General features: G+C 40.5%; 41 protein-coding genes, 1 tRNA gene and 1 pseudogene (2 of these 43 cut by a window edge). 17 read left to right on the top strand and 26 right to left on the bottom strand.

From position 1 onward, the window contains the following. The 7 genes and pseudogenes from recB to rmuC form a co-directional block, all read right to left on the bottom strand. A protein-coding gene (recB, locus tag HBH39_RS10365) for an exodeoxyribonuclease V subunit beta (protein WP_167678004.1) crosses the window boundary here: on the bottom strand, nucleotides 1–2,605 show its 5' portion. The gene continues 1,118 nt to the left of window position 1, outside the view; the window shows 2,605 of its 3,723 coding nt (coding positions 1–2,605); its start codon is at nucleotides 2,603–2,605; the stop codon falls past the left edge of the window. 4 nt (nucleotides 2,606–2,609) lie between these two features. Continuing rightward, nucleotides 2,610–6,280: pseudogene (gene recC, locus HBH39_RS10360) on the bottom strand (exodeoxyribonuclease V subunit gamma). A gap of 74 nt (nucleotides 6,281–6,354) precedes the next feature. Beyond that, entirely contained in the window at nucleotides 6,355–8,421 is a 2,067-nt protein-coding gene (locus HBH39_RS10355) for a transglutaminaseTgpA domain-containing protein (RefSeq protein ID WP_167678002.1), read from the bottom strand. Then, nucleotides 8,411–9,520, bottom strand: a complete 1,110-nt coding sequence (locus HBH39_RS10350; RefSeq protein ID WP_167678000.1) for a DUF58 domain-containing protein — start codon at nucleotides 9,518–9,520, stop codon at nucleotides 8,411–8,413. The genes HBH39_RS10355 and HBH39_RS10350 overlap by 11 nt, the downstream gene beginning before the upstream one ends. 10 nt (nucleotides 9,521–9,530) lie before the next feature. Beyond that, nucleotides 9,531–10,442 carry an AAA family ATPase gene (locus tag HBH39_RS10345; protein WP_167677998.1) on the bottom strand — a complete coding sequence of 304 codons (912 nt, stop codon included), beginning with the start codon at nucleotides 10,440–10,442 and terminating at the stop codon, nucleotides 9,531–9,533. Between the two features lie 72 nt (nucleotides 10,443–10,514). Next, nucleotides 10,515–12,464: a transglycosylase SLT domain-containing protein gene (locus HBH39_RS10340; protein WP_244325637.1), complete on the bottom strand. Its 1,950-nt coding sequence runs from the start codon at nucleotides 12,462–12,464 to the stop codon at nucleotides 10,515–10,517. A gap of 106 nt (nucleotides 12,465–12,570) precedes the next feature. After that, nucleotides 12,571–14,058, bottom strand: a complete 1,488-nt coding sequence (rmuC, locus tag HBH39_RS10335) for a DNA recombination protein RmuC (RefSeq protein ID WP_167677996.1) — start codon at nucleotides 14,056–14,058, stop codon at nucleotides 12,571–12,573. A 176-nt stretch (nucleotides 14,059–14,234) separates the two neighbouring features. Between rmuC and msrP the strand changes: the two genes are divergently transcribed. The 3 genes from msrP (at nucleotide 14,235) to HBH39_RS10320 (ending at nucleotide 18,764) form a co-directional block, all read left to right on the top strand. Continuing rightward, nucleotides 14,235–15,269, top strand: a complete 1,035-nt coding sequence (msrP, locus tag HBH39_RS10330) for a protein-methionine-sulfoxide reductase catalytic subunit MsrP (protein WP_167677994.1) — start codon at nucleotides 14,235–14,237, stop codon at nucleotides 15,267–15,269. Then, on the top strand, nucleotides 15,269–15,871 hold the full coding sequence (gene msrQ, locus HBH39_RS10325) for a protein-methionine-sulfoxide reductase heme-binding subunit MsrQ (RefSeq protein ID WP_167677992.1): 603 nt from the start codon (nucleotides 15,269–15,271) through the stop codon (nucleotides 15,869–15,871). Before msrP ends, msrQ begins: the two co-directional genes overlap by 1 nt. Nucleotides 15,872–16,277: 406 nt before the next feature. Beyond that, nucleotides 16,278–18,764, top strand: coding sequence for a bifunctional diguanylate cyclase/phosphodiesterase (locus HBH39_RS10320; RefSeq protein WP_244325636.1), 2,487 nt, complete (start codon nucleotides 16,278–16,280; stop codon nucleotides 18,762–18,764). Between the two features lie 25 nt (nucleotides 18,765–18,789). Here the strand turns inward: HBH39_RS10320 and HBH39_RS10315 are convergent, their stop codons facing one another. Beyond that, entirely contained in the window at nucleotides 18,790–19,122 is a 333-nt protein-coding gene (locus HBH39_RS10315) for a hypothetical protein (protein ID WP_167677990.1), read from the bottom strand. 360 nt (nucleotides 19,123–19,482) lie between these two features. On the opposite strand from HBH39_RS10315, the gene HBH39_RS10310 reads away from it, so the two are divergent. The 3 genes from HBH39_RS10310 (at nucleotide 19,483) to HBH39_RS10300 (ending at nucleotide 23,391) form a co-directional block, all read left to right on the top strand. Continuing rightward, nucleotides 19,483–19,965, top strand: a complete 483-nt coding sequence (locus HBH39_RS10310; RefSeq protein WP_167677988.1) for a hypothetical protein — start codon at nucleotides 19,483–19,485, stop codon at nucleotides 19,963–19,965. 135 nt (nucleotides 19,966–20,100) lie between these two features. Continuing rightward, entirely contained in the window at nucleotides 20,101–22,035 is a 1,935-nt protein-coding gene (locus HBH39_RS10305; protein ID WP_167677986.1) for a B12-binding domain-containing radical SAM protein, read from the top strand. A gap of 468 nt (nucleotides 22,036–22,503) precedes the next feature. Beyond that, nucleotides 22,504–23,391 (top strand): IS982 family transposase, encoded by an 888-nt coding sequence (locus HBH39_RS10300; protein WP_167674774.1) that lies wholly within the window; start codon nucleotides 22,504–22,506, stop codon nucleotides 23,389–23,391. Here the strand turns inward: HBH39_RS10300 and HBH39_RS10295 are convergent. The 4 genes from HBH39_RS10295 to HBH39_RS10280 form a co-directional block, all read right to left on the bottom strand. Continuing rightward, the gene (locus tag HBH39_RS10295) at nucleotides 23,368–23,982 is read right to left on the bottom strand and encodes a hypothetical protein (RefSeq protein WP_167677983.1); all 615 of its coding nucleotides are present in this window, start codon (nucleotides 23,980–23,982) and stop codon (nucleotides 23,368–23,370) included. The two genes, HBH39_RS10300 and HBH39_RS10295, sit on opposite strands and share 24 nt — an antisense overlap. A 384-nt stretch (nucleotides 23,983–24,366) precedes the next feature. Beyond that, a tRNA-Pro gene (locus tag HBH39_RS10290) sits at nucleotides 24,367–24,443 on the bottom strand. A 164-nt stretch (nucleotides 24,444–24,607) separates the two neighbouring features. Further along, the gene (locus HBH39_RS10285) at nucleotides 24,608–26,395 is read right to left on the bottom strand and encodes a DUF3413 domain-containing protein (RefSeq protein ID WP_167677981.1); all 1,788 of its coding nucleotides are present in this window, start codon (nucleotides 26,393–26,395) and stop codon (nucleotides 24,608–24,610) included. Nucleotides 26,396–26,441: 46 nt separating this feature from the next. After that, nucleotides 26,442–26,654 (bottom strand): YejL family protein, encoded by a 213-nt coding sequence (locus tag HBH39_RS10280; RefSeq protein WP_167677979.1) that lies wholly within the window; start codon nucleotides 26,652–26,654, stop codon nucleotides 26,442–26,444. Between the two features lie 153 nt (nucleotides 26,655–26,807). Here HBH39_RS10280 and yejK point away from each other — a divergent pair, with 153 nt between their 5' ends. Both yejK and corA read left to right on the top strand, forming a co-directional pair. After that, on the top strand, nucleotides 26,808–27,836 hold the full coding sequence (yejK, locus tag HBH39_RS10275) for a nucleoid-associated protein YejK (RefSeq protein ID WP_167677977.1): 1,029 nt from the start codon (nucleotides 26,808–26,810) through the stop codon (nucleotides 27,834–27,836). Between the two features lie 237 nt (nucleotides 27,837–28,073). Continuing rightward, nucleotides 28,074–29,021, top strand: coding sequence for a magnesium/cobalt transporter CorA (gene corA, locus HBH39_RS10270; RefSeq protein ID WP_167677974.1), 948 nt, complete (start codon nucleotides 28,074–28,076; stop codon nucleotides 29,019–29,021). A gap of 47 nt (nucleotides 29,022–29,068) precedes the next feature. Here the strand turns inward: corA and HBH39_RS10265 are convergent, their stop codons facing one another. The 5 genes from HBH39_RS10265 to HBH39_RS10245 all read right to left on the bottom strand — a co-directional run bounded on the left by HBH39_RS10265 (nucleotide 29,069) and on the right by HBH39_RS10245 (nucleotide 34,851). Continuing rightward, entirely contained in the window at nucleotides 29,069–30,322 is a 1,254-nt protein-coding gene (locus HBH39_RS10265; RefSeq protein WP_167677972.1) for an HD-GYP domain-containing protein, read from the bottom strand. Between the two features lie 312 nt (nucleotides 30,323–30,634). Continuing rightward, nucleotides 30,635–31,987, bottom strand: coding sequence for an ATP-binding protein (locus HBH39_RS10260; protein WP_167677970.1), 1,353 nt, complete (start codon nucleotides 31,985–31,987; stop codon nucleotides 30,635–30,637). Then, on the bottom strand, nucleotides 31,978–32,652 hold the full coding sequence (locus tag HBH39_RS10255; RefSeq protein WP_167677968.1) for a response regulator: 675 nt from the start codon (nucleotides 32,650–32,652) through the stop codon (nucleotides 31,978–31,980). The genes HBH39_RS10260 and HBH39_RS10255 overlap by 10 nt, the downstream gene beginning before the upstream one ends. Before the next feature lie 57 nt (nucleotides 32,653–32,709). Continuing rightward, entirely contained in the window at nucleotides 32,710–33,390 is a 681-nt protein-coding gene (locus HBH39_RS10250; RefSeq protein WP_167677966.1) for a LysE family translocator, read from the bottom strand. 150 nt (nucleotides 33,391–33,540) lie between these two features. Next, complete coding sequence (locus tag HBH39_RS10245; protein WP_432280109.1) at nucleotides 33,541–34,851, bottom strand: dicarboxylate/amino acid:cation symporter; 1,311 nt, start codon at nucleotides 34,849–34,851, stop codon at nucleotides 33,541–33,543. 223 nt (nucleotides 34,852–35,074) lie between these two features. Here HBH39_RS10245 and HBH39_RS10240 point away from each other — a divergent pair, with 223 nt between their 5' ends. After that, nucleotides 35,075–37,537 (top strand): Ig-like domain-containing protein, encoded by a 2,463-nt coding sequence (locus HBH39_RS10240; RefSeq protein WP_167677961.1) that lies wholly within the window; start codon nucleotides 35,075–35,077, stop codon nucleotides 37,535–37,537. A gap of 80 nt (nucleotides 37,538–37,617) precedes the next feature. On the opposite strand, the gene astB is transcribed toward HBH39_RS10240, so the two are convergent. Next, nucleotides 37,618–38,952 (bottom strand): N-succinylarginine dihydrolase, encoded by a 1,335-nt coding sequence (gene astB, locus HBH39_RS10235; RefSeq protein WP_167677959.1) that lies wholly within the window; start codon nucleotides 38,950–38,952, stop codon nucleotides 37,618–37,620. A 372-nt stretch (nucleotides 38,953–39,324) separates the two neighbouring features. Here astB and topA point away from each other — a divergent pair, with 372 nt between their 5' ends. The 3 genes from topA (at nucleotide 39,325) to HBH39_RS10220 (ending at nucleotide 44,045) form a co-directional block, all read left to right on the top strand. Further along, complete coding sequence (gene topA, locus HBH39_RS10230) at nucleotides 39,325–41,985, top strand: type I DNA topoisomerase (RefSeq protein ID WP_167677957.1); 2,661 nt, start codon at nucleotides 39,325–39,327, stop codon at nucleotides 41,983–41,985. 174 nt (nucleotides 41,986–42,159) lie between these two features. After that, the gene (gene yegD / locus HBH39_RS10225) at nucleotides 42,160–43,551 is read left to right on the top strand and encodes a molecular chaperone (RefSeq protein WP_167677955.1); all 1,392 of its coding nucleotides are present in this window, start codon (nucleotides 42,160–42,162) and stop codon (nucleotides 43,549–43,551) included. Then, nucleotides 43,551–44,045, top strand: coding sequence for a CreA family protein (locus tag HBH39_RS10220; protein WP_167677953.1), 495 nt, complete (start codon nucleotides 43,551–43,553; stop codon nucleotides 44,043–44,045). The genes yegD and HBH39_RS10220 overlap by 1 nt, the downstream gene beginning before the upstream one ends. Before the next feature lie 73 nt (nucleotides 44,046–44,118). Here HBH39_RS10220 and HBH39_RS10215 read toward each other — a convergent pair whose 3' ends face one another. The 3 genes from HBH39_RS10215 to pdsR form a co-directional block, all read right to left on the bottom strand. Then, the gene (locus HBH39_RS10215) at nucleotides 44,119–45,303 is read right to left on the bottom strand and encodes a cystathionine beta-lyase (protein ID WP_167677951.1); all 1,185 of its coding nucleotides are present in this window, start codon (nucleotides 45,301–45,303) and stop codon (nucleotides 44,119–44,121) included. 85 nt (nucleotides 45,304–45,388) lie between these two features. After that, entirely contained in the window at nucleotides 45,389–47,608 is a 2,220-nt protein-coding gene (gene pdsS / locus HBH39_RS10210) for a proteobacterial dedicated sortase system histidine kinase (RefSeq protein WP_167677949.1), read from the bottom strand. Between the two features lie 67 nt (nucleotides 47,609–47,675). Continuing rightward, nucleotides 47,676–48,365, bottom strand: a complete 690-nt coding sequence (pdsR, locus tag HBH39_RS10205; protein ID WP_167677947.1) for a proteobacterial dedicated sortase system response regulator — start codon at nucleotides 48,363–48,365, stop codon at nucleotides 47,676–47,678. A 221-nt stretch (nucleotides 48,366–48,586) separates the two neighbouring features. Between pdsR and pdsO the strand changes: the two genes are divergently transcribed. Genes pdsO through HBH39_RS10190 form a run of 3 tightly spaced genes read left to right on the top strand, consistent with a single transcriptional unit; the run spans nucleotide 48,587 to nucleotide 52,213 of the window. Then, entirely contained in the window at nucleotides 48,587–49,357 is a 771-nt protein-coding gene (gene pdsO, locus HBH39_RS10200; protein WP_167677944.1) for a sortase-associated OmpA-like protein PdsO, read from the top strand. A gap of 57 nt (nucleotides 49,358–49,414) precedes the next feature. Beyond that, complete coding sequence (locus tag HBH39_RS10195) at nucleotides 49,415–51,577, top strand: marine proteobacterial sortase target protein (protein ID WP_167677942.1); 2,163 nt, start codon at nucleotides 49,415–49,417, stop codon at nucleotides 51,575–51,577. 15 nt (nucleotides 51,578–51,592) lie between these two features. Then, a complete protein-coding gene (locus tag HBH39_RS10190) occupies nucleotides 51,593–52,213 on the top strand; it encodes a class GN sortase (RefSeq protein ID WP_208764145.1) in 621 nt (206 codons plus the stop codon). Nucleotides 52,214–52,265: 52 nt separating this feature from the next. Here HBH39_RS10190 and HBH39_RS10185 read toward each other — a convergent pair whose 3' ends face one another. The 3 genes from HBH39_RS10185 to HBH39_RS10175 all read right to left on the bottom strand — a co-directional run bounded on the left by HBH39_RS10185 (nucleotide 52,266) and on the right by HBH39_RS10175 (nucleotide 55,078). Further along, nucleotides 52,266–53,291, bottom strand: a complete 1,026-nt coding sequence (locus tag HBH39_RS10185; RefSeq protein WP_167677940.1) for a GGDEF domain-containing protein — start codon at nucleotides 53,289–53,291, stop codon at nucleotides 52,266–52,268. 112 nt (nucleotides 53,292–53,403) lie between these two features. Beyond that, nucleotides 53,404–54,315: a hypothetical protein gene (locus tag HBH39_RS10180; RefSeq protein ID WP_167677938.1), complete on the bottom strand. Its 912-nt coding sequence runs from the start codon at nucleotides 54,313–54,315 to the stop codon at nucleotides 53,404–53,406. Between the two features lie 325 nt (nucleotides 54,316–54,640). After that, nucleotides 54,641–55,078, bottom strand: coding sequence for a DUF413 domain-containing protein (locus HBH39_RS10175; protein WP_167677936.1), 438 nt, complete (start codon nucleotides 55,076–55,078; stop codon nucleotides 54,641–54,643). A 141-nt stretch (nucleotides 55,079–55,219) separates the two neighbouring features. Here HBH39_RS10175 and hdfR point away from each other — a divergent pair, with 141 nt between their 5' ends. Next, a complete protein-coding gene (hdfR, locus tag HBH39_RS10170; RefSeq protein ID WP_167677934.1) occupies nucleotides 55,220–56,062 on the top strand; it encodes an HTH-type transcriptional regulator HdfR in 843 nt (280 codons plus the stop codon). 32 nt (nucleotides 56,063–56,094) lie between these two features. Here the strand turns inward: hdfR and HBH39_RS10165 are convergent, their stop codons facing one another. Then, nucleotides 56,095–56,469, bottom strand: a complete 375-nt coding sequence (locus HBH39_RS10165) for a diacylglycerol kinase (RefSeq protein ID WP_167677932.1) — start codon at nucleotides 56,467–56,469, stop codon at nucleotides 56,095–56,097. Nucleotides 56,470–56,682: 213 nt separating this feature from the next. Here HBH39_RS10165 and HBH39_RS10160 point away from each other — a divergent pair, with 213 nt between their 5' ends. After that, the gene (locus HBH39_RS10160; protein WP_167677930.1) at nucleotides 56,683–57,546 is read left to right on the top strand and encodes a DNA ligase; all 864 of its coding nucleotides are present in this window, start codon (nucleotides 56,683–56,685) and stop codon (nucleotides 57,544–57,546) included. Between the two features lie 42 nt (nucleotides 57,547–57,588). Here HBH39_RS10160 and HBH39_RS10155 read toward each other — a convergent pair whose 3' ends face one another. Further along, nucleotides 57,589–57,671, bottom strand: the 3' end of a protein-coding gene (locus tag HBH39_RS10155) for a diguanylate cyclase domain-containing protein (protein ID WP_167677928.1). The gene runs 871 nt beyond the window's last position; only the last 83 of its 954 coding nucleotides appear in the window; its start codon lies off the right edge, out of view; its stop codon occupies nucleotides 57,589–57,591.

Genomic DNA, 57,671 nt, shown 5'->3' with positions numbered 1-57,671 from the left:
AGAGATAACAGGCATAAACAGGGCGGGTTAACGCGACATAAAGTAAGCGTAAATCTTCAGCCAGAGTCTCTTTTTTGTATTGTTCATAGGCTTCATCAGAGCCTTGAATATCCCAAATCAGTTTGCCATTAGCGTGATAAAGTAGCGGTTCTGGCCGTTGAGTTCCGCCACGGGCTAGACTCACAAACGGTATAAAACAAATAGGATATTCCAGTCCTTTTGATTTATGGATAGTAATGATTTGCACTAAGTTTTGTTCGCTTTCCAAACGAAGTTGCTGCTCGTCTTTACCTTGGTTATCAATTAATTGTTGCTCAAACCAGTTTATCAGTGCGCTGCTGCCGTCAAGCTCAGTGGCTTTTTGTTGTAGTAGCTCACCTAAGTGGCGAAAATCGGTTAATCGGCGTTCGCCCGATGCATCAAGATTGACCTCTTCATCGTCAGTTTGCTCTGTTTCGCCTTCTGGTGTTTGTACGGCGTTTTTAGCCAATAATCTATGTACAAGATTACGATCGTTAGCAAGGCTCAGCAGGGCAGGCATAATGCCATTTCTAACCCATAACTCGTGCCAGTGAGTAAACTCATCTAGCACCTGTTGGCGTGCATCTTCATTATGATTAAATTGATCAATTTGCTGTGCCGTATAACCAAAAAGTGACGTTGCCAGTGCTGCGCGAATACGAGGTTCATCCTTAGGATTGGCGAGGGCCCGTAATATGAGGGCTAACTCGCTGGCTTCATTGGTGGCAAATACACTGTCTCGGCTTAAAAACACTGCGCCAATGTTACGGGCGCTGAGTGCTTTTTTTACGATTGCGGCTTCGTTTCTATCACGAACTAATACGGCAATGTTTTTGGCAATTAGCGGCTTATCTTTTATACAACATTGACCACGCTGTGCTTCGGTTAATAAGCGTTTAATTTCGGCTGCGGTGTCACTGGCTAAAATGTGTCGGGCAGTGGGCTTATTTAAGCCGTTATCTGGGTCCTCTTTAAGAATTTTTATTCTCAATGCCGCTGTTTGTGGCGTTGCTTCTTGCAGTGTTTTTTGATTGGCTGAATCAGGCGTTTTTACCACATCATATGGAATAGCATCGCTAATAAATGGGTTTGCATGCTGATTAAATACATGATTCACTCCATCAACCAATGCGGTAGATGAACGGTAGTTCGTGTCTAAGTTGTAGAGCTTTTGTGTTTGATTACGAGCGCTAATATAGGTAAAAATATCGGCACCTCGAAACGCATAAATCGCTTGTTTTGGGTCGCCAATCATCAATAAGCCTAAGCTTGACTGTGCAGCTTGATAAGGTGTGGTAGCAGCATTTGCATCATTTTCAGTATTCGCGCTTATATCCGAGTCAGGCAGTGTTACTAACGCAGGTGTTTGATAAACCATATTAAAAATTTTAAATTGCAATGGGTCTGTATCTTGAAACTCATCAATTAATGCAATGGGAAATCGCTTGGCGATAGCGGTCGCTAAAGTGTGCGGGTTAGCATCCAAAGCGGCGGCTAAACTGGTGAGCAAATCATCAGGCGTCATTAAATTACGCTGATTTTTTTGCTGGATAAAGCGCTGTTTGATCCCAGCTTGCGCGCGTACTAAAAACGCTGGAATGATATCGTTTATCATCGCTAATAAATCGTCGATTTGCGCTAGCAGCGGGGCCTCTTTCGACGTCGGGAGTACTCCGCCTTTATTCAGTTTTAAATCGGATAAGGCTAATTGCGTTAAGGTTTTTTGCGGGGGTAAGCCTTGGCCATAACTAACCCAGTTGGTTAACTCATCAAATAATTTGGCTAATTTAGGGTAGCCGTCACTGGCTTTACCAAAGCGTGAGCCGTTAAGTGGCAAGTTAGTTAATAACTCAAAGGTGGCCTCTTGTTGCGCCGTCCAAGCTAATTTAAAACGATTGATGCTAGTAATGAGCTCTTGGCTTAGGCTGACAAACTCTTTCGGCGTAGTTGATGGCTGCGCTTCACTTGCGCCTAATAAGCGCCGTACTTTAGCGGCTAGTTTTTCAGGTTCAACAAAATGCTTATCAATTTGCTGCGCCATCATCATAGGTAGTGGGTAACAGACTTCGCGCCAAAAATCGCGCACAGCATGATGCAAGTATTCGCTGTCATCTAAGGTGAACTCTGACTCAAATAATAATGATGATTCAAAAGCCATGTCAGACAACACTCGCTGACAAAAACCATGAATGGTAAAAATAGCGCCTTCATCAAGGGATTTTAGTGCTAAGTCAAAACGCTTTAAGGCTATGGGCCGTTCACTTTCAACGGTTTGTGCATATAAGGTTTCGATAAAAGGATCATTGACCGTCAGCCCTAAAAAGCATTTATAGGCTAATTGGATCCGTTTTCTGATCCTGTCTCGTAACTCTTCTGTTGCCGCATTGGTAAAGGTTACCACCAGAATTTGCTCACAAGTCAGCGGTGTTTGTCCGCCATGGCCTAGCAGTAAGCGTAAATATAAACCGGAAATCGTATAGGTTTTGCCTGTGCCAGCGCTGGCTTCAATTAAGCTTGAACCGGTGAGTGGCAGAGTTAACGGATCAAGCGCCTGTACTTTATTTGAGGTAGCGGGTGTATTCATGATGCTAGTACTCCCCAGCGCCGTTAGTTGTGGTTTGAGTGTGTTGCACATGGATGCCATTTGCTTGGTTATGGGGAATATCACCACTCACAAATGCCTCCAGCATACTGAGCTTATCTTGATGGTATTGACTGAGCATTGGGTTTAGTAACTCATTGACTAATAGTCCAAATGTTTGTTCAGTAAAATCATTAGGAAAACTAAATAATCGTTGATAATGTGGGTCAAACCCTTCACCGGTTTGTGATTGTTCATTACGCCATTGCTTTTGGGCAACAGCCATTTTTTGTTGATGATCGCCTTCGGTTTGCACATACAACCAAGCGGTGCGAGGTGCAAAGCAAAGTGGTTGTGTTTGGCCACTTAAGTAAGCAGATATAAATTGCTGTAATTGTTTGTGTGCTTGATCTGCGTTGATTGGGGCAAAACTATGGAAGTGTCCCATATCTAATAAGTAGCTGTATTTATTATGCCCTTGGGCATTTAAGCAAAGGTGACGCACATAAAACTGTACTAAGTCGCGGCCATGAGCACTGCCAGGGCGATAACTTATCAGGCCTTTTGGGCTAACATCGTCAATTCGACCCACTAAGGTTAATGAGGTGACGGTATGGTAAATGGGGTGAGTGATGCTAAAACTTAAATCGATATTCACCGCATTACTGGCTTGGTTATCGGTTAAAAAACTCAGGCGATTAACCAATGGGGCAATATCTGCACGATATTGGTTTAATAAAATATCATCAAAGGGCGACATTGGCAGATCCCCACTGGTTTTTATCTGCTTAATGAGACCGAAATCAATTTGCTCATTGCCGCTGTCTAACGCGGAGTCAATCAAACTTAATTGCAACTGATAGCGTTGTAAGCCATTTAAGCTAAAAGGCTCATCGTTGTCATCAGCTTGGATATTGATGGACAAATCTACTTTTAAGCTGCGATTAAAAAAGAATTGAGCAGGGTTTCTGAAAAAGCGAATTAATGCCGACAGTTCTAGTTCAGTTTGGCCTTGAGGGTGTAATTCATCGTCATCTTGATCCTCGCGAAGGATGGGGTTGTGTACATCATAAAAGCGATGATCAAAATGGTGCTCATTATTAGGCGGACACCAACGGCTATGATAACTTTGCTGCGCTGAGTTTGGCATAAATAGCTTGCTGTCAAATGGCTGTAGCGGTTGTACTTGAATTAACTGCTGAGCCACTTGCTGTTCAATCCTTTCGATAAGCTGACTGAGTTCAGCCTTTGTGTTTGGCACTTGATTAAGTTCGCTTTGAATATGACTTGGAATATAAGACAGTTGGCAAAACTCAATCAACTCTGAGACCAGCATAGACGGGATCCGCTCAGTGTTATCGCGCTCACTGTGGCCAATATAACTGATATAAAGCTGCTCGCGTGCGGACAATAAGGCTTCTAAAAAGAGGTATCTGTCATCTAGACGACGGGAACGGTCACCTTTTTGTGGGCCAAAGTGCGCCATTAAGTCAAAGCCAACAGGGTGTTGTACCCGCGGATAAACGCCGTCATTCATCCCCAGTAAACACACCACTTTAAACGGAATTGAACGCATTGGCATTAAGGTACAAAAGTTAACGCTTCCTGCAAGATAACGCTGGCCGACACGGGAGTCGGTTAGCTTTTGCATAAACCATTGCTTTAGTACATCAATATGTAGCTCGCTTTGGTGTTTCGCTTCTTGTAACTCTTTGCTTAAGCTAACCAGCGCTTCACGTATGGTGACCACTTGCTGCTGTTCATCGTCATCGGCAAGATAAAAATCTTCAATTAATTGATTAATTTGCTCAAGACAAGAATCGGTATCGCAAGGCTTTGCGAAGGAAAGAGCAAATGCATCTACGGCTTCTAAAAAGTTAAGGAGTTTACCTAAAGCCTGCGCCGATTGGCCTTCAACGCTGGTGACAGCCAAGGTGTCGTGATACAGATTGGCCTCGTCATGTAGGGCATAGCCTAAAATGAGTCGCTTAATCCCAAATGCCCACGAATTTTGCCCAAAAGCGGGTAAGCCTAATTGACTGCGGCTTGTCTCGTCTCTTCCCCAGCGCACGTTGGCTTCATCAAGCCAACGTTTGAGTATATGATAATCGTCATCATCTAATTCAAAGCGTCTTAAAATAGCTGGCACTTCTAGAATTGATAACACCTCAGTTAAGCCAAAACGGCTTTGATTAATGTTGAGTAGTGTCAGAAAACTATTAATAAGCGTGGATTCTTGTGCTGCACCGCGATCGGCTATGGCATAAGAAATAGCGAATTGATTTGCTTGTTCATCAGCTGGATGATGGCGATGTTGCTGGTAAAACTGGCTATTAGCCGTGCCAAAAACGGCATCAATATAAGGTGCGTAAGCCGCCACATCGGGCAGCATTACTACAATATCTTTGGGCTCTAAATCTGGCGAGTTATCCAGTAGTGCCATTAAATGATCATGTAAGGTTTCCACCTCACGTAGTGGGCTGTGGCAGCTTCTTAGGGTGATTGAATGGTCATCACTTTTTAGCTCGCGGCGTAAATCTACGGCTTGATATAAGCTAGGACCGGGCCCTAAAGCTTGCCCAAGGGTTTGCATTTGCAAAATATCGTACTGTACACCGTGCAATAAATTGTCGGTGGCCGGCTCGACATAACAATCATAGTTAAAGTTAGTGTTTTCAGGTGGTAAGCTTAATAGTAAGTCTAGTAACTCGCGGCCCATTTTGCCGTTGTTGGCCAGAATAGGATTACCTACTTCTAATTTTTGTTCCCAATCTTCCGCTAGCTGTTTTTTCTGACTATATTGCAGTGCCATTCTTGCCCTAACTTTGGGGTCGACGATATCCCCCAATAATGCTGACATGGACTTAGCGCCAACATAACCACTTCAATGCGGCTTGCTAATGCATGCAACACTTCCAAGGTTTGCGGTGGCATGGATGAAATACCAAACACAAATAATCGCTCAGGTAGCATGCTGATATCTGTGTCTGGGTTGGCTAAGGCCGCAAGTAACGACTGATGTAAATTAGCACGATGATAAGGGCTAGATTGCAGCTTATGCTTATTATACTCGACTAGCGCGCGCCACAATTTGGGTTGCCATTGCTGATTGGTATCTAATGTTAAGTGATGGGCGAGCTCGGTTAGTGGCTGGTTGTTTTCCCATAACGTTATCCAATCAGGGCGATAAACTAAATATTGGTCGAAGATATCAGCAATACGATTACATAATTGATAAAGCTTAATGGCATCATGACTTTGGTGCTGTTTTTGTAATTGAGATTGAGTATTTAGAGTATCGTCAGTCTTTTCAGCGGGAGTTTGACAGGATAAATATTGTGCTAAAGGTAAAAAGTCATCATCACTGAGCAAAGATGGCAATAAATCCATTAATTTCCATGTCATCGCCGCTTTGGTAAAGGCGTTTTCTTTTGGAACATCAGCAAGTAGCTGGTGGCAAAGTTGCCAAATAAAGCTGGAAGGGAGCGGAAAAGTCAGCGCGGCAGCAATGCCATTGTGTTTAGCAACTTCGAGTCTTAACCAAGTCGACATGCCGGGGCTTTGTACCAACACTTGTTCAGGCATCAATAAACTGCTGCCTGATAACGGGGTGGCTAGCATCTTGGCTAATTGCTCAGACAAGATTTCCATTTGATTCGATTGGATTAATGACAGCATAGGGCGCTCACATAAAAAGATATTGCTTCATTCTATGGGCTTAGAATACTGGCATCAATGATTAATTTGATTAATTATTTCAGTTGGTTAATCCATAACAGTTGTAACATTATTGACCAATATGTTCGATTAAACTGACGGCGATATTCTTGCTGCTGTGATGGGGTTAATGGCTGATATTTCAAGGCGATATAAGCTGTTGAAAATACCTCAAATTGATCTGCTAAGCCTGAATACTGCGCTGGCAAGGTGCATTTTACTTGCTCTGCAAAGGCCAACGCAGGACTTTGACGGGCTTTAACCACCCCTTTTTTTGCTAATCGTTGGCTAATATTTTGGTAACGACGGCTTAAGAATTCTTGTTTAGGCTTAATGTTCAACAACCCTGCATAGTAAGCAATCATTAAAAATATAAAGGCAAAACTGATTAACATCATAATGATAATGTTGCGGCTATTCACCTTACCCAGTAACTTTTGTAGCACCTGTTGTTTACGTTGTTCATCAAAGCCAAGTACCCACACACTCCAGTAATAATCAATACTGGCAAGTTGATTACGTAAATCATTTAACCAAGGATATTGTTTCATTCTTAGGCTGCTAAACGGCCTGTCTTGTAAGTAACTAGACTCGCTATCAAACATGGCATCAAAACCATCTAAAATGCGCTGCGGCGCTATCATGGCGGTTGGGTCAAAACGTTGCCAGCCTTGACCTTCAAACCAGACTTCTGTCCATGCGTGAGCCATGTATTGATAAACACTATAGTAACCAGCTTTAGGGTTGTACTCACCACCTTGATAGCCTGTCACCATGCGGGCTGGAATGCGACTTGCTCGGGCCATAAAGACTAAGGCCGAGGCATAATGGGCACAGAATCCCGCACGGTTTTCAAATAAAAAGTCATCGATTTGCTGATCGCCCAATGCCGGTGGGCTTAAGGTGTAATAATAAGCTTGTTCGGCAAAGTGGTTCATCATGGCGCTAATACGGGCTTTCGGCTCTGGGTACTTGTCGGCAAACTGCTGGGCTAAACGCCATGTTTGTGGGTTAGTATTGTCTGGTAAGGTTAAGTTGATGTTGCGGGTGGCAGCTGACAATCTCACATCCATTAAGCTGTTTGGATAAGAGATCACTCGATAACTTTGGCGCTGATCTACAGGCCTTAATGCAAACAAGCGATAATCTGGTAGCTCAATAATTTGGTTGTCTTGACTAAAGGCTTCATCAAGGCCATATAACCATTTTTGATGACTCGGTTCTGCAATCACAACATATTCCATGGTTGGCGTTTGTTGTGTGCTGCTTTGTGGTCGGTTTCGAAGCGGTTTTTGAAAATAAGCTTGGCGCTGAATATCTTTCATGCTCGGGTCTTGGCGCCAAGTCTTACCATCATAATTTTCCATTACTAATGTGCGCCAATAAAGCTGGTCATTTGTTGGGCCTGATGTGCTGCCATCTGGATTTTCAAATCCAACCCGAAATGCTAAATCTGGTGACCGCGTCAGTTTACTGATATCGCCAAATGAGACTTCATCAGATAAACCTGTAGTTGCCGATTTCATATTCGGCACCATCCACAAAGGCCCAAGGCGAGGGAATACCACAAACAATAGAATGGCTAAAGGCACACTTTGGAGAATGATTTTCACACTAAAGCGTAAGTTGGATAACGGTTTACCGCTATCTTGATACACACTAATTAACACACAAGTATTAATGATGGTCACAAGGGTTAAATGCAGGGTATTGATAATGGCTTGTTGGTCTAATAAGGTCAGCGCAATCAAAAAGTAGCCCACAAGTACCACAGTTTTTACATCGCGTTGTTGACGCATTTCAATATATTTAAGCGCATAGCCTAATAGTAATAAATTGATCAGGGCGTTCAATAGGCCGATCTCTCGCGAGACCAATGCCAGTGTTCCTGCCGCCCCAATAGCAAGGCTGCTAACAAGTAACTTAGGCGGGGCTGCCACCTTGCCAAAGTAAATCCCTATGCGCCAAACAAAACAGATGGCGCATATCGCCATTGTCCAAGGTGTTGTGTGGCCATATAAAGGTGATAACACGGCTACGTTGGTAATGAGTAACCAAAATAGCGTGTTACGGCTAATAATGCTGTCGAAATTATCTCGCATTATTTACCGCCTGCTCAAAGATATTGGTGTCATTGTCACGTTCTGGTTGCATTGACATCTCGGGGCGATATAAGGCAATGGCTTTTTGGCATGCTAGTCTATGCTGTTCACCACAATTTTGTGCCAGTGTTTGCTGATCTAGTATTAAACCAAATACTTGCTTGCGTTCACTGAGTTTATTCACTTGCCAGCTTAATTGACTTAACTTTAGCTCAAGGTTATCTGCAGTTTGCTCTGTTAAAGAAAGCCAAACAGGCATGCCCTCTGGCTCATTAAACTCTTTAGTTAACATGCCTTTACCTTGCGCCACTTGTTTCCACGCCACTTGTTTTAGTGATTCGCCTGTCACATAGCTTCTCAGGCCCGTGTAATCGTCAACCCCAGCTCGGGTTGTGCCATTAATTTGGTTATCATCTTGGGTGCTGCTTTGGCTTGTTAGTTTAATATCGCACTCAATGGGTTGAGCAAATACCAGCTGTTTTAAGTCTAAGTCCACATAAGACCAAGCTTTAAAAAGCCCAAGTGGAAAGTTAGACCAAACGGTTATTCTGCCAGGCCTTAACCAGCCTCGGCGAGGATTATCATAAAACACGGTTGCCACTGAATTTTCATCGGTTTGCTTTAAGCGAAAGTGACGCTGCTGGCTAAATTGCAAGCAAATTTGCTGATGGGTGGTTTCTGTATTTGTTTGTTTATTATGACCGGTTAGCAAAATGGGAAAAGAATGACTCTGATGGGCATAGGCATCTGCCGGCGCAACGGCACTAAAGGTGAGCCCTGCCAAATTTTTATAGCTGTAAATAATACAGGTATGAAACACGCTGCCTAGTAATAAGCTAAGTCCAATGACTAAGTTATTTTGATAATTGGTTCCAAATAAATACAAGAGCAATATTAATGCTAGCCATGCAAAACCAAAGGCACTGGGCAGAATAAAAATCCCTTTATGGCTAAGCGTGACTTTAGCTTGTGGCGGTAAGCGTTTGCTTATCCACCTAGACCAGCGTTGTTTGATGGAAGGTGGAATGTGACGAACCAACCAACTTGCTTGGTAGCTATCTTGGCTGGTGGATGACTTTTTTTTGAATAAAGCAAACATGCGTATACCCTTATAGGATCGGGTTAACACTGGCTAAAATAATATCTGATACGGCTTTACCCTGATACAGCCCATGGGCACTAATTCGGTGTTCAGCTACGGCATGAAATACCGCTTGAATATCTTCTGGCACTAGATAGTGACGCTGCTCAATCATGGCCCATGCTTTCGCTGCATGCAGTAAGGCGATACTAGCTCTTGGCGATAGCCCGGTGGTTTGGCCTTGTTGGCGTGAAAACTCCACTAGAGCTAATAAGTATTTTAATACCGCATCCGACGCTGACACGTTCGCCACTTGTTGTTGAAGTTGGCTAAGCTGGGTTGGTGTTAAGCATTGAGTCAATTCAACTCTTGCTTGACCTTGCTGCTGGGTTTTTAGCATTTGCATTTCAGCTTCAAGGCTGGGATAACCTATCGAAATACGCATCATAAAACGGTCGAGCTGTGATTCTGGTAAAGGGAAGGTGCCTGATTGGTCTTGTGGGTTTTGGGTGGCAATTACAAAAAATGGATTAGGTAATTTATAGGTATGGCCATCTTGGGTAATTTGCTGTTCTGCCATGGCCTCAAGTAATGCTGATTGGGTTTTTGGGCTGGCACGGTTGATCTCATCGGCTAATAGCATTTGGTTAAATATGGGCCCTTGATGAAACTCAAATTGTTGCTGTGCCTTGTTATAGATAGAAACACCTAGAATATCAGCGGGCAGCATGTCACTGGTAAATTGTATCCGCTGGTAGCTCATACCTAAACTACTGGCAATACCATGAGATAAACTGGTTTTGCCCATGCCGGGAAGATCTTCAATTAATAAGTGACCTTTGGCAAGAATGCAGGCAACCGCGAGTTTGATTTGTTGTGGCTTACCTAACAACACTTGCTGCAATTGGTTAATTAATTGACTTATGGCATGTTCTGACACGAAAGCTCCTTGTTATTATTGTTATCCCCATAGCTATTAAGCTAAGAGTTTGAATTGATACACTATCAAAACTTAATATGCGTAATTAAACTCAACAGGGCTAAACATAGGTTGCTTGGCATTAACCTTGTTTTGTTGTTGGTATATCATGCGATAACTAAATACCGCTTGCACGTATTCACGGGTTTCAGTAAATGGAATACTTTCAATAAAACTCATGGCATCTAAATTACCTTTGGATACCGCCAACCAGCGTTTCACGTTGCTTGGTCCTGCATTATAGGCCGCAGTCGCTAACACTCGGTTATTATCAAATTGCTTTAATAACTGAGCATAGTATGCACTGCCCAACATCACGTTCACTTTAGGTTGATATAAGTCTTTTACGTTGTTAAATGGAATGTTGTTCTTTTTAGCGGTTTGTTTTGCGGTGGCGGGCATGAGTTGCATTAAGCCGCGTGCCCCGACACCCGATGTCGCATAAGGATAAAATGCACTTTCGCGGCGTGAAATAGCACGTATTTCGTCAATGTTAACCTGATATTTTTTACTGGCTTGACTAAATTCTTGCTCGGCTGCGTTAGGAAAACGTAATGTCAGTGCATCCCATTGCTTGGCCTGAATGCTAGATTCTACACTTAAGTCATACCAGCCTTGCTCCAGAGCATAAAGTCCGTATTCAGCTTGTAATTCAGTCCCGTGGCGTCGCATTAAATGTACCCATTCACTTCGTGAATCGATGATTTTGTCGATTGCCCGCAGCTCGATAACCCTTGCTAAGCCTGGATCGTCCTGTAATTTGGCTCGTAATGTTGGATTTGAGGTTAAATTATCATCGTTTAATGCTATTGGCATATTAATGATTTCAGCGGCAGTAAAACCATAAAAGTTACGTTGCTTGGCGAGCAATTGATGTTGCTGTTTAGCGTTATCGCTATCTTTACTTGCGGTTATACGGGCTTGCCAGTATTGCCAGCGGGCACTGTTTTTAGCTTGGTCACTGAGTAAGCCAAGATACGTTTCTACGCTGTTAAAATCTTGCTGACGAATAGCCCAGCGTAAACGCATCTCATATAAATCATCATCAGCTAAGTGTGGCAACATAGTATCAGTATGATCTTTTAACTCATCAATCTGGAAAATTAATACTCGTCTAACTAAATAGTGATTAAGCTGACTTGCTTCATCTTGGGTAAAGCGACCAGCTTTTTGATATTTGTTATACAGTTTTACGGCCTGTTTTAAATCTTTACGAGCGAGCTTTCTTAGGCCGACATTAACAATGTCAGCAATGATAGGCTTTGAACTGCGAAATTGTTTAGTGTGGCGTAAGGTATTCGGATCGCGATATACCTTCATTAGCAATTCAGCTTGTTGACTGTGCTTGGTGATTTTATTGCTTAAATAACTTAATAGACTAGATTGACCCGCATTAAAGCTTAATAGCATTCTGGCCCAAATAAGCTCTTGGGTACGTTTGCCTTCTTTTGTCCATTGGCTAAACAATGGATCACACTCTTTGGGCCTGGATTTGCCATATAACCATAGCTTTTCGGTGCCCTCGTAGGCGATTTGTTTATTGCCGGTTGCGAGTTGTGAGCGGTAATAAAAACATTGCAAACGAGTATCGTTTGGCGTGTCGGGTGATACGGTTAAAAAGTCTTGCCAACGCAGCTGCTCTCCGGCGCGCATTAAATAACGAAAACGACCTGAGTTATATAAAGGTGTGGTGTTAAATTGCTGCAGGGCCGAAAGCGCTTTTGAGCCGGACATTGCAATAATAGCGTCAATATTATGATGATAATCAAGATAAACTGTGAGCGGATAATCATTCAGTTTTGCACGCAATTGCTGGTATTCAGCCATTTTTTTACTATCTAGGGCTTTTTTTGCATCAAGATAGGTTTGCTGCTGCGAGGTTAACGCAAAAGCAAAATTTGCACAAAACAGGCTACATCCAATAAGCATTAAGCCTGTTAATAGCTGATGAAACACTGAATAATCAATTCGATAATTACGCATTTAAATGAGAGTCTCCGCCTCAGTACATCGTTTGCGATTTTGTTTGTTTTGCTGCTTATCTGTAATGTGTTAGTTATATGATGTTTGGATTAAACCTACCTTATTTTTAATCTGCTTTATCAAGGGATTCATCAAGTGCACGGTTGAGTATGTTTTTATCTAGCTGCTTACTGGTATTGACGCCTAAACTTTGTAACTGATGCGCTTGGCGTATCAAATTGCCTTTGCCGGTACTTAATTTACCCATTGCTTGTTGATAGCTTTTGTCAGCCGTTTCAAGAGCCCGACCTAATTTGTCCATGTCATCAAGATACCCGCATAATTTATCGTAAATTTTTGCTGCTTGGTTGGCGATAGTTTGTGCATGCTGATTTTGATATTCGTAGCGCCAAATATTGTTAATGGTTCTTAATGCCACTAACAAATTAGTTGGACTTACCAGCATGATATTTTGCTCTAGGGCAAAGTTGATTAAACTAGGATCATATTCAATCGCCAGTAAAAATGCAGGCTCAACAGGAATAAACATTAGCACATAATCTAAGCTTTTAAGACCGTGTAATTGATGATAGTCCTTTTGGCTGAGGCCTTTGATGTGCTGGCGCAGTGATAAAGCATGATCTTTTAATGCTTGGTCGCGCTCTTGAGGATCGTCACTGTTAAAGTAGCGCTCGTACGCAACCAGTGACATTTTGGCATCAATTACCACATCTTTATTTTCAGGCAAATGCACTATCACATCGGGTTTAAAGCGTTTGCCGTCATCATTTTTTAAATCTTGTTGGGTGTGGTACTCATGGCCCTCACGAAGGCCACTTTCTTGTAGCACTCGATCTAAGATCACTTCGCCCCAGTTGCCTTGTTGTTTGTTATCGCCTTTTAACGCTTTAGTCAGGTTAATGGCATCTTGGCTCATTTTTAAATTCAGCTCACGTAAATGATTTAATTGATGTTTCAGTGCGCTGCGCTCTGATTGTTCATGGTTGTATGAGTCTTGAATTTGTTTTCTAAAGCCTTCTAGTTGTTGTTTGAGTGGCCCAAGTACACCATCTATTTGGGAGACGTTTTGCTGTTTGAAGTTTTCACTGCGCTCTTCAAAAATTCGGTTGGCTAAATTTTCAAATTGCAGTTTCAAACGTTCTTCAGCGGTTTCCAGTAATTGAATTTTATCTTGTAAGGCTTGTTGTTCAGCTTGATTTGTTGCGATTAAGGTTTGTTGCATCGCATTTGATTTGGATAAATTAAGTTGCGACTCGAGTATTTTTCGCTGACTGTCTTCTAAGCGCTGTTCTAACTGTGGAATACGCTCAATTAATGCCTGTGCTCTAGCAAGTTGGCCAATTTGAATTTCATGTTTAGCTTGCAAATGATGCAGGCTGTCTTGCTTATCATCTAACGACTCTTGTAGCTGTGCCATTGCTTGCTGTAATTCAGTAATTTTTTGGGTTGCTTCCGTTTCATATTGCAACTTAAGTTGTTGCCAGCGTTGACGAGTTAACCTTTGATTAAGCAATGCGCCAATTAATAAGCTTAAAAATGCAATCGCCACCATTGCGGCAATTTGAGGAGGAGTAAAATCAACAGTGAAGGGCATAACAAAACCTTTTAAAATAATATCCACATAAGATTCGCATGGCTAACTTATTGCTGCAACAATAAAACCTGAGTTTTACGCTTTTTTAATGTGTTCGAATAATATTGAATCAAAATGAAATTATTTTGCGTATAACTCTGTCTAATAGTTACATTGCGACAGCTAGGGGAAAAGATATGGCGGACAAAAATACATTTTCAAAAGGCATTAAACGACGCAAGCCGTGGGATGTTGTTGATAACCAAGTAACGCCAGAGTCTGTGTTTAACGACCGTCGAAACATTGTTAAGGCATTAGGGCTAGGGGCACTTGGCGCCAGCATTCCGGGTTATGTACAAGCAGGTTTATTTGATTCTTTTGCTAGCAAACCTAAACAAGAGTTTGCTACCCGAACGTTACAATACAGCCAGCCGCAACAATTTATCTTACCCGATACGCTCACACCTGAAGACAAAATTACCCGACATAATAATTTTTATGAGTTTGGCACCAGTAAACAAGACCCGTTTGAAAATGCGCAACAATTCAAGGTTGACCCGTGGACATTGAAGATTGAAGGTTTAGTTGATACCCCCCTTACGTTAGATTTAAACGATTTGACCACACGTTTTGCTCTTGAAGAGCGCAGTTATCGTTTACGTTGTGTCGAAGCTTGGTCCATGGTGGTGCCATGGGTTGGTTTTTCATTGGCCAGTTTATTAAAGCAAGCGGGCATTCAAAGTGCTGCAACCCATGTGGCGTTTGAAACGTTATTTGATCCACAACAAATGCCTGGGCAAAAAAATCGCTTGATGGGCGGCGGGATCCATTACCCCTATGTTGAGGGGTTAACTCTTGCTGAAGCCATGAACCCACTGTCTTTTATGGCTGTCGGTTTATACGGTAAAACCTTACCACCTCAAAATGGAGCCCCTATTCGATTGGTTGTGCCTTGGAAATACGGTTTTAAAAGTATTAAATCCATTGTCAGAATGAGAGTGATGGATAAACAGCCACCGACCAGTTGGAATCAACTTGCGCCTCACGAGTATGGTTTTTATGCCAATGTAAACCCACAGGTTGATCACCCTAGATGGTCGCAAGCTTCTGAGCGCAGCATAGGCGAGGGTGGTTTATTCTCATCCAAACGTGTTCCAACCCAAATGTTTAATGGTTATGGTGACTTTGTGGCTGATCTTTATAAAGGTTTAGATTTAAGGAAGTATTATTAATGCGATTAACTCCACGTGGTTTGTGGTGGCTGAAGGCGTTATTACACTTGTTGTTTTTAGCACCAATTATTGCATTGGTGCTAAATGTACTAAGTGATAATGCTGGCGGCGATCCTGTGCAATATATTATTCATTATACTGGCATGGGGGCCTTAAACTCGTTAGTGGCAACCTTGTTAATCTCTCCGATAGCCAAGGGCTTTAAACTAGGCTTACTTTTGCAAAGTAGAAGAATGATTGGTTTATATGCTTTTGTTTATGCCAGCTTACATATTATGGCGTTTATAAGTTTAGATTTATTGTTTGCTTGGGGATTTTTAGTTGAGGAGGTGATAAAACGACCTTACATTTTAGTCGGTGCAATTACTTACATTGTTTTGCTGTTGTTGGCGCTAACCTCTTTTAGCGGAATCAAAAAGAAAATGGGTCGACACTGGCAAGGCTTACATAATTGGGTTTATCTTGCAGCTGTCCTTGCCCCCATTCATTTTTATTGGTCGGTAAAGTCTGAAATTATTGAACCCAGTATTTATCTATTTATTTTTGCCATTTTATTGCTATTACGCCGTGAAAAGTTAATGAAGTTATTTCAACGTCATTAGTTTGATTATTTGAGCTCTCAGTTTTGTATTTTTAGTCATCTAAACTTGTTTGTTGAAAACAAGGTTCAAGTTTTGATCTACTATCATAATTAAAAATTAAAAATTAAAAATTAAAAATTAAAAATTAAAAATTAAAAATTAAAAATTAAAAATTAAAAAAGCTCGCCTATAAGTTGTAGTCCGCATCTAGTAACAACTTCAGTTGTATTTTGCTTGTTGAAACCGAAAACTACCTAAAAAGAGTTATAAATTTAAACAGTTATTTTTCTAGGGCGGCTGTCATAGTTGGTTGGTTACGCCTATAGTTACTCATAAGTTTGATTCAAATTTGCATTTATTGTGGTACCACATTATGGAATATCACAATAAACGGACACATGATCAATGACATGAGTCAATAAGTTATATGGAAATAAATATTTTTCAATACATTACGTCAATGTCATATTGGGTGTTAACCATTTTGTGGTTAGTCATTGTTGGCATTTATTTGTTAAAAATAAAGCAACTAAAATCGATAAATGGTTTTTTAGGTGGAACGATAACCGTTTTACTGATGATCCTGACCATTGATGCTGTTAGGACTATCATAGAAAGTGTTTATTTTGGTTTGTATTTTAACTCTTTGTATGGATTACTCCCCAAGGTTATCAATGATTTTCTCTCAAAACCATACTTACTTATTATCCCCAAAGTAATCAATATTGTTGCGGGGGTACTGATCATTTGGTTGCTGATTCATAATTGGTTACCGAGAGAGCTTCGGGAGCGTGAAGAGTCATTACGTGATCTTAATGAAGCCAAGCAAAAATTAACCGAGCAGAGCCAACGTTTATCGGAAGTGATATGGGCAGCTAACTTAGGCACTTGGGAATGCAATATTGAGTCTGGTGACTGTATTGTCAATCAAAGATGGTGTGAAATGCTCGGTTACACTGTTGAAGAACTTGATTCTATTACCCTAGATACATGGAACAATTTATTACACCCAGATGATAAGATTGAACATGATGAATTACTTAATCTATATGTAAATCAGAAGGTTGGCTCCTATGAACTAGAATTTAGGATGCGACATAAAAATGGTCAATGGCTTTGGATAGTGAGTAGAGGGCGCATAGTTGAATGGAATGATGATGGCAAACCCGTTCGTATATCTGGCACTCATCAAGAAATTAACGCAAATAAGAAACTGGAAGAAGGGGATAAGCTGGCTGCCAGTGTTTTCACTTATGCTAAAGAAGGTATTGTTATCACCGATAGGGCTGGGAAAATTCTAGATGTAAACAATGCATTTACTGCCATTACTGGTTACTCACATGATGAGGTATTAGGTAAAAATCCTCAAATGTTTCATTCGGGACAATACTCAGCAAGATTTTATCAAAATATTTGGAAGCATTTACTCGAAAATGGTTTTTGGACTGGAGAGGTATGGAATAAACGTAAGAATGGTGAACCTTATCCTGAAATGCTTACCATAAGCGCAGTTACCGATAGCCGAGGAAAAATAACAAATTTTATTGGGTTATTTAACGATATCTCCGCCATTAAACAATACCAAGGGCAGTTAGAGCGAATGGCGCATTATGATCCATTAACCAACTTACCTAATCGTGCCTTACTCGCCGATCAATTAACCCAATCAATGAGTCGGTGTTTGCGCCAAAATACACTCGTTGGCGTCGCATTTCTTGATTTAGATAAATTTAAAGAAATTAACGACTGTTATGGCCATGATATTGGCGATGAACTATTAATTTTAATTTCAGCCAGAATGAAAAAAGTGCTGCGTACTCAAGATACGATTGCACGTATTGGTGGTGATGAATTTGTGGTTGTTATGGAAGGTATTACCCAGGTAACTGATTGCAAACCACTTCTCGATAGGTTGTTATTAGCAGCGTCAAAACCGTTAATCATTAATGGCGTGAAATTAGAGATTTCAACAAGTATTGGTGTTTCTCTATACCCTCAAGATGGAACCGATGCCGATCAACTGCTGCGAAATGCCGATCAAGCTATGTATGTTGCCAAGCAGCATGGAAAAAACCGCTATCACTTTTACGATAAAGCGCAAAATATCAAAATCGTTAACCAACATGAAAAGTTAAAAGAAATAGCTAACGCTTTACAAGAAGGAGAATTTGAACTCTATTATCAGCCCAAAGTGAATATGAAAACGGGTGAAGTCATCGGTGTTGAGGCGTTAATTCGCTGGCAGTCAGCTCAGCGAGGTATTGTCGCACCCAATGAGTTTCTGCCTTTAATTGAAAATAATGAACTTATTATTAAAGTGGGTGAATGGGTTATTCATACCGCGATGCAACAAATACAAGCCTGGCGTGCAATGGGTTTAGATATGCAAATCAGTGTAAATATTAGTCCGTTGCAATTACAGCGTGGCGATTTCCCAACACGGTTAGCGAATATTTTATCTTCATATCCTGATATTCCACCTGAGTTCTTAGAGTTAGAGGTGTTGGAAACCAGTGCCTTAGGTGATTTGCTTAAAATATCTGAAACCATGCATCAGTGTATTAATCTTGGGGTGAATTTTGCTTTAGACGACTTTGGGACGGGTTATTCCTCTTTGAGTTATTTAAGACTTTTGCCAGCCAGTTTGATTAAAATTGACCAAACCTTTGTGCGAGATATGTTAATTGATTTTGATGATTTAGCGATTATTGAAAGTGTTGTATTACTGGCAAAATCATTTAGACGAGATGTGATTGCTGAAGGTGTTGAAACCATTGAACATGGGGTCGCATTGCTAAACCTAGGTTGTGACTTAGCCCAAGGCTATGCAATAGCAAGACCCATGCCTGCAAAAGATATCCCTAACTGGATTGAGCATTGGAAGCCAGATGCATCCTGGTGTAAATTTGGCTAATGATTTTGCTATTGCAGATATCATATTATTGTTTAGACGTTTGGTTAATTAATCGATTACATGAGTAGGCTGCAAATAATGTAAAGCTAATAACACCAGTCATAATAGCTGCTAATCTCCCCCAAGGCTGGCTAACGTTTAAGCGCATTTCAATAAGTTCGAACGTGGTTATTCCCCAAACCAATACACTAGCCAAAATTAAACCTAGTTGAAGTAATCGTGTTAATCCGTTGTGCTTGGCAATCAGCACTAACGGCAAGCAGGCACTTATCAGCGCTAATGCTTGATGGCCAAAACGCAAAAAATGTGCGCCAATCAGTAAGTAAGCAAAAGTAATGATGATTAATCTCCACCACATATATGTTCCCTTTCACAATAAAAATATTACTTGCAAGCTCGACACATGATTGTGTTAAGCGTTATGCGCATGATACTGACTTGATAAAAAGTATTCTGTATACCTGTTCACAAAGTAAAAGGCGGAATGCATTAAGAAGTGGAATTGTAATCAGCGTGCATTGACCTTATTCCGCTAATTATTTGTTATTTGGGTTGGCGGTTTATGTTTAAGTCATAAATATTATTGGGATGACTTAAAGAGCTAACATTGGTGCTGAATTTATTTTAACTGACGTATTATCTGTTTGTTATTGGTGTGGCAATTGCCAAACTGCTACATTAACCCTATTGTGATTAACTATTTTTACGAGGTAATTCTATGGATGGAAAATCTTGGTTCATTTTTGTGCTATGCCTAATGGCTTTTAATGCTTCAGCCCAAGTGTATAAATGCGCTGATGGTAAATATCAGTCAGATCCTTGCGATGAACAAAGTCAGCCATTAGATTTAAGCAACGTTGGTAATATTGTTGAGTCGCCGGTGAAAGCGCTCCAATATAACGATGAAACCCAGTCTGCTGCCACCACCAAAGCAGAAGTGACAGATTATATTCGTAAGCAACAAATCAAACGTGAAATCACCACCCTTGAAAATGACCGCAAGAAAGTATTTGCCGCCCGAGATGATAAAATTGCCCAGCTGCGTAATCGTGGTCGTCATGCCAATAACAATCTTGCTGGGGCGACTTGGCAGCAAAGTCTGGCGCAAGAGATGACGGCAGTAATGCAACAGGCCGATACCGATGTGCAAACCATAGACAGACAGATCGAGTCGTTAAAAAGTCAATTGCTACAGCAATAAATCCTTAGCCAAGTGCTAATTTACGGGTTTTTATTGAGTAGCTTTGCTAGAATCCCCGCAAATTTTTGGCTAGCCGTATTGGCTGCCAACTCAGTTCTCTCTGAGTATTAAGGCTTCAGAATTTAAAGGCAGGCTATGACAGTACTTCTAATGACTCCTCCTATGACCCAATTGAATACGCCTTATCCGGCAACCGCGTATTTAACGGGTTTTTTGCGCTCACGAGGTTATGAAGCCGTTCAGCGCGATCCTGCCATCGAGTTGTTTCTTGAAATGATGACCGCGCCTGCACTGGATATTATCCGTCAGCATGTGGAAGCAAACTTTGAGCACTTTGAAGATGATGAATTACCTGATGCTATCTTCAACTTTTTGGCTGAGTTCGAGCGTTATCAGTTAACGGTTGAGCCTGCCATTCGCTTTTTACAAGGCAAAGACCCAAGTCTTGCACTTCGTATTAACTCACGCCGTTTTTTACCTGAAGGCCCAGCCTTTGATGCCATAGCACAAATGGAAGCCGTTTCGGGCGATGTGTTACAGGCTGCTTTTGGAAATTTAGGCGTGCAAGATAAAGCCAAATATCTGGCCACTTTGTTTATTAATGACTTGTCATCGGTGATCACTCAAGGAGTTGATCCTTATTTTGAAGTCAGCCGTTATGGCGAGCAATTAGCCGCAGCTAATCCAAGTTTTGATAACCTTTATGATACCTTGATGGATGAGCCAACATTTAGCTCCGACATTTTAGAGCAATTGGTTGAGCATTATTTAGAAGAAACTGAGCCAAGTGTTGTCGCGTTAACAGTGCCTTTTCCGGGCAATATGCTTGGCGCTCTACGTATTGCGCAAACTTGTAAATCCATTAACCCAGATATCCCCATCGTGATGGGTGGCGGCTTTATGAATACAGAATTACGCGCCTTAAAAGATCCTCGTGTATTTGAATTTATAGACTTTATTTGTTTGGATGATGGCGAGCGCCCCTTAATTACCTTGCTAGAATACTTTGAAGGTAAGCGTGAGATTGATGAGCTAGTGCGAACCTACTTTTTAGCTGAAGATGAACAGGGGCAAGCTTATGTTCATTTAAATCAGAACGATGAGTTACATGATATTCCTCAATCTGAAGTAGGAGCGCCAATTTACGATGGTTTGCCATTAGATGAGTACTTGTCGTTATGTGAAATGCTTAACCCTATGCACCGTATATGGAGTGATGGTCGCTGGAATAAATTAACCATTGCTCATGGCTGTTATTGGCGTAAATGCAGCTTCTGCGATGTTAGTTTGGACTATATCGACCGCTACGATACCGCGGGCGCTGATATTTTAGTGGATAGAATTGAACAGCTTATTGCTGAAACCGGACAAACGGGCTTTCATTTTGTTGATGAAGCCTTACCGCCAAAAACCTTATTTGCGTTTGCTAAACGCTTAATTGAACGTGGTGTAGTCATAAGCTGGTGGGGAAATATCCGTTTTGAACGCACCTTCAGCCAAGCCCGCTGCCAATTGTTAGCTGATTCGGGCTGTATTGCAGTCAGTGGCGGCCTTGAGGTTGCATCAGACAGGCTATTAAAGTTGATGAAAAAAGGCGTGAGTGTAGAGCGAGTAGCCCAAGTCACCAAAGCATTTAGCGATGCTGGAATTATGGTTCATGCATACCTAATGTATGGTTTTCCGACACAAACGGAACAAGAAACCATCGACTCATTAGAAATGGTACGTCAAATGATGCAACAAGGTTGTTTTCAATCTGCATATTGGCATCGTTTTGTGGCAACGGTGCACAGTCCGGTTGGTATGAACCCTGAGCAGTTTGGTATCACGCTTGTTGATCGCCCTGATATTTTATTTGCTGAAAATGATGTTGATTTTATTGACCAAACAGGAACCGATCATCAAATGTTAGGAGAGGGGCTGCGTAAGGCAATTTATAATTACATGCACGGTGTGGGTTTTGAGCAGCCAATGAGCTTTTGGTTTAATCAGCCCGTAGCCCCTACGACAATGAAAAAAGATTTAATATCTAAAGCAATTAATAACCTGATTGATAGTCATGAAGATTAATCTGTTAGGTATTTAATGTTGCATCGCTAACATTAAAGCCTGTAGTCATATTGATTACAGGCTTTTTTGATTCTTTTTAGACAGCAGAATAATAATTCGCGTCAATGTCATCAAGATTATCAATCAATATATTACACAAAGTACCGGTTTTGTTGTGGATCAGCTAAACCAAAAACGTGTATCAGTTAAAATGTTCAATTTGATTTCTATGACAAAGCTACAGCGTTCTAATTATTTGATCACTGATAGTGCGATAAGCATCATTGAAGCGTTGCTGATAAAAATTATCATCTTGCTCTAACCAAGTTTCAACAAATTCAGGTGGCCCCTGATATTGGTAAGATTTTGTTTTATTACGTTTTCGTTCCTTTTCTAACCTGAATTCGGGATAAAAATAGAAGGGAACTAAAAGCTGGTTCCATGATCAGATCTTTCGACCAAGAAGGATTGACCACAAAGGAACCAGCTATGCGTAAACTAGTAGATTTATTTTGTCATGTCGATGATTTTTGTAAGGCTTTTCTACCTCAGTGGCAGCAACTTCAACTTGAAAGTGGCGAGCGAAAGCGTAATCGTAAAGGACGAATGTCTGAAAGCGAAATTATGACAATCATTGTCGCTTTTCATATGTCTCATCAGCGTGATTTTAAAAACTTTTATCTGGGAATTATCTGTCGTTATTACAAAAATGATTTCCCTAAACTTCTCAGTTACACCCGATTTATTGAAGTGATGCCATCGATGCTTATACCACTAAGTGCTTTCTTTACCCATGTTAAAGGAGTGCCTACAGGTATTGAGTTTATTGACTCTACAAGCATTAAAGTCTGCCATAACTTACGCATCCCGAGACACAAGGTATTCAAAGGAACGGCTGCAAGAGGCAAAGGAACAATGGGCTGGTTTTATGGATTTAAGCTGCACATTATTACCAATCATCTTGGCGATATTGTGGCAGCTAAGCTTACTCCTGCTAATACGGATGACAGAAAGCCCGTTCGGGAACTGTCAAAAGGGCTACTCGATAAGCTTTACGCCGATAAAGGTTATATCAGTAAGGCGCTGACTGAAGATTTGAAAGAAAACGGGATCACTCTTATAACAACTCAACGAAAGAACATGAAGGCGAAGATATTAGCGGCTTGGGACAGAGCAATGCTGTCTAAACGGTTCATCATTGAAACCATCAACGACCAACTGAAGAATATTTCTCAGATAGAGCATTCAAGACACAGGAGTTTACATGGATTCATGTTGAACTTGCTAGGTGGATTAATCGCATATTGCCTAAAACCAGAAAAGCCATCATTGAACATCACACCTACAGAAAAGTCAGGGTTGATGGCGATGGCTTAAACCGATCTCAGGTTTTTCTAGGTAGTTAACAACAACTGCGACCTCTAAAGAAAGTGCAATTCTGCCATCACTAAATGAATTAAATTGTAGTGACTGAATTTGTATTGAGACTTGGTTATCATATGGAGCATCAACAACTGTAAAGTTTTTACCGGCTTGTTTTGTTACTTCCGTTAAGAGGTTTGTTTGTGGCTGGTTGGTGTTAATAAAATTGGTGGTTTTACTTGATAAATTAGCTTCGTCTTCTGTTGAAAGTCCTGTTACGCTGCCAACGACAGCGCCTAAACTACCTCCACCAACGGCTCCAGTTAAAGCTAAAATCGGAGAGCAGATAAAAAAGATTGGCCCACAGAATAATCCTGCTGCCGCCCCCACGCCTGCACCTGCAAGCCCTCCAGTTGTAGCATCTTCTCCTATTCCATTATTGGAAATATTAAAGGGCAAGTTTTTGTCTGTATCTGAAATAGTTACAAACGCCACAGAGTCTCCTGATTTTATCACGTCGAGTTTTGACGTACTGCTACAGGCACTCATTGTCATCACACAGACATAAGTGAAAGAAATTAAAAATAGTGAATTTGTTTTGGTCATATAAGGTGGGCTCTTTTAATGAAAAATAATTTTTTCATTAGCAAAGCAGACTAACATGTGTGAATTTTTAAACCTAACAATGTTAAGTTTAATGTTGGTTTATTTAACATTTCGTTGGTTTTTTGCTAGTTCGTATTAAGCAACATTGCGTTTCAGCAATACTATGATGGAAATGCGTGTAAGTTGTGCCATTAATGCAGCTATTTACTGTGATTAGTGTTTTAGGGTAGATGATGAAAGGCTATAGCGCTAAGTTAAATCATTACCCTGTGTTTGTTGCATTGGCTTATTGTTGATATGAGCTGAAAAAATAATAAGGAATGATTTTTAGATACAATAAAGCCTGTAATCATTTGATGACTACAGGCTTTATTGAGTTTAATTTGGTCGGTATGAGAGGATTCGAACCTCCGACCCCTGACACCCCATGACAGTGCGCTACCGGGCTGCGCTACATACCGAAATAATTGCTTACTAAGTTCGCAACGTGGGGTAAAACTTAGTGTGGAAGCACTGTATCAATTGACTTAGATTGACGCAAGTACTTAGTTAATCAGTGAATATTAATTGCTTATAATCTATTCATTTTTGACTGATTTACACTAATAATACTGCCAATTTTTGACTACTGATTATAAAAACGTCGGCCTTCTCGCATCACTTGGATGAGTTCCGGTGCGCTCATTTTCTTTCTTAAACGTTTGTCATAATTTAAATCGTAGATCCGATACTTACCGTAACGGCCCAAAACGGTAATTTCGTTCTTTTGGTATATGGCAAACTCCCGGCTGTTACCAATGTAAATCCAAGTTTCTTGATTAGGCTCTAATAAACTTCTGCCTGAACTGTATTGCTCTGCTGGGGTGGTGCATCCTAATACCTTACTCAGTATGGTAGGCGCTATGCCGTAATGACTGGTGCGGTGATTTATCTCGTTTGCTCTGATATTTGGCCAATAAATAATAAGCGGTACTTTAACATTTGCTGGAGACAAATCACGTCGGGCGTCATCCATATCACTAGTGAAGACTTGACCATTAGTGCCAGTAATGATGACAACAGTATCTTTATCTGTATTTGATAATAGCTGTTGCAGTTGTTCATCAACAAAGCGCAGCGATTGACGATATTGGTTAAATAACACCTTTTGAGCTGGCTTTAAATCAGCAGGTGATTTAATGGTTTCAATACCAAGAAAACCTACTGGGGTATCATAATTTCTAGGTGCAGATAGATTTAAAAGAGCAAACCAAGGGGTTGTTTGATGGGTTTTCCAGTTTTGTAATGCATTAATGCTTTGGATATCGGCGCTGGCACTGCCATCTTCATCGTTACTGATAAAGGGCGTGAAATCAGTAAACATGGCATTAATATTTAATAAACTTTGCTGGTGTCGACCCGTAAACAGGCTTAATTGATAGCCTTGCTGATGTAGCTGTTGAGTTAATACTGGCGCTAAATAGTTAAAGTCTTGTTTGTCGCTGTAATTACCTTGTAGGCCATAAAGTAAGCTAAACATGCTGGTGTCGAAGTTAGTCCCGCCAGTATAGTGTTGGTTAAACTTTAGCGCTTGTTTTGCATATTGGCTTAAAAATGGCATGGTGAGCTCGTCAACCATGTCTTTACGTAAACTATCTATACTGATTAGTAGCACATTTGGGTGTTTATCGGCTTGGCATTGTAGCGGCTCAATTGGATAACTAATGTTACTCACATAATTTTCAGGATCACTAAAAGCCGTATTACCCTCTACACCATGCGATTCCATAAAGGTTTTAGCCGTTGCGGGATAGGATATCGGATAAGTATCATCAAAGCGGGTAATATCGGTTACATTGGTGGCATCTGCCCAAATATGAATTAAATGACTACTAATAAAACAGGCACCCACAAACAGTACCAGTTTATGGCCCCATTGTTGTTTTTGAATTTTATCAATGCGCTTCCAGATAAAGTTAGCTGCAATTAATTCAATAATGAGGATAACAATTGGGGTAACAATATAAGATGTACTGTGCAATAAGGCGTTAAGGTCCTGCCAAGCTAAATCAAACGCAAATGGGCTTAAGTGCACGCCGTAGTCATTATAAATAACGGTGTCATAGAGCAAAGTGTACAGTGCCATAGAGGCAATAAAAGCGGCGTAGCCTCTCAATATTTTTGAATAAGGTAGTATTAAAGTGATCGGGAAAATAAAAACAATATAAACAATAAATGCCAAAAAGGTGAAATGGCCAATGGTGCTTAAGGTGAGATAGCCCCAACTGATAAGGGAATCTGGTTGACCTACACTAGAAATGTAACGAGACCCAATAAGCATAGCGAGCAAGCCATTAAAGAAGGCAAACCAATGTCCCCAATTAACAAGGCGTGAGACCTTGTCACGTGCCATCTGTTTTTTACGCTCGCTCATGTTTTAATGGATCCCTAAATACATTGTCAAAACCTGCAGGTGTCGATTATTTGATCGACTGCGTTAATGCTTTTGCAAATTGTTCTGCCACCACTTGACGTGATTCTGCTGGTACTTTTTTCTCAAGTAAGTGTGTCACGCAGTTACCAAGCACCATTAAGCTTAAATCTGTGGGGGCTTGATGCTTACTCAGCACTGCTAATAATTCGCTAATTAGCGCTTCTACTTGGGTGTTACTGTATTTTGATTGGATTGCCATATTTTTAACTATAGTGAAAGAGTTATCAATTAACGGATAATGATAACGGATTTCAGGCAAGCTTGCCCATGTTTTCTATACCTTCACAGTTTAAATAAGTATATTATATCAAGCTTCTGCAAAATTTCTGTTTCTTCAAAGGTTATTGGACTTATGAGTATTAATATTGAACAAGCCATTATTCACGAGATATCGTTAGATAGTCAGGGGCAAATGGCCTGTCGCTTACGTCCACAACCTTTATTAAATAGCCAAGCGGTTGAGGCCATGCTTGAGGAGCTTCATCAAACTTATTCGAGTAAAGCGGGCAAAGGCTTCGGTTATTTTGGTGTGCCACAAGAAGATGGTGAGGCAAATGATGCCTTTGCTAATGCGTTACAATCTTATCGTGATGGTGACACCGGCTTTGTTGATTTTACCGTGATTGCCAGCCAACTGTTGCAACAAGAATTAGCCAAGTATGATTTTTCACAAGGTGGATTTTTGTTGATGTCTTGCTACAGCAGCATGGCGAGTGAATATTTGTTTGTTGCGCTGTTAAGTGCCAAATCATCTATGACGGTATTAGATGATATGGAGTTGTCGCAAAACAACCATCTGGATTTAAATAATATTCAATTGGCGGCAAGAATAGACTTAACTGAGTTACAAGCTGATAAAGCCTCGAAAAAATACATTTCATTTATTCGTGGCCGTGCAGGGCGTAAAGTGGCTGACTTCTTTCTAGACTTTATGGGCTGTGTTGAAGGGGTCAATAGCAAGGCACAAAACAAAACTTTGATCCATGCGGTTGAAGATTTTGTTGCAGGCAGTGAGTTAACCAAAGATGAACGTCAGCAATGTCGCGATAAAGTATTTGAATATTGTGCTGAGCGCGCTGATCTGGGTGCTGATATTGACGTTAAAGATCTAGCAGATGAATTAGCCGATCAGGGGATGGATTCGTTTTATGATTTTGCTTGTGGTGGTAACTATGAACTTGACGAAGAGTTTCCTGCTGATAAGGCCAGTTTACGTACGTTGAAAAAGTTTTCCGGAACAGGTGGTGGTGTTACGCTAAGCTTTGATGGCGGTCACTTAGGCGAGCGTGTTATTTATGATCCCATTTCTGACACCATTTTAATTAAAGGTGTTCCGGCGAATCTTAAAGATCAACTTGATCGCCGCCTTAAAGGTGAATAATATTTACGTTTTTTGCTGTTGAAAAATCAATCTAATTTATATTAAGCGTCCTCGATGGACGCTTTTTTACATTAGTTAAGCAGGAAAAATAGCTGTTTGAGTTCGATTTCTTCTGATTTTGATTATTTTCATCTTTTTTACTTTTCATTCAATCTAGAATTAGTAAACTAGCGCCATTTTCTACCAACATCTTGTTTGATTTTGCTCTTTTTTGTAAAACAAACGCATGGGGGCTTTATGATCACAGCTTATATCTATCAAAATCGTCAGCTTTCAATTACTGAATTAACTGCCGATGACCGTTTACCAGCTAACACCTTATGGCTTGATTTATTTAAGCCCAATGATGAAGAGCGAGAGTGGTTGAGCCGTTTTTCGTCTGAAGATGTCCCTGATGAAGAAGATATTAACGAGATTGAAGCTTCTGCGCGATTTTTTCAAAACCAAGATGGTCTTCATATTAACTCTTTGTTTCCACAACGGGTAGGCTCAGATGTACGTGCGGTAAACGTCTCATTTAATTTACGCGACAACTTTTTGCTTACCATACGTGAAGAGGATGTTGGCCTTATACGCCTGTTGCGTAACTATTTGCGATTGGGGAGACTTGATATCGACACTCCTCAAGTGTTGTTGTTGGAACTTTTTAATTTAAAAGTGGATTATTTATCGGATCTCATCGAAGACGTTTATACCGTGTTAGATAATTTAAGCGAGCAAGTGTTTAATGATGAAGAGTTAGATGCGGTGTTTAAGCAAATCACTGTACAAGAAAACTCAAATGGAAAAATACGTTTAAGTTTGCTCGATACTCAGCGTTCATTACGTTATATGCAACGTTATTACCGCTCGCAATTATCAGATGATAATTTAAAAGATATTCGTGAAATGTTATCGGATATTGAATCTTTGATGCCTCATAGTCAGTTTATTTTTGATAAGTTGAAGTTTTTGCTTGATGCTGCCATGGGCTTTAGTGGCTTGCAGCAAAATAAAATCATTAAAATTTTCTCGGTTTCAGCCGTGGTGTTTTTACCACCAACATTAATTGCGAGTAGTTATGGGATGAACTTTGCCAGAATGCCTGAGCTTGCTTGGCAATACGGATATCCGATGGCGGTTGGATTAATGTTTGCCAGTGCTGCGGGGACTTACTTCTTCTTCAAACGTAAAGGTTGGCTATAAGTGACAGCTAACGCCAGAATGAATAAAGCCCGTTAAGTCGGCCATTATTATGCTTTGCCAAAGGCGTAGCTAATGTTGTCTCTTGGCGATAAGTATTTATAAATTTTTTCAGGAAGACCAGAGGCAGGTATGCTTCTGACAACGTTAATCCCCTCATTAGCAAGATTAACAATTGGCGCTTGTTCTTTTGGCACTAACGGGTCGTATGCGATAATACTTGGATGCAAAATGTCATTTAAGTTAACCGACATAACCATACCAAATTGCCCGCTTGATAATTCTACTATGCTGCCTGGTGGGTATACGCCAAGCATTTTTATCAGCTTTTCAGTGTATTCTTTATTAAGTTTGGTTTTATAGTTTTTATACAATAATCCTAAAGCGACACTAGGTGTTTTCGCTTTCACCCTCAAATTACCGTTACATAAATTATCGTACTCATTAACGACGCAGATTAGCTGTGAGAATTTATCAAGCTCTTGCTCTTTTATACCTTTGGGGGAACCACTACCATCAAGATATTCATGATGGTTAGCTATCATAGGTTTGGCTTCTTCAGGGAAACTATCAGCCAATTTTAAAAAATTTAAGCTCATTAATGGATGTTGTTTAACTAAGTTTTCTTCTGGGGTGGATAGTGGGACAACTTTATTAATGATAGTGGAGGGGATTTTCAATTTGCCAATATCATGAAATAAACAGCCAATACCAACCAGTTCAATTTCTTCGCGTGTCCAACCAAGCTCTTTTGCCATTAACATGCAAATCATGGAGATATTTAATGAGTGATGATAAAGCACATCTCCTGATTTGGCATCGCCCATTAGATGTAAAGCAAGGTTTTGTTCATCAAGTAACATAGAGGTCAGATTGCTAATGAGATCTTTGGCGTCATTCACTGCGTTTAATGGGCGACTTGATATTTTGGTCACCATTGAACGCATCATAGAGACAGAGCGGTCAAATTGTTTTTCGGTTTTTTTTAAATTGCGTTTTAGTTTTTTGTTTTCTTCAATTTGCGCAGACTTTTGTTCTTGCATTTTCAATTTTAAGGAGTTGACAGAGATTTCATCCTCTTTCTGCTCTGAACATTTATGGTTTGTATCGCTGGATTCTACATCACTTCTGTCAGGATTAAAAAAAACCATGTCCAAGCCTAGCGATTTTATCACTTCAATCTGTGAGTGAGACTTAATTTTAAATTGATTGAATAAGAATGGATGTTCTTTCCATGAGATAGGTAAGCTAACAAACATCCCAACTCTAAGTTCTGATACGTCAATTCTAAGGTTTTTTTTCATAAAAAGTATTAATTATTGCTCTTATTATATGTCGGTAAAATGTTCTTTTTTCAGGGGGAGATGAGTATAAAACACTCATCTCCAACAACTAGATAACTTGTAGGTAACTTGCATACAGCAATGTTAGCACTTTCTGGTGATTTGCAGCAGCAAAAAATCGAGTTTATTGCTGCTGACTTTTGTAGCATTGATAACGAAATGAAAGATTGTTTTTACATGTTTAAATTATTGACCTAAAAGGCTTGCAAATTTGCATGATATTGCCAATCAGTTGATAGAAAGCAGTTAGTTAAATTGTACTAAGCATCGTGATTAGTTTGATGCTAATGGTATTGCAATAATAATTGATGCACCTTGTAAGGTGCTGGTCTGTATTTCAAGGGTGCCTGAGTAACTGGTGACGAGTTCATGGCATACCGCTAAACCAATTCCCTGACCTGAATATTGAGTATCAACTCTTACCCCGCGTTGAATTACTTTTTGGCGGTACGTTTCATCAATTCCGGGACCATCATCATCAACTGTTAAATTAAACATATCTGCGGTAGTTGAAGCCGTTATGTTAATTGAGCTAATACAAAATTTTGCAGCATTTTCAATAATATTGCCACATAGCTCCATCAAATCTGCCTTACTGATAGGCACTAATAACGTATTTGGGCAATTAACCATAAAATGAATATGTTTGTGCTGATAGAGCTTACTAAGCAACTGTACAATTTGATCAATAATAGGCTTTATATCTGTCTGCTCATGAAGTAAACCTTGGCGTCCCATCATGGCTCGTTTTAATTGGTATTTAACCAAGTGATCCATATCTTCAATTTGGCTTAAAATTTGTAGCTGTTTTTCATTGGCTGTCAGTTGTTTATCATCAATAATTGCGACGCTGGCTGCGAGTCTCGTTTTTAAACTGTGTGCGAGGTCGTTCATGGCATTTTGATAGCGCGCTTGGCGCTGTTCATTTTGATCTACAAGTTGGTTGAGTGCTTGGGTTATCTCTTGCAGCTCAATAGGATAGTTATTGGAAAATTGCTGCTGTTTTCCTTGTTTTAATTTTAGCAGTTCTTGTTTTAAGCGTTTAAGTGGCAATAATCCCCAATAAGCAGCGCTAATGAGTAAAAATATTGCACCACCAAGTACCATCGCAAGTCTAAAGTAGGTTAATCTTTTGAACTTTTTTAGGTTTTGTTTAATTTTTTGCGCATCTTTTAATATTAATAAATGAAAGCTTTTTTGATCAATAAGGGTACTCAGTTTATAAACAAGATATGTTTGATCATTGTGAAAACTTAAATAGTACGCTTTGTTGCCATCAAGTGACTGTCGATAGTTTTCACAAATGTTATCTAATGCACTTTGTTTGGCTAAGGTTGAGCGCCATAAGCTATTAAATTGGTTGTCACAGGTGGCCATAATATAGCTGGTTTCAATATTATCGTTGTCTTGTGCCTGAGTGATGGGCACTAAATTACTCTCTTGAAACTCAGCGGCGATTACGGGTAGCTCGCTAATTAAGTTAGCTGTTGCTTGATTATATTGGCTTTGAGCGTTGAGCTGTATTACTAACCATGCAAATCCAAATCCCACTAATGCGATAATGCTAAGTGAGGTAACAAACATTCGGGTAAATAACCGATTTTTGAGGTTAGCGATTAATTGCATAGTAAGTTAAATTTATAACCTTGCCCACGAATTGTCATTATCGCATCTTCAATACCGCCGGCGGCTAATTTTTTACGTAAGCGACTGACCATTACTTCAATGGTATTTGGGTCGCCTTCCTTATCGCCATATACTACGTCAAGTAGTTGTTGTTTGCTGATCACCTCATGAAAATGGCGCATTAAATATTCTAAAATTTGATATTCAAATGCCGTTATCTCAAATGGCTGTTGATTGATAGTGACTTGTTTACTTGATAAGTCTAACGCTAAGGTTTCGCAGCTGATAATGGGTTTAACAAAGCCTGCGCTGCGACGAACTAAGGCATCTAGTCTAGCTATTAGCTCTTCTTTTTGAAACGGTTTAACTAAGTAGTCATCAGCACCAGCATTAAGCCCCTCAACTTTATCTTGCCAATTAATACGGGCTGTTAAAATCAAAATCGGCGCAGTAAGTTTTGCTAAGCGTAATGATTTTATCAGGCTGATGCCGTCCTGATCAGGCAGGCCTAAATCGACGATCGCGATATCGATAGGGTAGTTAGTTGCTTGGTAAAAGCCTTCTTTAGCTGTATTGGCTATCTGAACTTGGTTACCTCGTTCAGATAATTGTACATTTAGATGATGGGATAAAATGGGGTCATCTTCAATTACCAATATTCGCATTCGCAACTCCTATAACCATGATGACTTTTTGATAGATTCAATTTTTATCTTTCAGGTTTATATCAAGCTTTTAATTAGCCCTACAAAAATAGTAATCGATACGGACAAAAAAATAATCCCGACTAATGCATCAATGATATTGGTCGCTTTTAGTAATTGTTGTTGGATCTTCGGTTTTGATAATACTAACGCTAACAGACTAAACCATAATATAGAAAGAGAAAATAAAATGCTTGCTGCAGCAGCCTTGGTATAGGCATCTACTTCAGGGGTGATAAGCACCGTAAATAGGGTAATAAAAAATATCAGTGCTTTAGGATTTAATAAATTGGTTAATAGTCCAATTTTAAAACCAGCAAAGTGGCTCATGTTTTGATTGTGGAGTTCTGTTTTTGTTGCCACATCATTAGTTGTAGTAGTTTGATTAATGGGCGTATTGTTCAAAAAATGTATGCAAGCTGACTTTAAAGCATGAAAGCCCATCCAAGCAAGATAACTGACCCCAATAAATTGCACCAGCGTGTATGCGACAGGTGATTGTTTTATCATCAAGCTTATACCCAAAAGCGACAGCAGTGTATGAATTAGAATCGCTAGGGAGATCCCCACCGCGCAGGCCAATGCCGTTTGTCTACTTTGCTGAGTGGCCATTTTGACTATAATAGCAAAATCGGGTCCGGGGCTAATAAGCGCAATGGTATGTATAACGGCAAGGCTGGCTAGAAGGGTCAAATCCATTTTTAATCCATGAGGTAAATGTAAGATAATCAGATACTAAATTAACTGACTTTCCCTTTATAAAGCAAAAACAAAAGAGGCGCAATCAATGCGCCTCTTTGTACTTAACCGGTGATCGTTTGTGACGGTTAAACTAGCTTGTTCAATAGCTTATATCTTGGCGTTACGTACTTGTTCTTCAAAACTTCTAGCAGCTTTACCTGCTTGAGAGTTATTAAAGGTTGTTTCGTCAAATGCGCCTTCAGATTTTGCAATTACAACGGTAGCCACGGTATCGCCAGTGACGTTGACTGCCGTTCTGATCATATCCAGTAAGCGGTCAACACCAATGATTAAAGCAATGCCTTCAACAGGTAGGCCAACTTGGTTTAATACCATTGCTAGCATAATCAGACCCACACCTGGTACACCAGCAGTACCAATTGAGGCTAATGTTGCAGTAACAACAACCATTGCATAATCAGTCAGACTCAACTCGATACCAAATACTTGGGCAATAAATACTGTCGCGACACCTTGCATAATAGCAGTACCATCCATATTGATGGTTGCCCCTAATGGTAGGGTGAACGAGGCAATTTTATTATCAACCCCCATGCGATGCTCAGCGGTTTCAATCGTGACAGGTAACGTTGCGTTAGAACTTGCAGTGCTAAAGGCAAATAATTGTACATCACGAATTTTGCGTAAGAACATTAACGGGCTTAAACCTGAAAATATTTTTAGTAAGGCTGGGTATACGACTAGTGCTTGCACCAATAATACTGCCACCACAAGGAAGAAGTATTTAACCACACTGCCGAAAGTTTCAAGCCCTAAAGTTAAACTTAACTTGGCCATTAACGCGAACACACCATATGGCGCAAGTTGCATTACCAAAGTAACAACACGCATAATGATTTCATTTAAATCATTAAAGAAAAGTGCAATGCGCTCGCCGCGTTCACCGATGTGTGAAATAGCAAAACCAAAGATGACAGCAAATAAAATGATTTGCAGCATATTGCCTTGGGTCATTGCTTGTACCGGATTATCAGGCACTATGTTAATGATCACTTCAGCAAGGCTTGGAGCCTCTTTTACGCTGAACTCCATAGTTGATGATGCGAGGCTAGCGCTTCCTGGATGAACCACAACGGCGGCAAGAATAGCAACGGTTAAAGCAATCGCAGTGGTGAATAAGTAGAAAGCAATAGTTTTACCGCCTAAACGCCCTAACTTTGATGGGTCGCTTAATGAACTTGTTCCACATACCAAAGAGACAAACACTAATGGTACAACAAGCATCTTTAAACTTGAGATGAAAATAGCACCAATTACATGGAATAATCCGTCAGTAATGTAATCTTTGATAAATAAATTTTCAGGAAAGGTATTTCTTAACAACAGACCAAGTAACACGCCTGCGGCCATACCTATCAAAATTTTACTCGTAAGCCCGAGCTGTTTTTTATCACTCACAATCAATCCTTCCCATTATTTTTATCTGTATTGTTTTATTGACTGCAAAAGACTAGCAGGAAAACAGCAGTTATGAAATGCCATAAAAGTTAAAGTTTTTGCTATAATGTGTCGGATAAAAGATGTTGTTTGTGGCATAGTTATCAGATGTTTGTGTATTATTACTTTATTAGTGACTATTATAAATCATAAGTATTATTTTAATGTAACAGGGAGCCTGACAATGAGGTCAGCAATTAAAGTTTATTTAGCGTTAATTTGTTCGTTCATACTCTTCGCTTGTGGTGGTGGGGGAAGTATTTCTGAAGACGGTGGCGGGGTAACTCCTCCACCAGTAACTATTTCTGTATCTTTATCAGTGGATAATACCCAGGTCTCCGTTGCTGAGCCTGCTACCTTAACGGCAACTGTTATTGATTCAAATGGTAATGCCATAAGCACTTTAGTTACTTTTGAGTTGAACGATGATTCATACGGCACTTTTTCTCCAGCAACGGGGCAGGTAGCAACCAACTCTGATGGGGTTGCGACTGTTACGTTAAATACTGCATCAATTAATACTGGTGCAACGGTAACTGCAACTACCTCAACAGGTGAATCAGCATTCATTAATTTAACTATGGTCGGTGATGGCGGAGAAGCTGGCGGTGGGGCTCAGGTATCTTTGGTATTAACCGACTTGTCAGGTGAAGTGGTACAAACGATTAGCACTTTATCTCCTGGTAAGTTAACTGCAACAGTAACAGGTATTAACAAACCCACTATTGTGGCATTTGAAAGTGATATTGGTGATTTACCGATTAAAACAGCCGTAACAAATGCACAAGGCAAAGCAACTGTCGATATCTATGCAGGAAGTGCTCTGGGTGCTGGTGAGGTGCGTGCTATTTTACCAACCAATGAAGTAGGTAAAACTATTGTTGTGGTTGGCGCGACGAATGTTGTGATGGGCAGTGGCACAGGGGAAAATTTCGAAGCGGGTAAAGCGGAAGTTAGTACGACAGATTTATCTGCTGGCGGCACCGCAACCATTACTGTCCGTATTCAAGATGATCAAGGTAACCCATTTACTCAACCCGTAGATGTTAATTTTTCATCCACTTGTGCGACTAAAAATCCAGCCCAAGCTGAGATTAGCTCACCTGTTTCATCAAGTAATGGTATTGCGACATCCACCTATTTAGCTCAAGGCTGTGTGGGCGAAGACCAAATTAATGTGACGGCCAATGCCGGTGGTATTAGCCTATCCGCGGTAGGAACTATAAATGTGCTGCAAGCGGATGTGGGAAGTATTTCTTTTGTGTCTGCACAGCCTGAAAACATTGGTATTTTAGGAACAGGCGGTGTTGAGTCATCAACTGTCAAATTTAAAGTGCTTGATAAAAATGGTAATCCAGTCAGTAATCAGGAAGTGTCGTTTTCATTAAATACCTCAGTCGGTGGTGTGGCAATTACGCCTATATTGGCAACCACCAACAACCAAGGTATTGTGCAAACCGTAGTTACTTCTGGCACAGTAGCGACTTCGCTTCGTGTTACTGCAACTGTTGAAAATGGTGCCGTTCCTGCAATTACAAGTCAATCAAAACAGTTGATAATTTCTACCGGTATTCCTGATCAAGATAGTTTCTCGTTATCTGCTGAAGTATTAAATGCTGAGGGTTGGAATCGAGACGGCACTACTGTTGTTGTGACTGCTCGCATGGCAGATGCTTTCAATAACCCAGTACCTGATGGAACAACGGTTTCATTCACCACTGAAGGTGGTTCGATTGAAGATGCATGTCAAACTGTAAAAGGTGCTTGTTCAGTCACTTGGACAAGTCAATTACCTCGTCCAGAAGGTGAAGTAATTATTGATGGTACAGGTCTAATGAATCGCAACCCAGATTCTGCGTTGTCTTATGATCCTGCTTTAAATGTGTATGGCAATATATATGGCCAAAAATATGGTGGACGAGCTACGATTACTGCTACCGCAATCGGTGAAGAGTCTTTCCCTGATTTAAATGGTAATGGACGTTTCGATGCCAGTGAAGTGTCAGAGTTTTTAAATGGTAGAGATGTAACCGGTCAAGCATTTGATTTGAATGATGCTTTTAATGATTATAATGAAGATGGCATATTTAATCCTCAACAAACCGGTGGTCAAAATGGTGGGGCATTAGAAGAGTTAATTGATTTTAATTCTAATGGTGTATTTGATACTAAAGACGGCTTGTACAATGGCGTACTTTGTTCAACTCCTGCTCATGCTGGCTGTGCTGATGGCGTAAGCGATTCTAAGTCTATTTATGTCCGTCGAAGTTTAGTCATGGTTATGTCTGGTAGCAAAGCATTTGCAACAGCACCAGACGACATTATTATAAACGACCGTGACGGTATTCATTTAGGTGGTAATATCACTATTGTTGGAAAAGGTGCGGCATCGGTTTACTTCACTATTTCAGATTTACATAATCAACAAATGCCAGCAGGTACAATCGTTCGCTTTAAAACAACAGCTGGTTCTGTGGTAAGTGACAGTGAATACGTTTGGCCTAGCACCAACTACAATGGTGGCCAAGACTTCGGGGTAACACTAAAAGGTGAAGATGAACCCAATACGGGAGTATTTTTTGTTGAAGTTGAAACTCCAAGTGGGGTGACCACGCAAGTTGTGTCGATTGGTGTGACTATTCTTTAATGTTTTATAGCCAATAACAAACAACAAAAATGCCGCTAGTTAGCGGCATTTTTTATTGGCAAATTTTAGCTTGAAATTATCTATTTTTGGAACTGGTAAACACTGCCCAATTTCAATATTTGGGTTAACTCATCTAAAGCTGTGCGTGATTCAATAATTAATTGCGGATCAGCAAGGTCTGCAACCGTTAAAGTATCTCGATAGTGCTTATCAACCCAAAGATTCAGTCGGTTAAATAAAGCATCATTCATTAAGGTGTGTTGATTGACGGCGGCAATTTCCTGCTCGTTCATTGCTACGCGCAAACGCAAACATGCAGGCCCTCCGCCATTTTGCATGCTTTGTTTTACGTCAAAGTAATGGACTTGCTTAATGGGGGTACCTAAAGTGACTAATTCATTTAAATAAGCAAAGACGGCCGGATTTTCTTGACAATTAGTTGGCGCAACAATGGCCATTTCACCATTAGGCAAGGTAATGATTTGGGTATTAAATAAGTAACTGCGCACAGCATCATCGATAGAAACTTGTTCAGTTGCTACTTTTATAAAATGCACCTCTGTATTCATTTTATTGCGAATTTCTGCAAATTTTGTCTCGGTATCGATAAAAGCTTGCTCATGATAAAACAATACATTCTGGTTGCCGACAGAGATAACATCGTTATGAAATACCCCTTGATCGATCACATCTGGATTTTGCTGAATGAAAACACAGCTTTCATCTTCTAGTTGATGCAAGCGGGCAATTGCTTGAGATGCTTCTAATGTTTGACGGGCGGGATATTTTGCAGGTTTTGGAGCGTTAGGGTTAGTTGCACTTTGACCATAAACAAATAACTCAACCCCAGCTTGGCCATAATCTGCACACAGACGAGTGTGATTGGCGGCGCCTTCATCTCCAAAGCTAGCATGTTCTGGTAAATGTTGATGATGTTTAAAGTAACGTTCATTATTAAACGTGGCCTTTAAAATATTACCTGTAGTGATAGGCTCGATACTTCGATGTAATTTGTCCACTAAATTGGCTGGGGTAAAATGCACTTTGCCATCGCGGGTATCAGCAGAAGGTGATACTGTGGCGGCATTTGCTGTCCACATACTAGATGCGCTGCAACATGCATTGAGCAAAGCAGGCGCTTGCTGAGAGGCTTTTTGCAAAACTTCAGCATCTGTTCCGCTAAAACCAATTCGGCGTAGTGTATAAAGGTCTGGTCGCTCTTGAGGGGCAAGCATACCTTGTATCATACCTAAGTCAGCAAGTGCTTTGGCTTTTTGTAAACCTTGTTTAGCTGCTGCCTTAGGGTTTGAGGCTTGTGCTGCATTCGAGTAAGAGGCCACATTTCCAAAAGATAATCCGGCATAATTATGTGTTGGTCCTACTAACCCATCAAAGTTTGCTTCAAATTGCTTCATTACTGTTCCTTAGTTGGTTATTGTTTTTATAAAAATGAATTTGTTTTTTTATTAGCTGAAATGGATTTAATCGGCATGTAAGTAAGGGCTAATTTTAGGCAAGTATACTGAAGCTAAGCGGCTAAACAAGTCGCCTGTTTTTTGAACAAATGGTGCTTTTTGACTAAAAATGCACTCAATGGCGATTCAAATGTGTTTTATTGAGAATTTAGTTTTAAAAATCGCATATTATTTTTCACATTTATTTATTTTGGTTAAAAAATCGCTCACTAGTGCACATAAAATTCGGATTAACTTGAAAGTCTGGTCTTAACACTCTATATATGGAATCAATTTTGTTACTTTTTGAGACCATTTGGCGCAAATCAAACTATGGGTAAATCGCTAGTTATTGTCGAATCGCCGGCCAAAGCCAAGACAATTAATAAATATCTTGGTAAAGAATTCATCGTTAAGTCGAGTGTTGGTCACATCCGTGATTTGCCGACTTCTTCCTCTTCTGATGGGACACCACCAGCCAAAACTGCTGCTGAAGTGAGAAAAATGTCCCCAGAAGAAAAAGCTAAATATAAGCAGGCTAGGGATAAACAAGCGCTTGTAGCCCGAATGGGAATTAACCCTGAAAAGGGGTGGGCAGCCAAATATCAGGTATTGCCCGGAAAAGAAAAAGTTGTCAAAGAATTGAAAGCCCTTGCAGAGTCAGCTGACCAAATCTATCTCGCAACCGATTTGGACCGTGAAGGGGAAGCCATTGCCTGGCATTTACAGGAAATTATTGGTGGTGATGCTTCACGGTATCAACGAGTGGTATTTAACGAAATTACCAAAACTGCGATTCAAGATGCATTTAGTAAACCTGCTACTCTAGATACCAATATGGTTAATGCGCAACAAGCGCGTCGATTCCTTGACCGTGTTGTTGGTTTCATGGTGTCACCACTGTTGTGGAAAAAAGTGGCTCGTGGTTTATCTGCTGGTCGTGTGCAATCTGTTGCCACACGTTTAGTCGTTGAACGCGAGGGTGAAATTAAGGCATTTGTTCCCGAAGAGTTTTGGGATATCCATGCCGAATTAAATACCAGCAAAGCTGAAAAGCTAAAAATGCAGGTGGCTAAATTTCAGTCAGCGGCGTTTGAGCCAATTAATGAAGCTCAAGCCCAACTGGCTGTTGATGCATTAAAAGGTGCGTCTTACACAGTTAGTAATCGTGAAGATAAAGCTACCTCAAGTAAGCCATCGGCGCCTTTTATCACCTCAACATTACAGCAAGCGGCAAGTACCCGTTTGGGTTTTGGTGTTAAAAAAACCATGATGATGGCTCAGCGCCTTTATGAAGCTGGCCACATTACTTATATGCGTACCGACTCAACTAACTTGAGCCAAGAAGCATTAGACAGCGTTCGTGAAATGATTGCGAACGAATTTGGTGCCAAATATCTACCTGCTGATCCTATTCGTTATGGCAGCAAAGAGGGAGCTCAGGAAGCGCATGAAGCCATTCGTCCATCTAATGTGGCTGTGCAATCTGCAAATTTGTCTGACATGGAGCGTGATGCGCAGCGTTTGTATGAGCTAATTTGGCGTCAATTTGTTGCTTGTCAGATGACGCCAGCTCAATATGATGCGACACGTTTAACGGTAACGGCGGGTGACTATGAGCTAAAAGCCAGTGGCCGTACATTGCGATTTGATGGTTGGACACGCGTTCAGCCACCAATGAGCAAGAAAAATGAAGATGATAGCACACTCCCAGTTGTTGAAATTGGCGATAAGTTAACACTCGATCAACTTTTACCCAAACAGCACTTTACCAAGCCTCCTGCACGGTACAGTGAAGCATCATTAGTTAAAGAACTGGAAAAACGTGGTATTGGCCGCCCATCAACTTATGCAACCATTATTTCAACCATTCAAGACCGTGGATATGTGCGTGTTGATAATCGCCGTTTCTTTGCTGAAAAAATGGGCGAGATTGTCAGCGAGCGTTTAGTCGAAAGCTTTAAAGATCTCATGAGCTATGATTTCACCGCTAGCATGGAGCAAACTCTCGATGATGTTGCCCATGGCAAACTTGATTGGAAAAAAGTGCTTGATGGTTTCTATGGTGATTTTACCAAGCAGTTATTATTAGCAGAGCTTGATCCATCAGAAGGCGGAATGCGTCTAAATGATCCCGTACTAACTGATATTGAATGCCCAACATGTGGTCGCAAAATGGGTATTCGTACTGGCTCAACAGGGGTGTTCTTAGGCTGTTCAGGTTATGCCTTGCCGCCTAAAGAGCGTTGTAAAACCACACTAAACCTCACATCTGGTGATGAAGCTATTAGCGATACTGAAGATGGCGAGACCGATGCCTTACGTGCTAAGCATCGCTGTGGTAAATGTGGTACCGCCATGGATAGCTACTTAATCGATGAGGCGCGTAAATTACATGTTTGCGGTAACAACCCAAGCTGTGATGGTTACGAAATCGAGCAAGGTCAATTTAAGATTAAGGGTTATGACGGCCCAATTATCGAATGCGATCGTTGCGGCCATGACATGGAACTTAAAAACGGCCGTTTTGGTAAGTATTTTGGTTGTACTAATAGCGAGTGTAAAAACACCCGTAAGCTGTTAAAAAATGGCGAAGCTGCGCCACCAAAAGAAGATCCTATCTTTTTGCCTGAGCTAAAATGTACCAAGTCAGATGCACACTTTGTGTTACGTGATGGTGCAGCAGGGATATTCCTTGCCGCAAGTACCTTCCCTAAGTCTCGCGAAACTCGCGCGCCGTTAGTTGAAGAGCTGGTGAAATATAAAGACTTACTTTGGGATAAGTATGCTTATTTAGCTGATGCGCCAACTGAAGATGATGACGGTAATAAATCCGTGGTTAAATTTAGTCGCAAAACTAAAGAGCAGTATGTTGCCAGTGAAATTGACGGCAAAGCGACCGGTTGGTCTGCCAAGTTTGTAGGTGGCAAGTGGGTTACAGAGTCACCTAAAACAGCAAAAAAAACCACTAAAAAAGCCACTAAGAAGTCGTAACACCGTGATGATTCAGCATTACATTTAATTGACTGCAAGATAGAAAATCGCCATCAGCTTTGATGGCGATTTTGTTTTAATTTCCAGCAAGCGTGTGATCAAGGGTAATAATGGGTTCAGTAGGGGCTCGTTAATATGATAGATTACGCGTTTTTGCAAAATGAAGGCTCACTCATGATAGTAGGATTTGATTACGGCAGTGCTAATTGCTCTGTAGGTGCGTGGATTAATGAACGTGTCGAATTATTGCCACTGGGTCTCAATTCCAATTATTTACCTTCAACCTTGTATGCAATGGACCGAGAATTGATTGCTGAGGCGGTATATCAAGGCTTGCCTGAATCACAAAAGGCTGAATATTCACATTTGCGCAGTTCACAACTGATGCGCGCAAAACAAATTCGGCACGAATTAGATTTATTACCTAACGAGCAAGCCGTATTTGTTGGTCAAGCTGCAATTGATGCCTATCTTGACATGCCAGAAGAAGGATTTTATGTCCGTTCACCTAAATCGTTTTTAGGCGCAACCGGTTTGCGAGCTGATCAAGTGGCATTGTTTGAAGATATTGTCACCTTGATGATGCAGCATGTGAAAACCATTGTGGATAAGCAGCTACAGGCTAAGTCGTTAGCTTGTGCTTCACATGTCATAGTTGGACGTCCGGTCAATTTCCAAGGAATTGGCGGCGAGCAAAGTAACCAACAAGCACAAGCCATTTTGTCACTGGCGGCCAAACGCGCGGGATTTACTGCTGTCGGATTTTTGTTTGAACCATTAGCGGCAGGAATGGATTTTGAAGCCACATTAACTCAGGCTGCAAAAGTACTGGTTGTTGATGTGGGTGGCGGCACCACAGATTGCTCATTGGTAAACATGGGTCCAGAGTTAATGGGAAAATCACAACGTGATACTGATTGCCTTGGTCACAGTGGTCAGCGTATTGGTGGGAATGATTTAGATATTGCCTTAGCCATGGAAGCGTTTATGCCAAGCTTTGGTTCAAAAAGTTATATGAAAGATGATAAGTCAGTGCCACTTAGTCCATTTTGGAATGCCGTTGCGGTAAATGATATTAGTGCCCAGCGAGATTTTTATCATCTATCGACAAAAAAGTTGATAGAAGAATTAATTAAAGATGCCCAACAACCTGAGTTACTTGGACGTTTGCAAACCATGCAAAAAAATCAAATGAGTTTTCAAGTTGTCCGCCAAGCCGAATTAGCTAAAGTTGCGTTATCTGATGTGCCAAGCTGTCAGTCACAGCTTGAATTTGTTGAGAAAGGGCTTTGCATTGAGGTTGACCTAGCTCAATTTGAACAAGCGATTACGCCATCACTAGAGAAAGTTAGCACGTTAATGCAGCAAGCCATGGCAACGGATGTTAATTCGCATGATGCGCAGCCTGATATTGTTTATATTACTGGCGGTACAGCTCGCAGTCCGGCAATATATCAACAAATAGCTAAAGTATATCCGCAAGCTAAAGTGGTAGTGGGTGATCATTTTGGCTCTGTTACTGCAGGTCTTACCCGTTGGGCACAATACTATTTTAAGGCAAATTAATGATACATAAATTGGCAAGTAAAGTTGTTATTTCATCTTTGTTAGTCGCTATCACCGGCTTGATGGCTGGTTGTAGTGATGACGTCGGTAAAGTGAGTTTGGGTTTGTTTACCACAAAAGATGTGATTATTGATGCAAAGCCAGACCCCAAAGTACCCGGCGTGACTTGTCACATTAGCCGAATTAAAGCAGACTTAGATTTTGCAGACCCTTCTGATATGAGTATTAGTTGTCGTCAAACTGGGCCAATTACCGCCAATGATTTAGCTGGCATTGATACCAGTAAAAGTGGTGAAATTGTATTTAAAGAGTCGTTAAGTATTTTATTTAAAAGCTTAAAAGTAAGGAGGATTTTAGATAAAGAAAATCAAACCTTACTGTATTTGTCATACTCGACCAAAGAGACCAACGGCAGCCACAAGCATGCCCTATCAACCGTGCCACTTTATGGCACACAGGCTTGGAATAGCCTTAATGTAGAAACAGCAAATTAGCTTTTATTTTATAGCGCTCAAATAAAAAATGGCCGCTAAAAATGCAGCCATTTTTGTATCAGAAACTTGAACTTTACAATGCTTGATTATAGCGCTCGAATGCTTGTGCTAAATCAGCGATTAAGTCATCTGGGTCTTCTAAGCCAATATGTAGTCTAATCAGTGGCTTGCTTGAGTCCCATTGGGTTGCTGAACGAATTTTTTCAATCCCAAATACCCCAAGAATTAAACTTTCGTAGCCGCCCCATGAAAAGCCCATTTTGAAATGTGCCATACCTTCAACAAATGCTTTAACGCTTTTTAAATCACCTTGCTTTAATACAAATGAAAACAAGCCATTGGCGCTAGAAAAGTCCCGTTTGAAAAATTCATGCCCAGGACAAGACTCAAAAGCGGGGTGGCGAAGATGATCAACCTCTGGGCGCTGTGCTAACCAATTAGCCACTTTTAAGCCATTTTTATGATGTTGAGCCATACGCACACCTAACGTGCGTAATCCTCTTGCGGCTAAGAACACATCATCGGGCGAGGTGGTTTGCCCCATTAGATAGCTGTTTTCTCTTAGCTGTGGCCAATACTGTTCGTTTGCGGTTGCGGTTCCCATCATCACATCAGAATGACCGACAATGTATTTGGTTGCAGCCTGAATCGATATATCAACACCCATTTCGAACGGACGAGAGTTTATCGGGGAAGCCCAAGTATTATCTAACATAACAATAATGTCATGCTCATGTGCTATGCGGCTTAATGTAGGCACATCTTGTACTTCCATGGTGATTGAACCTGGAGACTCCAAAAATAAGACCTTAGTATTGGGCTGAATTAATTCGCGAATGCCTGCACCAATCATAGGATCATAATAGGTGGTTTCAATACCAAAACCCGCGAGCAGGTTGTTGCACAAATCGCGTGTGGGTTCGTAAGCTGTATCGACCATTAAGAGATGATCGTCACTTTTTAAAAATGAGAGTAATGCACCACTAATTGCGCCTGCGCCTGATGGATACAGGGCTGTACCTGCGCCACCTTCTAACTCGCTTATAGCTTCTTGAAATGAAAAATGAGTAGGTGTACCTCGACGGCCATAAAATAGCTCGCCATTGGTTTTATTTTTAATGGCAAAGCGCATGTCATCTAATGTTTCGAAAACCACGGTGGATGCACGAAATACGGGTGGATTGATAATTCCTTTAGTGTATTTTTTATCTCGACCTAAGCTAACAATTTGTGTCGCTTGTTTGGCATTCTTACTCATACTTTTCCGTCCACTAAAACTTAATTTATTTTAGCCATCCTAACATCTGTATGGCTAAAATAAAGGTGAATTTTGTTCAACAGGATTAATCAATTAACGGTAAGGTTAAACAAATCTCAACACCGTTAGTGGGCCGCTTTTCATTTTGATTATCACAATGTTCAACACTCATTTGTTTGTCCTCTGTCACCTCGATAATAACATTACTGGCTTTAATTGTGCCGCGATGAAAATCTGTCACTAATCTAGCAATGTACAACCCTAAACCAAGGTGGGGTTTACTATTAATCATTTGTGGGCGAATGGACACCATAGACTCAAAAATTTGTTCATTCATTTGTGCAGGCAGTTCTGGGCCAATATTGGTAACGGTTAAGAGTGCTAGCTTTTGCTGTTGATGTAAGCTTACTTGAATGGGGCAATCGGCATGGCTGAATTCAATCGCATTATTTATTAATTTATCCATTAATTGAGCAATGTATTCTGGTACGCCATGGCAAAACATCGGCTTATCTTCAATCAACAGCTTAAATTGCTGCTTGGGGTATGTCATTTGATAGCCTTGCATACAACCGGATATAACTTTTTGTAGTGGAAAGTCACTGCGCTCTGCATCGAGTAAACTGGCTTCTAAGCGGGTGGCTTCACTTAAGTTATTTAAGATGAGATGCAAACGATTAACCCCATCTTGTGCTCGGTCAACGTATTTTTGGCTCGTGTCATCTAATGCTTGTGCATTGAGGTGTTCAAGCGAACTTCTTACCACGGCAACCGGTGTGCGCAGTTCATGGGACAACCTTGATGACATGTTTTCAAGATAGTGGGTGTATTGGCTTAAACGATGCACTATGTTGGCAAAGCTTCTGGATAAATCACCAATTTCGTCACGATTTTTAGAGGCGCTAATTTGCTGGCGAACGCGACCTTGGCTATCGATAGCTAATTCTGCTTGATCGCGTAAGCGGCGTATACGACTTGAAATACTAGAGGCGAAAATAAACAGAGCTAAAGTGCCCATGCTCATAATTGTAAGAATAACATTAAATAATTTTTCCAACGCCCGGTTACGTAAACTACGGATACCATGAGTGGTTTCTTCAGCAATGACGACACCCATGACCTTGTCTTCAATCCAGATGGGGCTTGCTGCTGCTAATACAACCGCCTTGCTGTCAGGGGTGAGGCGCCAAGTTGAGGCTTTATTTCCTGCTAATGCTTTTTCAATATGGCTACCGGTCAACTCAGTGGAGTCTTCCAATGAGTCAATAAAGTCCTGAGGCGGTCTGGTTAAAATTTTATAGTAAAGCGGTAATAAGTACTTTTGTTGAAAGTAAGACCAATAGCCCTCGCTTTGTTCATCATTTATATCCTCAGCCCAAGTGGTACTTGAGCTGCGAATATCCCCAGATTTAGCCAGTACTCGGCCATGATTATCTACCACCCAAATACGTGAACTGTTATGACTCATTCCTTTGATTATGCTTTCAATTTCAGGTGATGGCACTAATACCGTTCCCAGTTTAGCGACCGAATCTGTGGCTGAAGTGCCCACAATGCTGATTAGCTCTCGGCTAGATTTATCATCGACGTTATGAATGGCAAAACCAAGTTTGCTGCCTACCATATCCAGTGGGATCCGAAACTCAATCACATAACCGTTTGATGTCTCGCGCCACTGTCCTTGTATACGATTTTCGGGGACAACTGGCATGGATTGGTTTGGATCTTGAGGGAGTTTAAAGGCACTTAACCAGCCAGGCTTAGTATTGGCGACCACATAGCGATTAAATTGTTCATCAACAAGAGTTGCCATGACTAAATGATCATTACGATCAACGCGTAAACTGTTACTGCCGCGATAAACTACATGGGGATCATTGACTTCAAAAAAACCATATAAATAACCACCAAATTTGCCCACCATATGATTGAAGCTAATTGTGACAGGCTGATTTTGATCTTGTTGATAAATCACATGTTCATTGGCGTAATGTAATACTCTATGTTGATAAGGTTGCCAATCTTGTAACTTGCCATCCAGTTGAATGGGGCCTGATAATGGATAGGCATACAAATCGCGGCCTTTTTCGACTTGAGTTAAAAAGCTAGCTTGATTATCAAATAGTTTTGGCCTTTCATGTAGCGCGGTTGCCAGTGCTTGAGTCGTACCCTCTAAGGTTTTTTCTTGACCGTGGCGCAGGTATTTTTCCATTTCCCACACATATTCATACCCAAGCCAAGGCAGACAAAGTAAAAACAGTGATAGTAGAATAACCTTGGCTCGTAGCCCTAAAGGGAGATACATAGCAGTGCGAAAACCTTAGTGGTATTAGTTTAATAACGTGATATTGCTTAATGTCGTTTGGTTGCCGTCACAAACTGTCCCAGCGATAACCCATGCCATAAACGGTATCAATACAATCAAAATTATTATCAACAGCAATAAACTTCTTGCGGATCCGTTTTACATGCGAAGTGATGGTGCTGTCATCGACATATATTTTGGCTTCTTGCATTAAATCTTGTCGACTTCTAACGTGGCCTGGGTGTTTTGCCATAGCATGTACCATCCAAAATTCGGTTACGGTCAACTCAATAGGGATTTGCTTCCAGCGCACCTGAATACGGTTTCCATCAATCACCAAATGGCCGCGTTCAATCAAATTATCTTCAATGGCTGTTGTGCCGATTAATTCTGACCGTCTAAAGAGTGCTGCAATGCGGGCAAGTAAATGCGGGAAACTAACATCCTTTGATAGATAGTCATCAGCGCCCAAGCGCAGTCCGCACACGGTATCAAAATCACTATCTCGGGCAGTTAAAAAAATGATGGGTAGGCTACTAGACATTGCTCGCAATGATTGGCAAAGCGTAAAACCACCATCAATTTCATGTTCAAGACCGATGTCGATAATGGCCAAATCCGGTAGTCTGGCAGTAAAAGCTAACATAGCGCTTGGACGATTAGCATAGGCCTGTACGCTGTAACCTTGTTGTTGCAGGACTTCTTTATAATTGTCGCGAATAGCAGCTTCATCTTCTACGATAGCGATACGTTTCATCAAACACCTACATAGCAAATCTTATCTTATTGTGCTGACTATACAGTAATTTAATGGCTAGAAAACCCTTGAACCGCTATTGCCATTTTGTTGCCACAATTGACCTTTTGTTTGCCATTTTTGCTCCCTAAAAAAGCCATTTGTTTATTGTTTAATAACTTCATCAAGTCGCTGACTGATCCATTAAACAGGTTTTACATTTACTTTTAAGGAAGAACATTATGAAAAAGCAAGTAATCGCCATGGCCATTATCTCAAGTGTTTTAGTGTCAAATATCACTGTTGCAGCACCAAGCGAAACCAATCAAAAGCGTGAGCATACTGAAGAGTTAGTCGGCATGAGCTCGGGTATTGTGCTAGGTGCAGTGATTGGCGGCCCAGTAGGTGCATTTATTGGGGCATTAACCGGATCATTTATCGGCAAATCAGTGGGGGACGAGTCTGAGCTTAAAGCACAAAAAGTCAGGTTAGCCGAGCAGCAAGATATCCTTGCAAGCCGAGAGGCACAATTAGCAGAGCTTCAAGCTCAGCAGCAGTCATTAATGGCAAAGCAGCAAGAGTTTAATCAAATAGAGTATGAGTTGGCTAAATTAAAAGCCCATCAAGAACAAATCTTAACTGATTTAAGCTTGGGCATGAACGTACAGTTTAAAACTGGCTCTGCGCAAATTGAACCACTTTTTAAGCAGCAGTTAGATAATGTGGCTTATATGATGGCAGCGATGCCCGAGCTTAATCTTGATTTAATGGGCTATGCCGATCGTCGTGGAGATGATGCTTTTAATCAAGCATTGTCAGAGCAACGTCTTATTGAGGTGACTAATTATTTAGCTGCCCAAGGCATAGATAAGGCAAGGTTGATGGGCAAGGCCTTCGGTTCAAGTGCGCCTATGCACCAAGAACAAAGTGTTGAGAATGACTTTTTTGATCGTCGTGTCACTTTAAAACTTATCAATGACAGTGCGCAACTTACTGCCAATCAAAACCATTAATCATCCTATTTAATTTACCGTTAGAGGTTTAGTTCGCTAAACCTCTAAGGAGGTTTTATGCACTTTAAATCAGTGAGTTGGTTTTGCTTGTTTACGGCTTTATTTTGGGGAAGCTCAAGTATCACTCTTGCATCTGTATCGACATCGGCCGTGAATGCCGATCCCTTAGACGATGTTATCACTCAGGGTGTAGTGAGTTATCAATTGGGCCAACAATCTAAACAGATGCTTGCGTTAGACACGCAAGTTGAAATGACGGTATCGGGGTTAATTAACCGAGTGACAGTTAAGCAGGTGTTCAACAATGTTGAAGACAGTTGGATAAATGCTAAGTATGTTTTTCCTCTGCCTGATAATGCGGCGGTAGATGGCATGAGTTTACTTATCGGTGACAGGGTTATTGAAGGGATGATTAAACCCAAAGCTGTGGCTAAACAGCAATTTGAGCAAGCTAAAAAGCAAGGTAAGCAGGCAAGTTTAGTTAGCCAGCAACGACCGAATGTGTTTACCACGCATTTGGCCAATATTGGTCCTCAGCAGCAAATTGTGGTGGAAATAACTTACCTGCAAACCATTAATTATCAAGATGGCGTGTTCAGTTTACGTTTCCCATTGGTGGTTGCTCCGCGATATCGGCCTAGTGGGCAAATTAGCCTGTTTGATGAAAGTAATAAATTAATTTCACCAAGGTTTAGCCCTGTCGGGTATGTTAATATGCAGGACAAATTTGAAATGGATAGTCATAAAGTATCAATACGGGTAGTCCTGGATGCGGGGACTGAAATTGAACAGCTAACGAGTCTATACCATCCTATTATTCAGTCTAAAGATGGCCGCAAAACCAATCTATCTTTAGCTGGCAAAGTGCCCTTAGACAGAGATTTTGTTTTACAGTGGCAAACAAGTAATCACCAGCAAATCACTTCGGCGCTTTTTTATCAGCATAGCAAAAGTCATCCTGTTTTAGCGAATGGACCTACTGTTGATGAAAACCGCCTTCAGTCTATCGAAAAATCACCAGAAACTTATGCCATGGCATTGTTAATACCACCGACAATGACTGTCAAAGAACAGCATAAAATACATCGCGAATTGATATTAGTGATTGATACTTCAGGCTCAATGGCAGGGGAATCGATTATTCAAGCCAAAATGGCACTAGACATTGCGCTCAAAGACTTAGATAGCAAGGATAGCTTTAACATTATTGAATTTAACTCAAGTGTTAACCCTTTATTTGCCAATGCTCAGCCAGTATCTGTAAACACCTTAACGCAAGCTAAGCGCTTTATTGGCGCATTACATGCGAATGGCGGTACAGAAATGGCGGGCGCATTGAACAGTGCGTTATTGACCACTTTAATGCCTAAGCAGCAAGAGTCATTTAGCTCAACAACACCAGCATTGAGACAAGTTATCTTTATTACTGATGGTGCAGTATCAAACGAGGCACAGTTATTTGAACAAATAAGCTATCAGTTAGGCGAGTCTCGATTATTTACTGTGGGTATTGGTTCTGCACCCAATTCACATTTTATGCGCCGTGCAGCCAATGTGGGTAAAGGGAGTTTTTCTTATGTGGGTAAGGCAAGCGAAGTGGAGCAACAGATCTCCGCGTTAATTGATAAAATTAGCCAGCCGGTACTTACTAATATTGAGTTACATCACCTTGATGGCACTGTACCTGATTATTGGCCTGCCAATATAGATGATTTATATCAACAAGATCCGCTGTATATCAGTTTTAAAATTCCAGCTGGCCGGGTGCAACCTGTAATCATTTCAGGTTATATCAATGGTCAATTTTGGCAACATCAATTGGATTTTAATCAAGGCAGCAATGCAAAAGGTATCGATTTGGTTTGGGCTAACGCACAAATTACAGAGCTTGAATTAAGTCAAAATCGAGCAGAGCGCCAACGAGTTGCAAAGCAAGTTGAGGCGTTAGCCATGAAATATCACTTAGCTAGTAGTCAAACCAGTTTGGTTGCTGTAGATGTTACACCCGTTAATCCCAATACTAACAATTTATTAGAGAAACAAGTTGGTCTTTTGCTGCCTGCTGGTTGGCAGATTGATTCACATGGTGTGTTGCCACAAACGTCAACGGCGAGCCGATTATGGCTATTAATGGGTGCAAGCTTATTGATGTTAACAATACTGTTTGGTTTGTGGCTAAAGGGAGCATTACCGGGGCAACGATTGAGTATTATCAATTAAGCAGAGGCGCATTTGATGTTGAACTTTACGCAACAAAGGAACTATTGGCTAGCATTCAATATCATGTTGCTGCTGGCATTATTACTACTTGCAAAAGGAGGGTATATGCACGCTAAAGCTCATTTTGCTCAGTTTTTAATTGAACGGGCTTTTGAACAAACCTTAGTTGATCAAAAACCACATAAGCCATGGTCCTGGGCAGATACTCACCCTGTGGCAAAAATGCGCTTTTACGACTCGCATGATCAAATAAAGCAAAAGGCTTTGTTTGTTTTAGCGGGAGTGTCGGGCAGGACATTAGCGTTTGGTCCCGGTTTATATTTAGCCGGAGCTCATGCGGGGGAACTCGGCAATACAGTGATTGCAGGGCATCGAGACAGCCATTTTATCAATCTTCAGTATTTACACATTGGCGATAAGATTGAATTACAAAACATTAAAGGCGCAATCATCGAATACCAAATTACTGATTTGCGAGTGGTTGATGAAACACAAGTGGAAGAGTTGGCCATGACTCCAGATGAAAGGCTAACATTAATTACGTGTTATCCTTTTTATGGTATCAGTGCCAATGCCCGTATGCGCTATATCGTCGAAGCGAAGCCTATCAAGGTTAACAAGCCGCAGTTCATTTAACAAAAACAACTTAGATTGATGTGGCTATTTGAACATCGGTTAATGCAATCCATTAACTTGCTATAGGCATGACACGATTGCGTCCAAGTCTTTTAGCTTCATAAAGTAGTCTATCGGTGGCTTCAATAAATTGGCCAACATCTTGGTTTTCTTTCCATTGGGCTACACCAAAAGACGCAGTAATAGAATCGATGACTTTATCACTGCGTCTATCTTTTACAGATAGTTTTTCGATTGCCCTTCTTATACCTTCGGCGAGTTGTCTAGCAATACTTAGTCGGGAATTTGGTATGATAATGGCAAACTCTTCGCCACCAAAACGGTAAAGTTTTATACCATCTCGGCAAGCTTCTTGGACTCTTTTTGCAACGATTTTTAATACCAAATCTCCTAATTGGTGGCCAAAGGTGTCATTAAAATTTTTGAAATGATCAATATCAATTAAAATTAAACAACAACCATTTGGTGAGTTGTCGATTTGGGCATTAATATCTTCATCAAATGCTCGGCGATTTAATATGTTGGTCAGTGCATCATATAAGACATCTTTTTCTGAGTCAGCTAAACGCTTTTTCAGTGTGTTAATTTCAGATTGAGCTTTTTGTAATTGTTGGCTAAAATTCTCTGTGCTGCTGCGAATGTTTGCTGATTCCTTGACTATATTTCTAACCAGAGCAATCACTTGTTCTAATGAAAATCCTTGATGCTCAAGCTTTTCTAATTGACTAAAACTGTTGTCTATTTGTGTTTGGAAGGTTTCGGTGTCGTTATTGGTATCCTTAAGTGACTGTGATAACTCGCAAACCATCGCATCTAAGTTTTTGCGCATTTCCCGAACATTCAATTCGGCCGGATCGGCGACATGTTTACGAAATAACAATTCACTGGTAACAGGTGAATAGGTTTGATTTTGTTTTATCGCTTGATCTAACTCGGCATTCAGCTGTGGGTTTTGCTCACCCACATAAGCATACCAAAGTGCATAATTGGTGGGTGTTGTAGGAATTTGATACTTAAGCATGAGCGGCACCGCTTTTTTTAAATTGGCGGCGGCAATTTTTAACAAGCTATTTGACATCGTAACCTTCAGCACTGTGGCAATATTATATTCAAATATAGTAGTAAAATAGCGATTTGTAATGCCATAAAATAAGTATCTTTAATATACCTTTTAAAAATTTTACAATAGCTTAAAATTGGTATTGCACCGATACCATAGGACCGGTAAAACTATAATTAATATTATAATCTGCTACATTAATTTGCTGTTCTAAAACCAACATCGTTTGTTGATAATCTACGTCAACTTCATAAAAATTAAATCCCGCAGTTAACGACCAATTTTCATTCAGTTTTGCTTCAACTACTGCTTTGATATCAATAAGAGAACCTTTAACGTTATCAAGCTTAACTGCAAAATATTGTGCATGCGCCTTAAATATCCAATTAGGGAAGAATAGATAGACGCCATACAAACCAAAATCGGGTAGTGGTGCGGTGACACTGCTATCTACAACTCTGGGCGTTTCGATTAGAGTATCGCAATACTGTGCTAATTCAGTATTGGGCACACATAAACCTATAGTGCCTTCAAAAGCGGTTTCAATTAGCATGGTATGTAAACCAACTGAAAAGCCTAACGCGTAATGACTTCCTTGCAAAAAGTCATAGCCATAGCCTAGTCTTAAAATATCGACATCTAATGTGGTTTTTAGGCTAATACCGGCTTCCACATTGTAGGTATTATTATCCTTATCAGTAAATTGAAACTCTTTCTCGATTGCTGGTGATTTGGCTGTACGATGCAGCGACTTCCAATCGACATAAAAATTGTGCCTTTGGTTGAAAGCATAGACAAACTCGAAGAAAGGTAAAAATTGAGTTTCTTTTAGATTTAAATCACTTTCAAAATCAAGGGGGAAGTTACCGCCATTTTTGGGATTGGTGACCACCATATAGGAGTCTGAGTTCGCATGAAATGCGCCTATATTGAATATATAGGTATCTGGTATAACGGGGATTTGATTAGTAACCTTATCATCAGTTGCCCATGATAGGGTGGGGATTGATAACAAAAGAAAGGTTAATAGGGGTTTGAACATACTTAAATTCCGTACTTATAATTTTTATTTTTGGTCGAATAATCTTTGAGCAGCGGTTGTCATTTTTATCGTTGATTAGCGATAACGTAGCTGCTGAACTTAGCAAAACACCCCGGAAGAAATTTGCAAACACATGTTAGCACCGTGTAACCAAATGTAAATTTTTTTGTCATATTTTATTGCGCTAAATCAAGCTTTATTGTTGGTGCCGTAACTATTTCTCGCAGTGAGTCTTGCTATGAATGAAAAAAGAGCCAGCAGGCTCTTTTTTGTCGTGTAAACGTTTTGAGGGTAACAATATTTGAATTAATCTATCAAATTATTGTTATTGCTCTTCAGTTACCTCTTCATCAGGGTCATCCTCTACATCATCAAAATCAATTTCAATTTCAACTTTTGATGATTGAGTTGGCATATGAATAGTGCCGACAACAGCATAAAATGGTTTGCCTTTGGTTAACGTGGTATATTTGGCCCACAATAACTCCATTGGCGCCATAGGGGATAATAGCCCTTGGGCAACCTTTACGAATTGATCTTCATCAGGCGAGCAAGGCAACTGAGTTCCTTCTGAGAGATTTTTTAAAGCATGTCCGTGTATTTCAAGCAATTCTGCTTCTTTGTTGGTAAAGTCTCCACAACGTTTAAACCCTTTAGGGAAGTGTATATCATCAAAAAAACGTTTTGTGCTGACGAAGCTTTGACTGCCATTGGCGATAGCGTCAATACTTTGTGTTGCATTGGTATATGATTGCTGTGACATGGCCTTTACCTTTAAGAGTAGTTGATTGTAAAGTAACGTTAATTGCACGACAGATTGCTAACTGGCGATTTAATTGGAGTATTGGTCAGGATTGCATTTTTTAAAATCAAAATATTTTGACCATTTCGGTGAACAAATTTTATGGATACGGATTTACTCAAAACTTTTCTAGAGGTGTCACGTACAAGGCATTTTGGCAAAGCAGCAGATAATTTGTTTTTGACTCGAAGTGCGGTGAGTTTTCGAGTAAAGCAATTGGAAACCATTCTCGGTGTTGAATTGTTTGAAAGGCTGCGTAATAACATTCAACCGACACCCGCTGGCGAGCGAATGCTTGGCCATGCTGAAGCTGTTTTAAATGCATGGGAACGAGCAAAACAAGATATTAGTTTGCATCAAAGTCAATTGTCACAATTGACTATTGGAACGGGCCATAATATTTGGGATACCTACTTACAATATTTTTTTCAAGCGTTACATTCTGGCTTAAAGGGAACATCACTGCGAACCGAAGTCTTGTCTTTGCCTGTGATGACTAAACAGTTAATAGAAAGAACCCTAGATATTGCGATTAGCTTTGACCCGCCAAAACTTGATGATGTAGAAATTGTTAAATTGATGGATGTGGAGTTATGCTTAGTCAGCCAAGTACCAAATGCAATATTAACCGATCTTAGTCAGTTAAATTATATCAAGGTAGATTGGGGAACCGCTTTTAATATTGCCCATGCACAGGATTTTACTATGTTACCCGTGCCTGTTTTGCATACCAGCTCAGCCCGCATGGCATTAGATTTTTTGCTTAATAATTGTGGTTGTGCGTTTTTACCAAAAACCTTTGTGCAACCTTATTTAGAAAGTCGGCAATTATTTGTTGTTACAGATGCAAAAATTATTTCTAGGAATATTTATGCAGCTTATTGGGCGAGTAATGAAAGAGGAGCTCAAATAAAACAAGCCCTGCAATTACTCCAGAGTTTGTGATATTGGTCAAAGAGATGGCATAACCATGCCATCTACATCAGATATTTCGGCACAAGAATCGCGGCCCAACAGATGCCACAAAAAATTAAGCTCAGCATCACTGCTGCCGAGGCAATATCTTTAGCTTGACCACTAAGTGGATGAATTTCACTACCAAAACGGTCAACTACCGCTTCAATTGCTGAGTTAAGTAGCTCAACAATCAGAACTAAAAAAATACCAAAAATGAGTATCAGACGTTCTACGATACTGATATCAACATAAAGCGCAATGGGTAACATGATTGCTGCTAAAACAAGCTCTTGCCTAAATGCTGCTTCATCACGCCAAGCGGATTTTAACCCTTGTAGAGAAAAGCCTGCTGCACGAATCACGCGCTTAATGCCATGGTTATTTTCTGGTTTCATTTTTGCCTACATTGTTGTTTTTATAATTTGTGGAAAATTTTGTACTATCTTTATCAAACTCAGATTATGGCATTTATCACGGTTGCTGTTAATCATAGATGTCAATGAGTTGCATCAAATAGCTCAGTTTATACTGGTTAGTTAATCTGTTCGTTTTGTTATGCGAGCGGCATTTTCAACCACAGCCAATAACCCCACAGCAAAGGATTGCGTATGAATATCTCACATTTTATGGTTAGGTTTTATTTAGTATTACTCGTATTGTTCAATTTTGTCAGCGCTAACATCGCGTTTGCAGCAGACAAGCCTCAAATTCAATTAGCTAAGCAGTATCAAGACAAACAACATGCAGTAAGTGATTATTTAATTAGTGAAAAACTTGATGGTGTTCGTGGTTATTGGGACGGAAAGCAACTACTCACACGTGCTGGAAAGGTTATTAACGTACCCAAATGGTTCAGCGAAGATTTTCCCAATGTCGCTTTAGAAGGTGAATTATGGTTAGGAAGGGGCCAATTCGAGGCCATTTCAGCACTTGTTAGGCGTCAACAAGCTGATGATAACCAATGGCAGAAGGTGCGTTTTATGCTGTTTGATCTACCTTTGTCAAATGCGAGTTTTGAATCACGTTATATTGAACTTCAACATTACGCACAATCATCCATTTATTTAACTGCCATTTCACAAATCTCTTTAGACACTGAGCAAGCGTTATATCTTCTTTTAGATAATGTGATTGAGAAAGGAGGGGAAGGGTTAATGCTGCATTACAAGCTGGCGAAGTACCATATTGGTCGCAGTAGCAACATCGTAAAACTTAAACCTAAATATGATGCCGAAGCCCTTGTAATTGGATACCAACAAGGGAAAGGGAAGTATCGCGGCCAACTTGGGGCATTAGTCGTAAAAATGCCAGATGGAAAGCAATTTGAAATTGGTAGCGGATTTAGTGATGACCAGCGCAGAAACCCACCGCCAATCGGCTCAACAATTAGCTATTATTATCTAGGACTGACTAAAAATGGTATTCCACGATTTGCCAGTTTTTGGCGTGTAAGAGAAGATGAGCCTGAGTAATGTTTCAGCCAAAAAGCTGAGTTTGTTGTTGGACTAGCAAGGTCAATCAATCGATATATTCGTCACTTCAAATGCAGCAACTTGATTGCGCCCTTGTTTTTTGGCGATATAAAGCTGTTTATCAG

Source organism: Shewanella aestuarii (assembly GCF_011765625.1).
Classification (GTDB): domain Bacteria; phylum Pseudomonadota; class Gammaproteobacteria; order Enterobacterales; family Shewanellaceae; genus Shewanella; species Shewanella aestuarii_A.
The sequence above is the reverse complement of the archived record's forward strand: the minus strand, read 5'-3'. Positions and strand labels throughout refer to the sequence as shown.

Excerpts from the sequence above, each read along its gene's own strand:
- HBH39_RS10355 (WP_167678002.1), bottom strand. The coding sequence starts at position 8,421 with ATGCGAGATAATTTCGACAGCATTATTAGCCGTAACACGCTATTTTGG.
- HBH39_RS10350 (WP_167678000.1), bottom strand. The coding sequence starts at position 9,520 with ATGTTTGCTTTATTCAAAAAAAAGTCATCCACCAGCCAAGATAGCTAC.
- HBH39_RS10340 (WP_244325637.1), bottom strand. The coding sequence starts at position 12,464 with ATGCGTAATTATCGAATTGATTATTCAGTGTTTCATCAGCTATTAACA.
- rmuC (WP_167677996.1), bottom strand. The coding sequence starts at position 14,058 with ATGCCCTTCACTGTTGATTTTACTCCTCCTCAAATTGCCGCAATGGTG.
- msrP (WP_167677994.1), top strand. The coding sequence starts at position 14,235 with ATGGCGGACAAAAATACATTTTCAAAAGGCATTAAACGACGCAAGCCG.
- msrQ (WP_167677992.1), top strand. The coding sequence starts at position 15,269 with ATGCGATTAACTCCACGTGGTTTGTGGTGGCTGAAGGCGTTATTACAC.
- HBH39_RS10320 (WP_244325636.1), top strand. The coding sequence starts at position 16,278 with ATGGAAATAAATATTTTTCAATACATTACGTCAATGTCATATTGGGTG.
- HBH39_RS10315 (WP_167677990.1), bottom strand. The coding sequence starts at position 19,122 with ATGTGGTGGAGATTAATCATCATTACTTTTGCTTACTTACTGATTGGC.
- HBH39_RS10310 (WP_167677988.1), top strand. The coding sequence starts at position 19,483 with ATGGATGGAAAATCTTGGTTCATTTTTGTGCTATGCCTAATGGCTTTT.
- HBH39_RS10305 (WP_167677986.1), top strand. The coding sequence starts at position 20,101 with ATGACAGTACTTCTAATGACTCCTCCTATGACCCAATTGAATACGCCT.
- HBH39_RS10300 (WP_167674774.1), top strand. The coding sequence starts at position 22,504 with ATGCGTAAACTAGTAGATTTATTTTGTCATGTCGATGATTTTTGTAAG.
- HBH39_RS10295 (WP_167677983.1), bottom strand. The coding sequence starts at position 23,982 with ATGACCAAAACAAATTCACTATTTTTAATTTCTTTCACTTATGTCTGT.
- HBH39_RS10285 (WP_167677981.1), bottom strand. The coding sequence starts at position 26,395 with ATGAGCGAGCGTAAAAAACAGATGGCACGTGACAAGGTCTCACGCCTT.
- HBH39_RS10280 (WP_167677979.1), bottom strand. The coding sequence starts at position 26,654 with ATGGCAATCCAATCAAAATACAGTAACACCCAAGTAGAAGCGCTAATT.
- yejK (WP_167677977.1), top strand. The coding sequence starts at position 26,808 with ATGAGTATTAATATTGAACAAGCCATTATTCACGAGATATCGTTAGAT.
- corA (WP_167677974.1), top strand. The coding sequence starts at position 28,074 with ATGATCACAGCTTATATCTATCAAAATCGTCAGCTTTCAATTACTGAA.
- HBH39_RS10265 (WP_167677972.1), bottom strand. The coding sequence starts at position 30,322 with ATGAAAAAAAACCTTAGAATTGACGTATCAGAACTTAGAGTTGGGATG.
- HBH39_RS10260 (WP_167677970.1), bottom strand. The coding sequence starts at position 31,987 with ATGCAATTAATCGCTAACCTCAAAAATCGGTTATTTACCCGAATGTTT.
- HBH39_RS10255 (WP_167677968.1), bottom strand. The coding sequence starts at position 32,652 with ATGCGAATATTGGTAATTGAAGATGACCCCATTTTATCCCATCATCTA.
- HBH39_RS10250 (WP_167677966.1), bottom strand. The coding sequence starts at position 33,390 with ATGGATTTGACCCTTCTAGCCAGCCTTGCCGTTATACATACCATTGCG.
- HBH39_RS10240 (WP_167677961.1), top strand. The coding sequence starts at position 35,075 with ATGAGGTCAGCAATTAAAGTTTATTTAGCGTTAATTTGTTCGTTCATA.
- astB (WP_167677959.1), bottom strand. The coding sequence starts at position 38,952 with ATGAAGCAATTTGAAGCAAACTTTGATGGGTTAGTAGGACCAACACAT.
- topA (WP_167677957.1), top strand. The coding sequence starts at position 39,325 with ATGGGTAAATCGCTAGTTATTGTCGAATCGCCGGCCAAAGCCAAGACA.
- yegD (WP_167677955.1), top strand. The coding sequence starts at position 42,160 with ATGATAGTAGGATTTGATTACGGCAGTGCTAATTGCTCTGTAGGTGCG.
- HBH39_RS10220 (WP_167677953.1), top strand. The coding sequence starts at position 43,551 with ATGATACATAAATTGGCAAGTAAAGTTGTTATTTCATCTTTGTTAGTC.
- HBH39_RS10215 (WP_167677951.1), bottom strand. The coding sequence starts at position 45,303 with ATGAGTAAGAATGCCAAACAAGCGACACAAATTGTTAGCTTAGGTCGA.
- pdsS (WP_167677949.1), bottom strand. The coding sequence starts at position 47,608 with ATGTATCTCCCTTTAGGGCTACGAGCCAAGGTTATTCTACTATCACTG.
- pdsR (WP_167677947.1), bottom strand. The coding sequence starts at position 48,365 with ATGAAACGTATCGCTATCGTAGAAGATGAAGCTGCTATTCGCGACAAT.
- pdsO (WP_167677944.1), top strand. The coding sequence starts at position 48,587 with ATGAAAAAGCAAGTAATCGCCATGGCCATTATCTCAAGTGTTTTAGTG.
- HBH39_RS10195 (WP_167677942.1), top strand. The coding sequence starts at position 49,415 with ATGCACTTTAAATCAGTGAGTTGGTTTTGCTTGTTTACGGCTTTATTT.
- HBH39_RS10190 (WP_208764145.1), top strand. The coding sequence starts at position 51,593 with ATGTTGAACTTTACGCAACAAAGGAACTATTGGCTAGCATTCAATATC.
- HBH39_RS10185 (WP_167677940.1), bottom strand. The coding sequence starts at position 53,291 with ATGTCAAATAGCTTGTTAAAAATTGCCGCCGCCAATTTAAAAAAAGCG.
- HBH39_RS10180 (WP_167677938.1), bottom strand. The coding sequence starts at position 54,315 with ATGTTCAAACCCCTATTAACCTTTCTTTTGTTATCAATCCCCACCCTA.
- HBH39_RS10175 (WP_167677936.1), bottom strand. The coding sequence starts at position 55,078 with ATGTCACAGCAATCATATACCAATGCAACACAAAGTATTGACGCTATC.
- hdfR (WP_167677934.1), top strand. The coding sequence starts at position 55,220 with ATGGATACGGATTTACTCAAAACTTTTCTAGAGGTGTCACGTACAAGG.
- HBH39_RS10165 (WP_167677932.1), bottom strand. The coding sequence starts at position 56,469 with ATGAAACCAGAAAATAACCATGGCATTAAGCGCGTGATTCGTGCAGCA.
- HBH39_RS10160 (WP_167677930.1), top strand. The coding sequence starts at position 56,683 with ATGAATATCTCACATTTTATGGTTAGGTTTTATTTAGTATTACTCGTA.